The organism is Microbacterium sp. 22303 (assembly GCF_052045265.1).
Classification (GTDB): domain Bacteria; phylum Actinomycetota; class Actinomycetes; order Actinomycetales; family Microbacteriaceae; genus Microbacterium.
In genome coordinates, this window is record NZ_JBQEOQ010000001.1 from 1,137,128 (window position 1) to 1,193,844 (window position 56,717).

Below are 56,717 nucleotides of genomic sequence, written 5' to 3' on the forward strand. Positions count from 1 at the left end.
AGGGGGCCTACATCGCCGCCGACGTCGCGCTCATGACCGAGTGCCTGCCTTCGACCGAGGACGCCGGCAAGGACCTCGGCATCGTGGCGCTCGCCTACCTGCTCCCGGGCATCCTGGTGCCGGTGTTCGCCTTCTTCGTGACGCGCATCGGCTCGCCCACGGGCGAGAACTTCGTGGCGCTCTACGCGGGTGCGGTCGTGATGGCGCTGTTCGCGGCCTTCGCCGTCACCCGGGTCAGGGCCGTGCGATGACGAGGGACGACCGGCTCCCCTGGACGGCGCGCGCCGAATACCGCCGGCTGCGCTCGGCTCCCGGCATGCCGCCGCGGACCCACGCGGGCGTGCGCCGGACCTCCGGCATCGCGGTGCCCGCGGACGACGGCGTCCCGTTGCTCACCGACCACTGGGCGGCCGAGGACGCCGGCCCGCACACGGTGCTCATCCGCACGCCCTACGACCGGAACGGTGTCGCCGCCGTGGCGCGCTTCCTCGCCGAACGCGGGCATCATGTGGTGGTGCAGAGCTGCCGGGGCGCCTTCGGCTCCGGCGGCGACTTCCGGCCTCTGCACGACGAGGCCGCCGACGGGCAGGCGACGCTGCGGTGGCTGCGCGCACAGCCGTGGGCGACGGGTCTCGTTCACTCCTGGGGCGGCAGCTACTTCGGGGTGACGCAGTGGGCGTACTGCGACGGCGCGCTCCGACCCGACGCGATGGGCATCGCGGTGTCGGCCCGGCGCTTCGACGAGGCGATCCTCTACCTCGGTCGCGGCTTCTCGATCGACACGCCGCTCGCGTGGGCGTACGCGCTCGGCCTGCAGGAGCGCCGGCTGCCGGCGCGTCTGTGGAGGCTGCTGCGAGCGCGCAGCGCCCTCGCACGGGGAGCGCGCACGGTGCCGCCGTCCCAGGCCGTGCCCGCGGCGCTGGGCGACAACCCGCAGTTCTTCCGCGACTGGGTCGAGCACAGCGATCCCGGGGATCCCTGGTGGGATCCGCTGCACTTCGCCTCCGATCCCGCGGCGGTGCCTCCCGTCACGCTCATGGCGGGGTGGCAGGACCTCTTCCTCGTCGGCCAGCTGCAGGACCACGCCGCGCTGCAGGGGGCCGGCGTACAGACGCGCCTGATCGTGGGCGACTGGATCCACGGCGCTCCCGAGATCACGGTGATCGGGGTGCGCGAGGCGCTGCGGGCGCTCGAGGGCGAGCCCGCAGCCGCCCCGGTGCGCGTCGAGATCAGCGGGGGCGGCGGCTGGCGGGATCTGGCCGCCTGGCCGCCGCCGAGCGCCCCGCATCCGCGGGAGCTGACCGCGGACGGCCGTCTCGTCGCGCCGGGGGCCGCCCCCGAGGACGGTGTGCTGACCTCTCGCTACGACCCTGCCGATCCCACGCCCGATGCCGGCGGCCGCACGCTCAACCCGTTCAGCGCCGGGCGCCGCGATCAGCGACGTCGCGAGAGCCGCGAGGACGTGCTGCTGTTCACGGGCGAGCCGCTCCCGGATCCGCTGCTGGTCATGGGCTCGGCGGAGATCGCGCTCACGCTCGCCTCCACGAATCCCCGGGTCGACGTCTTCGTGCGCCTGTGCGAAGTGGACGCGCGGGGGACCTCGCGCACCGTCACCGACGGCTACCTGCGGCTCTCCCCGGAGGCCGCGCCCGGCGAGCCGCGCCGGGTCCGGGTCGCGCTCGCACCGATCGCGCATCGCTTCGTCGCGGGCAGCCGCCTCCGCGTGCAGGTGTCCTGGGGCGCGCACCCCCTGCATCTGCGCAATCCGGGCACAGCGGATCCGGTGCGCGACCACTCGCGCCTGGTGGCCAGCACGCAGACGCTCTTCCTCTGCGCTGCGACGCCCGCGGTGCTCTCGCTGCCGCTTCCGGAGGGCACGGCACCCGCCGTTCACCGCGGCGTGCCACGATGACGGGATGCCCCTCGCGCGCCGCCTGACCCTCGCCGATGCTGTCGCGATCGGCCTCGGATCCATGATCGGTGCCGGAGTCTTCACAGTCTGGGGCCCGGCGATCGGCGCGGCCGGATCGAGCCTGCTGATCGCGCTGCTCCTCGCGGGGATCGTGGCCTTCTGCAACGCCACCTCGTCCGCGCAGCTCGCGGCCGTGCACCCGGTCTCGGGCGGCACCTACGCGTACGGACGGGCGGAGCTCGGACCGTGGTGGGGCTTCGTCGCCGGCTGGTGCTTCGTGATCGGCAAGCTCGCGAGCTGCGCCGCCATGGCGATGACTGTCGCCGCGTACGTGGCTCCGGCAGGGTGGCAGAAGCCGGTCGCGGTCGCGGCGGTCACGGCCCTGACCGCTGTCACCTGCGTCGGGGTGACCCGCACCGCTCGCGTCACCCAGGTGCTCGTGGCTGTGACCCTGCTCGGGTTGATCGTGGTGCTGGCCGCCGCGGGGACCGCACTGCCGCACGCCGCGCCCGCGCCCCTCCCGCCTGGCTCCCCCTACGGCGTGCTCCAGGCCGCGGGGCTGCTGTTCTTCGCCTTCGCCGGGTACGCGCGCATCGCGACCATGGGCGAGGAGGTGCGGGACCCGTCGCGCGCCATCCCGCGGGCGATCGGCATCGCACTCGCGTCCGCACTCGTCATCTACGTGCTCATCGGCGGTGCGGTCGTGCTGACGCTCGGCGGCGCAGCCGAGAGCTCATCCGCGCCCCTCGCCGACGTCGTCACCGCTGCCGGCTGGCCCCGCGCGGCGCCCGCCGTGCGGATCGCCGCAGCTACGGCCGCCACCGGCGCGCTGCTCGCTCTTCTCTCCGGGATCGGTCGCACCTCGCTCGCCATGGCTCGGGAACGCGACCTCCCCCGCTCCCTCACCGCCGTGGATCCGCGGCATCACGTCCCGCGGCGTGCGCAGCTGGCCGCCGGTGCGGTCGTGGTGGCGGTCGTGCTCGTCGCGGACCTGCGCGGAGCGATCGGGTTCTCGTCGTTCGGCGTGCTGCTGTACTACTTCGTCGCGAACGCCGCCGCGCTCCAGCAGGGTGGGGCCGCGCGCCGGTATCCGAAACCGCTGCAGGTGCTCGGCGCGATCGGCTGCGTGGCTCTGGCTGCGTCGCTGCCGGTGTCCTCGGTGATGATCGGAGCGGGCGTGGTCCTCGTGGGCGTCGGTGTGCGGGCGATCAGGCTCGGACGGGACCGGCGTCGGCGCGATACGCCGACGGGGTGAAGCCCAGCACCGCGCGGAAATCGTTGGCGAGATGCGACTGATCCGCGTAGCCGAGCTCGACAGCGACGGTCGCGAGATCCGTGCCGGGATCGGAGCGGATCCGCTCCGCCGCCTCCTGCAGGCGCCGGCGCCGGATCATGGCGGCCGGAGACAGACCCACGTGGCGGTGCGCCATGCGCTGCAGGGTGCGAACCGAGACGGCGAGACGGGCCGCCGCCTGCTCGGGGCTGCGCACGTCGGGATCGGACATGAGCACCTCCGCCATGGCGTTCGCGTGCCGGGCCGGCGCCGTGACCTCGCCCACGCGCTCACGCAGCCAGGCGCACAGCAGCGCGACGGCCCGCTCCCGATGCCCTTCCCCCGAAGTCATCGCGCCTGCGACCGCCTCCGCCAGCCCCGGTGCCGGGTACGCCTCCGCCCGGTCGAGCAGGGCGGAGGGCGTCTCGGTCAGCGCGGCCGCCGCGGCCGGCCGCAGCAGCGCGCCGACGGCCCACCCCTTGCCGGTCAGCTCCCGGGAGCTGGCTCGGGTCGTCGCGCCCGACAGCACCGTGCCCCCGCTCTCGACGACCAGGTTCAGAGCAGGGAACGACACGAGGTCCTGACGCGACGAACGGCCCGGCTCGATGTCCCACTCGGGGATCCAGCACCACTCCACGAGCTCGGCGGCCTCCGCCGGCGGCGGAAGGCGGTGGAACTGCGGCAGGCGCGCCGGATACAGCACGCCGCGCGTCGGATCGACCATTCCCCGAGCCTAGAAGGCGTCGCGGACATCCGGTGATGGGCCGCGCGGGGCCCCCGGCCGAACGTGGCGCGAATCTCCAAGAACCGTCTCCCGTCGCCCCCTAGCCTCGTGGTCATGAGCGAACACACCCCCACCACAGCGACCACCGGCGTCACCGGCGAATACACGACGAACGGCCGCCCGAACTCGGCGACGTCCCTGACCCCGTTCCTGGCCATCCCCGACTCCCGGTCCGCGATCGAGTTCTACCGCGACATCTTCGGCGCGCGCGTCGTCGACATCACCGAGTTCGGCGGCGTGGTCGCGCACGCCGACCTCGACTTCGGTCTCGGCGTGCTGCAGCTCGGCGATCCCAACCCCGAGTACGGGCTCGTCTCGGCCCCCGCCGGCGACGCCGACTGCTACTCGATAGGCCTCTACGTGCCCGACGTCGACACGGTCGTCGAACGCGCGGTGGCGGCCGGTGCGACGGTTCGCGAGGCGCCGTCCACGTTCGTCTCGGGCGACCGCTACGCGAGCATCCGGGATCCGTTCGGCGTGCGCTGGTCGATCATGACGCGCGTCGAGGACCTCTCCGAGTCCGAGAGCACGGCCCGCGTGGCCGAATGGGCCGCCTCGTTCACCGCACCGGAGAGCTGAGCGCTCCGCCGGCCGCGTTCACCGAGGCCTCCTCGGCCGCCGCCGTCACCGCGGGCAGCAGCGCTTCCGCAGTGCGGCGGTAGCCGAGGGCGCTCGGGTGGAACCGATCCAGGCTGAACATCTCCTCAGGCTCATCGAAGAACATCGGCCCGACCGCGCGCCGCAGATCGACCGCAGTGGCGCCGTGCTCGATGGCGGCCTGGGCCTGCGCCGCGGCCAGTCGCCGTGACATCCGCGAGGCGATCGACCGCAGCGGCTGCGGAACGGCCCGCAGCGCCCCGAGGTCGGGGCAGGTGCCGACCACGACGCTCGCTCCGAGCGCGTGCAACCAGCCGATCGCGTCCTCGAGATGCTGCACCGAGAGGGTGACCGGGATCCGGTGGGTCACGTCGTTGCCGCCGACGACGATCACCGCGACGTGCGGCAGATAGTCCGTCTCGAGCGACGCGAGCTGAGCGTCCAGATCCGGCGACTCGGATCCGACGATCGCGACCGTACGCAGCCGCACCGGCCGACGCGTCCGCCGGGCGACGCCCTTGGCGAGCCGTCCGCCCAGCGTGTCCTTGCGCCGCTCGGCGCCCAGACCGGCCGCAAGCGAGTCGCCGAGCACGAGCAGCTCGATCGGCTCCCCGGACAGGCCCCGCCGCCAGACGCGGTCGGCGTCGATCGCGTCTTCTCCCAGCGGCTTGCCGATGCGACGCCGAGCGATACGCGCCTGTCGCCGCAGCGCCAGCGGCACGGCGACGGCGGATCCGGCGATCGCGAGCCCGGCGGCTCCGAGAAGCCCCACCGGCACGCCTCGGGACCCGGCCCGACGGCGATCAGCAGCGTCCATACGCCGATCAGATCGCATCGACATGAACGGCGCGTGACCGGCCGTGGACGCAGAGGCGACGGGCGCCTCAGGACAGCGGCTTGACCTCGAGCGCGTCGGACGCGTCGCCCGCGCGCACGGCCGCGAAGGCCGTGTAACCGTCGGCCGCGGCGCGCTGCAGGAGGGCCTTGAGATTCTTCGTGCGCCGCTCCAGCCGTACTCTGGCGCCGCTCGCGATGAGCGCCGCCTTGTGCGCGACGAGCTCGGCGACGGGTACGTCGGCGTCGTGCACGAGCACCACGGCCTGCCCCGCCGCGTCGTCGGCGGACTCCAACAGATCCACGATCCGCTCGAAGCCGATCGAGAAGCCGACGGCCGGCACCTGCTGCCCGAGGAAGCGCCCGATCATGCCGTCGTAGCGGCCGCCACCGCCCAGCGAGTACGACACCGACGGGTGCGCGAGCTCCATGATCGTGCCCGTGTAGTAGCCCATGCCGCGTACCAGGAACGGGTCGAACTGCAGCGGGATCGGATCGATGCCCGAGGCTTCGGGGCGGGCGGCGGCAACGGCCTCGCCGAGGCCGACCAGGTGCGCGACGAGGTCGTCCGGAACGCCCTCGGGCAGCGCCTTGCGGATCTGCCGTTCGCCGTAGGGGTTGTACTCGAGGGTCTGCGGGCGATGCAGGAACGCCTCGAACGCGTCCACGGCGGCCACCGTCGCACCGCGCTCGCGCAGCTCCGCGACGATGCCGTCGGTGCCGATCTTGTCGAGCTTGTCGATCGTGATGAGCACTCCCGGACGCTCGTCCTCGGTGAATCCGAACGCATCGAGCATCCAGTCGAGGGCGCGGCGGTCGTTCACGCGCACCATGCCACCCGTGAGCCCGAGGGCGTCGATCGTGTCGAGCGAGGCCACGATGAGCTCGGCCTCGGCACGCGCCGAGTCGTCGCCGATGATGTCGATGTCGCACTGCACGAACTGGCGATAGCGACCCTTCTGCGGCCGCTCGGCACGCCAGACCGGCCCGATCTGGATCGAGCGGAACACTCCGGGCAGCTGACCGCGGTTGGTCGCGTAGAAGCGCGCGAGCGGAACCGTCAGGTCGTAGCGCAGGCCCAGGTCGCTGAGGGCGGCCGGATCCTCCGCCGCCGCGCTGACCGCGTCGGCGTCCAGGCCGCGGCGCAGGATGTTGAAGGACAGCTTCTCGTTGTCGCCGCCGATCCCGGCGTGCAGCCGGTCGTACTCCTCCACGACGGGCGTCTCGATCTCGTCGAACCCATGAGCGCGGTAGCGCTCCCGGATGACGGAGAGCACACGCTCACGACGCGCCTTGTCGGCGGGGAGGAAGTCGCGCATCCCGCGCGGAGGATTGACCGTTGCCACGGATCCATTCTTCCAGGTCCGTCAGGCCGGCTCTGATCCCTCCGCGGCGCGCACCTCGTCCTCGAGGATCCTGATGCGCTCGCGCAGGGCGCGCTCGGCATCCCAGCCGTGGGCGCGAGCCGCCACGACGAGAGTCAGCAGCTGCTCGCCGAGTTCGGCCTCGGTGAGCGGAGCGGGCTCCGTGGGGGGCGCGGGGGTCGGGCCGACGATCGCCGGCGGGGCCTCCTCGTGCCCGGACGCGGACGGATCCTCGGAGACCTCGACGTGCGCCTTCGCGGCGCGGCCCAGGATCTTCTGCGCCCGGGCGAGCGCGGGCATTCCGGGTGGGATGCCGTCCAGCACGCTGCGGCGGTCGTGCTTCTCCGCGGCCTTGGCGGCGTTCCAGTGCACCAGCACCTCCTCCGGCGTGCGGGCGATCGCGTCGCCGAACACGTGCGGGTGGCGCCGGGTCATCTTCTCGGTCAGGGTGCGCGCGACGTCGTCGATGTCGAACGGATCCACCGGATCCTGCGCCGCGATCGCCGCGTGGAACAGCACCTGCCAGAGCAGGTCGCCGAGCTCTTCGCGGAGTTCCGCGCGGTCCTCGCGTTCGACGGCGTCGATGAGTTCGGCCGATTCCTCCACGAGGTACGGCACGAGTTCGCGATGGGTCATGGCCTGCGACCAGACGCACTTCTCCCGCACCTGCCGCATGACCCCCGCGGCGGCGCGCAGCGGATCCGTCTCGGCAGGGGACTCCCGATCAGCGCTCATCCCCGTACGCCTCCTCGTCCTCGTCCTCGTCCGGCTCGTCGTCCTCCGCATCGCCGATCGCACGGTGCACCTTCGCCCGCCAGGAGACCAGCACGGCGGCGACCACCAGCGCGATCACCGACCCCAGCAGCACTGCGAGGATCGCCTGGTCCTTCACCGCGGCATCCCCCGCGAAGGCGAGATTCGCCAGCAGCAGCGAGACCGTGAATCCGATGCCGCCCAGCGCTCCGGCCGCGAGCACGTCGGGGAAGCGGATCGCCGGAGGCGCGCCCCGCGGGCGGATCAGCTGCGCGAGGGCGCCGAACGCGCCGATGCCGATCAGCTTGCCGACCGGCAGCGCCACGAGGATCGCGAAGAACGCCGGGGAGAGTTCCTCCAGCGGCACCTGCGGGATGACCACGAACGCCGCCACGAAGGCGAACAGCGGCAGCACCAGCCCGTTGACCCAGGGTTCCAGCGCATGACGGGTCGGATCCGCGGCCCGGGGCGCCATCACCAGGCCCACCATGACGCCCGCGATCGTGGCGTGCACGCCGGAGGCGGCGAACAGCCCCCAGGCGACCACGCCGACGATCGCCATCAGCACGGCCACGACCGGGGTGGCGGACCCGCGCAGGCGACGGCTCAGCACGGCGAACACAATGACCGCGAGCACGCCGAGACCGAGCAGCAGCAGGTTCAGCCCGTGCGCGAACAGCACGGCGATGAACACGATCCCGACGATGTCGTCGAGGATCGCGAGCGCGAGCAGGAAGGCGCGCACCGCCGAGGGCAGACCGCGTCCGAACACGGCGAGCACGCCGAGCGCGAAGGCGATGTCGGTCGCGGTCGGGATCGGCCAGCCGGCCGCGCTCGGATCCGAGCCGGCGATCCACAGGTACAGGGCGATCGGCACCAGGATGCCGCCCGCGGCGGCGATCGCAGGCTGGATCGCCACGCGCACGCTGTTCAGCTCGCCGCGGGTGAGCTCGTACTGGAGCTCGAGCGCGACGACGAAGAAGAAGATCGCGAGCACGCCGTCCGACACCCAGTGCGACACCGAGAGGTCCAGAGCCGTGCCGGGGATCCCGAAGTGCGCGCCGAGCATTCTGGCGATCGCGTCGTGCGTGGGAAGGTTCGCGAGGAGCAGCCCGAGCCCCGCGGTCGCCAGCAGCAGGATCGCGGGGAACTGCGGGGACCTCAGAAGGCGACTGGTGCGGCTCATCCCCTCCACCGTATCGCGCCCCTCCTCAGCGATCCCCCCTTCCCACTTCAAGAGGTCGCCGCGGGACGTCACGCGGTCGTCGCCTGCGCAGCATCGGTTTACGCTCGAATCGTGACCCCCGACACAACCCATACCGAAGCCATCCGCATCGTCGGCCGGTTCGAAGCAGGGCGCGAGCTGCCCGAGGCGATGCGCGCCGATGTGCGCATGCTCGGCGCGCTGCTCGGCCAGGTCCTGCGCGAATCCGGCGGCGACGACCTGTTCGACGACGTCGAGCGCCTGCGTCAGGCCACGATCGAGGCGTACACCGACGAGTCCGCCGAGGCCTTCGACCGCGCGACCCGCATCGCCGAGGAGTTCTCGGTGCAGCGCGCCGACGAGGTCGCCAGGGCCTTCACCGCCTACTTCCACCTCGTGAACCTCGCCGAGGAGCACCAGCGCGTGCGCGTGCTCCGCGATCGCGGCGAGGACCCCACCTCCACCGACACGGTCGCCGGAGCCTTCGCGCAGCTGAGCGGCGAGGTCGGCGAGGACGAGGCCCGCCGCCGGCTGGGTGCGCTGCGATTCCACCCCGTGTTCACGGCGCACCCCACCGAGGCCCGCCGTCGCGCGGTGTCCTCCAGCATCCGGCGCCTCGCCGAGCTGCTGAGCGCGCATGACGCCGCAGCCGAGGGCACCCCCGAGGCGCACCGCGCACACCGGCGCATGCTCGAGGAGGTCGACACCCTCTGGCGCACCGCACCGCTGCGGGCGCAGAAGCCGGCGCCGACCGACGAGGTGCGCACGGTCATGAGCGTCTTCGACGAGACGCTGTTCACCACCGTCCCGCACGTGTACCGCCGCATCGACGACGTGCTGCGCGGCGAGCAGTCCGGATCCTCCGCCCCCATCGTCCCGGCCTTCGTGCGCATCGGCACCTGGGTCGGCGGCGACCGCGACGGCAATCCGTTCGTCACGGCCGCCGTGACCCGCGAGGCCGCCGCGATCGCGGCCGACCACGTGCTGCGTGGACTCGAGCGGGCGATCGAGCGGATCGGCCGCACGCTGACGCTCGATGCCGAGGGCACGCCGCCCTCCGCGGCGGCGACGGCGCTGTGGGATGCGCTGCAGGCCACGCACCCCGATGTCGCGGGCGAGGTCGCCACTCGCTCCCCCTCCGAGCCGCATCGCCGGATCCTGCTGCTGCTCGCGCATCGCGTCGCGGTCACCCGCCGCGGGGACGAGGGCGGCTACACGGATCCGGAGCAGCTGCTCGCGGATCTGCGCACCGTGCAGTCGTCGCTCGACGCGGCCGGCGCACGCCGGCACGCGTTCGGCGGGATGCAGCACCTCATCTGGCAGGTGGAGACGTACGGCTTCCACCTCGCCGAACTCGAGGTGCGGCAGCACTCCCAGGTGCACGCGCGTGCGCTCGCGGAGCTCGACGCTGCCGCGGTCGGATCCGGCTCCCTCAGCGCCGAGACCGAGGAGGTGCTGGCGGTCTTCCGCGCCGTCCGCGAGATCCAGCGCACCTACGGGCCGCGCGCGGCGGGGCGCTATGTCGTCTCGTTCACGCAGTCGGCTCAGGACCTCGCGAACGTGCACCGCCTCGCGCAGTACGCGAGCGCCGGCGACGGGCCCGTGCTCGACGTCGTGCCGTTGTTCGAGACCTTCGCCGACCTGCAGGCGGCGCCGGGGATCCTCGCCGAGATCGTCGACCACCCGGCCTTCGCGGCACGGCTGGCGGCGACCGGCCGGCGCCTGGAGGTCATGCTCGGGTACTCCGACTCCTCCAAGGACGTCGGCCCGGTGGCCGCGAATCTCGCCCTGTACGAGGCGCAGGCAGAGATCGCCGCCTGGGCGCAGCGCGAGAACATCGAGCTCACCCTGTTCCACGGTCGCGGCGGCGCCCTCGGCCGTGGAGGCGGCCCCGCGAACTCCGCGATCCTGGCTCAGCCGCCGCACTCCGTGGACGGCCGATTCAAGCTCACCGAGCAGGGCGAGGTCATCTTCGCGCGGTACGGCGAGCCCGCGATCGCGATGCGCCACATCGACCAGGTGACGGCGGCGACCCTGCTCGCGTCCTCCCCCGGCGTCGAGCAGCTGGGCAGCGCCGCCGCCGAACGGTTCGCCGACGTCGCGGCCACCATGGACCGCGCCTCGCGCGATCGGTTCTTCTCGCTCGTGAAGGCGGAGGGCTTCGCCCCGTGGTTCGCCACGGTGACGCCGATGGAGGAGATCGGACTTCTCGCGCTCGGCTCCCGCCCGGCCCGCCGCGGCCTGTCCGTCGAGTCCCTCGAGGACCTCAGGGCGATCCCGTGGGTGTTCGCCTGGACGCAGGCCCGGATCAACCTCGCCGGCTGGTTCGGCCTGGGCACGGCTCTCGAGGCCGTCGGCGACGAGGAACTGCTGCGCACCGCGTACCAGGAGTGGCCGCTGCTGCGCACGATGGTCGACAACGTCGCGATGAGCCTCGCCAAGACGGATCCGCGCATCGCCCGCCGCTACCTCGGTCTCGGCGATCGCGACGACCTGGCCGCGCTCGTGCTGGAGGAGATGGAGCTCACCCGCTCCTGGGTCATCCGCCTCACCGGCGGCGAGCGCCTGCTGGAGAACAAGCCGATCCTGCAGCGAGCGGTCGCGATGCGCAGCCCCTATGTGGACGCGCTCTCGCTCCTTCAGCTGCGGGCGCTGCGTGGCCTCCGCGACGCCGACGAGCAGGCCCCCGCACCGGATCCGGACCTGCAGCGCCTGCTGCTGCTGTCGGTCAGCGGAGTCGCCGCGGGTCTGCAGAACACCGGCTGATCCGGGCTTCTCACGCGGGGTTCACGCCGCCCAGGCTGGGTTGCGGAGCGGGTTAGAGTGAGGAATCTGCCGCATCCGGCTGTCTGCGCACGACACGATCACCCGCGCTCCTCTCCGCATCCCCGTCTGAAAGCATCCCGAGTGACCGACACCATCAGCGACCCCGCACGCACCGACTTCCATCCCCTCTCCCCGCTCGCCCAGCCCGTGTTCGAGGACGTCCTCGCCCTGAACCCGAACGAACCCGAATTCCACCAGGCCGTGCACGAGGTGCTGCACTCCATCGGACCTGTGCTCGAGCGTCACCCCGAGTACGTCGACGCCGGGGTGCTCGAGCGTCTCGTCGAGCCGGAGCGCCAGGTGATCTTCCGGGTGCCGTGGGTCGACGACCACGGCACGGTGCAGGTGAACCGCGGATACCGCGTGCAGTACTCCTCCGTGCTGGGTCCGTACAAGGGCGGCCTGCGCTTCCACCCGTCGGTGAACCTCTCGATCATCAAATTCCTCGGCTTCGAGCAGATCTTCAAGAACGCGCTCACCGGTCAGGGCATCGGCGGCGGCAAGGGCGGCTCGAACTTCGACCCGCACGGTCGCAGCGATGCCGAGATCATGCGGTTCTGCCAGTCCTTCATGAACGAGCTGTACCGTCACCTCGGCGAGCACACCGACGTCCCCGCCGGAGACATCGGCGTGGGCGGCCGCGAGATCGGCTACCTGTTCGGCCAGTACCGCAAGATCACCAACCGGCACGAGTCCGGCATGTTCACCGGCAAGGGCATCGGCTGGGGCGGAGCGCAGGTGCGCACCGAGGCGACCGGCTACGGCGCGGTCTTCTTCGCGCAGGAGATGCTGGCCGTGCACGGCGAGTCGCTCGAGGGCAGGCGCGTCGGCATCTCCGGATCCGGCAATGTCGCGATCTACGCGATCCGGAAGGCCGCGCAGCTGGGGGCCGTCGCCGTGACCGCGTCCGATTCCTCCGGGTACGTCGTCGACGATACCGGCATCGACGTGGACCTTCTCCGCCAGATCAAGGAAATCGAGCGCGGACGCATCGTCGAGTACGCCAGGCGCCGCCCCGGGGCCCGCTTCATCGAGGGCGGTTCCGTGTGGGAGGTGCCGGTGGACATCGCCGTGCCCTCCGCCACGCAGAACGAGCTGGACGGCACAGGCGCAGCGGCCCTGATCGCGAACGGCGTGCGCGCCGTCTCCGAGGGTGCCAACATGCCGTCGACGCCCGAGGCCGTCGCGGCCTTCCAGGACGCGGGCGTGCTGTTCGCCCCCGGCAAGGCCGCGAATGCCGGCGGCGTCGCGACGTCCGCTCTGGAGATGAGCCAGAACGCGGCCCGTCAGCGCTGGGGCTTCGACGACAGCGAGCAGAAGCTGCGCGACATCATGGCCGACATCCACCGCGCCGCGTTCGACGCCGCCGAGCGCTACGGCGTGCCGGGTGACTACGTCGCCGGTGCCAACATCGTCGGCTTCGAGCGGGTCGCGAACGCGATGCTCGCGCAGGGCGTCATCTGAACCTCGCTCCGGAAGTCGAAGCGCCGACCCGCTTTCGAGCGGGTCGGCGCTCCGCGTCTCGGCGCGGTCAGCGCTCTGCGGACTCCGCGCGGCCGAGTTCATCGGCGAACTGCGGGCGCTGGGCGCTGCCGCCGGCTGCGGAACGGCTCGCCGCCCAGGATCCCAGCGTCCGCAGCGCGTCGGAGGTCCTCTCGTCGGCGGCCATGTAGGTCACGAGCATGAGCGCAGGTTCGTCGGGAAGGGTGAGCGTCTCGTAGTCGAGTGAGAGGCGCCCGATCTCCGGGTGGTCGACGAGCTTGTGGCCGTGGGTCTTCACGACCACCTCCTGCCGCGCCCAGGCACGCACGAAGTCGTCGCTGCCGATGGTGAGTTCGCCGATCAGGGCGGCGATCTCCGGGGCGTCCGGGAGCAGCCCCGCCATGCGGCGCAGATGAGCCGCCGTCTCGCGGGCGACCTTCTCCCACTCCGGGTAGTACGCCGGTGCGGTCGGATCCAGGAACACGTGACGGGCCATGTTCCGCGGACCGTCGGGGAGCGCGATGAGGGCGTCGCCGAGCAGGTTCGTGGCCAGCACGTCCATGGCCGGCCCCAGCACGAACGCCGGGACCTGAGGCATCGCATCGAGCAGTGCGCGCACCCCGGGACGCGCACCGGGAGCGGCCAGGGGCCGGGGCGCCTGAGCCTGCGTGCCCGGTCGCGCAAGCACTCGGAGATGATCGCGCTCGACATCGTCCAGACTCAGCACGCGCGCGATCGCGTCGAGCACCTGGTCCGACGCCGCCCGCGCCCTGCCCTGCTCCAGACGCACGTAGTAGTCGGGACTGATCCCCGACAGCAGCGCGACCTCCTCGCGGCGCAGACCCGGCACCCGCCGCTGACCGCCGGCGGGCAGGCCGCGCTCCTCAGGGGCGATGCGCTCCCGCTTCGCACGGAGGAACTCCCCGATCTCGGATGTCATGGTCCCAGTATCGCCGCCGCGCACCGCGCGAGGGTGGCCCTGTCAGACCCAGGTTCATCGGGACGTTCCCGCCCTGGTGCAGCCCGCGCAGGCTGGTTCCCATGAACACCGAATCCTCTCTCCCCCTTTCCGGACGCACCGCCCTCGTCACCGGTGCCGGCAGCGGCATGGGTGCGGCGGTCGCCGCGCACCTCGCCGCCCTCGGCGCCTCCGTCGCCGCCCTCGGTCGCCGGGAGGATCGCCTCGCGGCCGTCGCCGCAGCCTCCGCCGACTCCGACGCGGCAGGGCGGATCCTCGTGGTTCCCGCCGACATCATCTCCGAGTCCGAGGTCGCCGCCGCCATCGCGCAGATCCACCGCGAACTCGGCTCCGTCGACCTCCTCGTCAATGCCGCCGGCGTGATGCTGCCGAACCCCCTCGCGGACGGTCGTGCCGACGAATGGGACCGCATGATCGACACGAACCTCACCGGCCTGCTCCGCGTCACCCGCGCCGTGCTGCCCGACCTTCTGGACGGAACCGGGCCGCGCGACATCGTCAACATCTCCTCGATCGCCGCGCACGTGGTGTTCCCGGACTACGCCGTCTACGCCGCGACGAAGGCCGCCGTCACCGCTCTGTCCGCCATGCAGCGCACCGAAGTGGCCCGGCACGGCGTGCGGGTCACCAACGTCGAACCGGGCCTCACCTCCACGGAACTGGGCACGCACATCGAGAACGAGCGCCTGGGCGCCGAGCTCGCCGCCATGTTCGACGCGATCGAGGCGATCTCGGCCGACGACGTCGCCGACCTGGTCGACTTCGTCGTGACTCGCCCCGCGCACGTGAACCTGCGCCAGGTCGTCGTCCTGCCGACCCAGCAGGCCTGATCCGGTCCGTCCGAGCCCCACGTCGCGCGGGCTCGGACGGGCTCACCAGCCTTCGGCGAGCACCCGGTCCAGCGCCGCCACGACCAGGTCGGCGCTCTGCGCCGTGAGGCACAGCGGAGGCTTGATCTTCAGCACGTTCGACCGCTCGGAGGTCGTCAGCACGATGACGCCCAGCTCCCGGAGCCGCTCGCAGATCGCGGCCGCCTCGGCCGCCGCGGGTTCCATGCTCTCGCGGTCGCGGACGAGCTCGACCCCGAGATAGAGGCCTTCGCCGTGCACCGGTCCGATGAGCGGATGGCGCTCGGCGAGCGCGCGGAGCCCCTCCGCCAGGCGCCGGCCCACGACGCGCGCGTTCTCCTGCAGCCCCTCGACCGCCATCGCGTCGAGCACCGCGATGCCGACGCGGCAGCTGAGCGGGTTCCCGCCCGCGGATGAGAAGAACTGCCCCTGGGCGGACAGCGCGTCAGCCACTCGCTTCGACGTGATCACCCCGCCGATCGGGAAGCCGTTGCCCATCGGCTTCGCGATCGTGATGATGTCGGGGACGACGCCGGACTGCTCGAAGCCCCAGAACGAGGATCCCATCCGGCCGAATCCGACCTGGACCTCATCGGCGATGCACAGCCCGCCTGCGGCGCGCACCCGGGCATAGGCCTCCGCGAGGTAGCCGTCCGGCAGCAGAACCCCGCCGGCGTTGCCGAGCACCGATTCGCAGATGAAGCCGGCCGGGGGACGCCCGTCGGCCGTGAGACGGTCGAGGTCGGCCCCCAGATCGGCGACGTACCGCGATCCCGTCTCCTCGCCGCGGTAGGTGCCGCGGAACCGGTTGGGCACATCGGCCACGTGCACCCAGTCCGGGCGCGTGGCCAGGGCGTCGGGGTTGTCATAGGCGCTCGTGGTCACCGCATCGCTGGCCATGGTCCAGCCGTGATAGGCCTCCCGCAGCGACACCACGGTCTTGCGCCCGGTGGCCGCCTGGGCGAGTCGCAGCGCGAGATCGACCGCCTCGGAACCGCTGTTCACGAGCAGCACCGTGTCCAGGGCGTCCCGGTCGGTGCCGCCGCGGCGCGCCTGAACCGGCAGCAGCGCGAGGAGGCGCTCGCTGTACTCCGCGAGTTCGCGATACAGGAACCGGGAGTTGGTGTTCAGGATCCGGATCTGCCGGTTCACAGCGTCGGCGACGCCGGGGTGGCCGTGTCCGAGCCCCGTGACGTTGTTGACCATGTCGATGTAGGCGCGCCCGGTGGTGTCGACGAGGTGGTGCCGCCAGCCGCGCTCGATCTGCGGCGGGCGCTCGTAGTACCGTTCCTGGGCACTCGCGAACGTGCGCTCCCGGCGCGCGAGTTCCGCCGGCGCCTCGTCCCACTGCGCGAGCGCGGGCAGGCCGAGCCAGGGTGCCGGATCGGTGCTGAACCGGCGCCAGGCAGGCACCGACTCCGGGCTGACGAGCGCGGCGTCACCGAGCTCCGGCGCCGTCCCCGGGGCGTCGCGGCGCAGGATCGAGACCACCACGGTCCGAGCCGTCGTGCTGTCCGCGACCCAGCTGATCCCCTGCCCGGCCTCGACCTCGGCGCCGTGCTCGGGGGCGAATCCCGTGCCGCGGATCTCGCAGACCCAGTTCTCGGCGAAGACGATCCGCACCGTGCCGTACGCGGATCCCTCGATCCGCCCGGAGACCGGGGCGGCGAGCAGCATCTGCCCGCCCGCGGGCAGATGGATCGTTGTCCCGATCGGCCAGGTCGGCGCCGCCTCCGCGCTGTCCACGCGCGTGCGGGTGAGCCGGTAGACGCCGTAGGGCATCACCGCCGCCGCCGCCCCGCCGTCGAATGCGGCGCGGACGAGCACCTGCTCGATATCAGGCGAGAGCCACGCCCCGCCGGACAGATCCTCGGACTCGACGCCGGGATCGAGGACCGCGACGTCACCGTCGAGCCCGGGCAGGAGAGACGCGAGCGCTACGGCCGAGCTCTCTCGCATCGGGGTCTCGGGCAGCATCGCCGCCGCGGGGAACCCGAGCCTATCGACAACGAGCTCGACCGCCTCGACGAGCGGCACCGCTGTCGCCGCGTCGAAGATCGCCTGCTCCCCCGCGATCCGCTCGCGGGCATACTCGTTGCCGCCGTCGATCTCGAGCTGACGCCAGCCGCTCGCCACGAGAAGGGCCGCGCGCAGCACGATCAGCGGCCAGACCGCGCGCGCCTCGGACTCGCTGAGGGGCGCCTCGGCGTGGAAGGCCGCGATGGTCTCGAGCACGCGCAGCGGCCGCTCGGGCTCGTGATGCAGCATCGACGATGCGCAGACCGCGAGCTCCGCGACCCGCCATCCGAGCGCCAGGTCGCCCAGGTCCAGCACCGTGCGCGGGTGCAACCGGGAATCCGCTCCCCGCTGGCCCATCACGTTGTCATCGGTGAGATCGCCGTGGATCGGCTGCACCGGCAGATCCACGGCGACGGTTCCGAGAAGGCGTTCGGCCCGCGCGATCGCTTCGTCGACGCGAACTCGCAGGTCCGGCTCCTCGATCGACGGCAGCAGACGGCGCGCCTCCTCGGCCGCGACCCGCATGTCCCACATCTGCGGACGATCGAGGCCCGGATGCACCAGCTCGGCGAGTGCGTTCACGGACGCGGCGGCGAGGGATCCGAACTCGCGCAGCACCTCTGGCGCGAAGTAGCCGGCGTCGACCATCGCCTCCCCCTCGGCGAAGGCGCTCCGCCGCACCGAGAACCCGCGCCAGCGCTGGGTGAGGGCGCCGTCGAGGCCCGGCAACGCGGCGGGCACCGCGACGCCTGCCGCACGGTAGGCGTCGAGTGCGGCATGCTGCGCATCACGCGCCCTGTCGGGGAAGACCGGGTTGTCGACGCGCAGCACGCTGCGGGTGCCGTCCGCCTCGGTGAGCAGGAAGTTGCGGTCCTGGTTGCTGCCGAGTTCGGACGCGGTGGCGGTGATGCCCCAGAGCTCGCTCGCGATCGCGACGGCGTCAGAGGTGGTGACATCGGGGCGCACGAGACCCCCGGTCGGCTGTTCGGGCACAGCGGTCCCTTCGTTTGGAAGCGCGGGAAGCGTGGAGTGGTATCTCAGAGCGCGTGGTCGTCGGCGTGCCGCGCGAGTGAGCGGGCGTAGCGCTCGGTCAACTGGACCATGAGGTCGGGCGTCGAGCGGTCCACGCCGAACACGTAGCCGGGGAAGTCGAGCTCGTGCTGGGCCTCCCAGATCTGCTCATGCTGCTCGGGCGAGAGGATGCGCACCGGATCCCCGACCGCCACCCAGCCGATCGGCACCACGGTCTCCGGCGGCAGGGTCGTGCGCAGGTGCACCACCGCGTTGATGCGCACCTCGCTGCGCTCGCCGATCACCGCGCCGTTGAAGATCCGGGTCCCGGTGGCGAGGAACACCTCTTCGGCGATGGTCGCCCCCGAGATGCTCGCCATCGGCCCCACCAGCACGTGATCGCCGATGTGCACCGGGTTGGCGGCCGTGGCGCGGATGAGCGCGTTCTCCATCACGATGACGTGCTCGCCGAGCGTGATCGGACCGCCCTCCGCGGTGATGACGGCGCCGTGCAGCACCTGGCAGTTCTCCCCGATCGTGACGTCGCCGGAGATCACGGCGGACGGAGCGACGACGGCCGTGTCGTGGATGCGGGGCCGAGCCCCGAGGTGCTCGTAGATCATGTGACGAGCGTAGTGCTGAGCAGGCGGATCGTCAGGATCCGACGGGCGGGAGCAGCCCCTTGGCGGCCGCCATCGTGCGGGCGATCAGCAGCGCCGGATCCCTGATCTCCCCCTCGATCAGGAGCTGATCCAGGTCGACGCGCGCCATCCGCGCCAGCTGCACCTTCTCGCTGGGATCGTCCGCCGATGCCCGGCCTTCCCGCACGCCAGGTGCGAAGAAAAGGTGCGTCTTCCAGACGCTCCGCCCGGGGTTGGCGAAGAAGGTGTGCAGCGGGATCAGCTCGGTCGCCACGACGCCGAGCTCCTCTTCGAGCTCGCGTCGTGCCGCCTGCTCCGGCATCTCGCCGAACGCGCCCGCGCCGCCCGGAAGATCCACGATCCAGCGATCGACCGGGTAGCGGTACTGCCGGGCCAGCAGCAGGTCGGCTCCGTCCTGCACGAGCACCGCAACCGTGAACGGCACGCTGCGGTCGACCTCGAACGTGGCGCGCTCGCCTGTGGGCAGCTGCACCTCGTCGACATCGATGCGCACCTTGCCGCGATGCGTCTCACGGGTCGAGATCCATTGCCAGCGGGGATCCGCGGCAGGCTCGGGACGCACCCGAGAGCGCCGCGAGGGCTCCGGCGCCGAGGCGGAGCCCACGACCAGGACCGGATCCGTCTTCCGGGCCTTGGAGCGCGGTCCGGCGAGGTCCGCGGACCTCCCGGACGCCGCCGGAGGCTCATCCGCGCGCAGCGCATCCTGCCGGTCCTGCATCAGCTGCTCCCGCACGAAGGCCCGCCCCTCCGCCGCCGACAGCGCACGGTCGCGCCGCCGCGGCGCGGTGAGCCCGGCGCTCACGATGCCGCTCCTGCGGCGACGGTCTCCTCGGCCGGTGCGGACGCGGGAAATAGCGCAGTCAGCAGCTGACTCGTCCACTCGACCGGATCCGCCCTGTCCGCACCCGGCATGGGCACGACCAGCGCCTCTCCCCCGCCGACCAGCTTGGCCTGCGGGTAGAGCCGCTGCAGGCGCACCTTCATCGAGTCCTCGAAACGCGCCGGCGCGACCCGGAGGTTCGATCCCATCGCGACCACGTCGGTGAGCCCGGCGCGCGCGGCGCGACGCCGCAGCCGGGCGATCGCCACGAGGCCGGCGACCTCTGCCGGCGGAGCGCCGTACCGATCGGTGAGCTCCTCGACCACGTGGTCGATGGCGTCGTCCGCCGCCGTCGCCGTGGCCGCGCTGGACAGCTTCTGATACGCCTCCAGCCGCAGCCGCTCGCTGTCGATGTAGGAGTCGGGGATCCGCGCATCCACCGGCAGCTCCAGGCGCAGCTCGGCGCCCGTCTCGGTCTCCTCGCCGCGGAAGGTCGCGACAGCCTCGCCGATCATGCGCAGGTACAGGTCGAAGCCGACGCCCGCGATGTGACCCGCCTGCTCCGCACCCAGAAGGTTGCCCGCGCCGCGCAGCTCGAGGTCCTTGAGCGCGACCTGCATGCCGGACCCGAGGTCGTTGTTCACCGCGATCGTCTGCAACCTGTCGGCGGCCGTCTCCGACAGCGGCTTCATCTCGTCGTACAGGAAGTAGGCATAGGCCCGCTCCCGCCCGCGCCCCACGCGCCCGCGGAGCTGGTGGAGCTGGCTGAGGCCGTAACGGTCGGCCCGGTCGATGATGATCGTGTTCGCGTTGGAGATGTCCAGGCCGGTCTCGATGATGGTCGTCGAGACGAGCACGTCGAACTTGCGCTCCCAGAAGTCGTCGACGACCTGCTCCAGCTGGTGCTCGCCCATCTGCCCGTGCGCGACGGCGATCCGCGCCTCGGGGACGAGCTCGGCGAGCTCACTCGCGACGCGCTGGATCGACTGCACCCGGTTGTGCACGTAGAAGATCTGGCCCTCGCGGAGGATCTCGCGCCGGATCGCGGCGGCGACCTGCTTGTCGCTCTTGGGGCCCACGAACGAGAGGATCGGATGGCGGTCCTCGGGCGGGGTCTGCAGGGTCGACATCTCGCGGATGCCGGTGACCGCCATCTCGAGCGTGCGCGGGATCGGAGTGGCGCTCATCGCGAGGATGTCGACGTTGGTCTTCATCTTCTTGAGCGCGTCCTTGTGCTCGACGCCGAAGCGCTGCTCCTCGTCGATGATCATGAGGCCCAGATCCTTGAACATCACCTGGTCGGTGAGGATCCGGTGCGTGCCGATCACCATGTCGACGGATCCCTCCAGCAGGCCGTCGAGCGTGAGCCGCGCCTCCTTGTCGGTCTGGAACCGCGACAGCGGACGCACCTTGACCGGGAAGCCCGCGAAGCGCTCCGTGAAGGTCTCGAGGTGCTGCTTGACGAGCAGCGTGGTCGGCACGAGCATCGCGACCTGCTTGCCGTCCTGGATCGCCTTGAACGCAGCGCGCACCGCGACCTCGGTCTTGCCGAAGCCGACGTCGCCCGAGAGCAGCCGATCCATCGGGATGGGCCGCTCCATGTCGGCCTTGATCTCGTCTATGGTCTGCAGCTGGTCGGGGGTCTCCGCGAACGGGAAGGCCTCCTCCAGCTCGCGCTGCCACGGGGTGTCCTTGGCGAAGGCGTACCCCTTGGCCGCCATCCGCGCCGAGTACAGCTTCACCAGCTCGACGGCGATGTCGCGCACTGCCTTGCGCGCCTTGCCCTTGGCGGCGGCCCAGTCGCTGCCACCCATCTTCGACAGCTGGGGCGCCTCCCCGCCGACGTACTTGGAGAGCAGGTCCAGCTGATCGGTGGGCACGTACAGCTTGTCGCCCGGGTAACCGCGCTTGGACGGCGCGTACTCGAGCACCAGGTAGTCCCGCGTGGTCTTCACGGCGTTGCGCCCGCCCGACGAGACCTCGCGCTGGGTCATCTCGACGAAGCGCGCGATGCCGTGCGTCTGGTGCACGACGAAGTCGCCCGCCTTGAGCTGCATCGGATCCACGACGTTCTTGCGTCGGGAGGCGAGCTTCTTGACGATGCGGGTGTCACCGCCGATCGTGCGTCCGTAGAACTCGCTCTCGGTCAGGACCGCGATCTTCGCGGAGGCTACCTGGAAACCCGACTCGATGGCTCCCGTCACGAGCGTGGCGACGCCCGCGTCTGGAGCGCCCGGGAGAGAGTCGACCACACGGGCCGCGACCCCGCGGTCAGCGAGAACGTCCCGGGCGCGATCGACGAGGCCGGGGCCCGAGGCCACCAGGATGACCCGCCATCCGTCCGAGACACGGCCGGCCGTGAACTCGATCGCGCCGTCGACGTTGCCGTGGAACGACGGGATCGGCGCCGCGCTCACACCGTCGGTACCCTGATCGAACACCGCATCCTCGGCGCCGGCGTCGAACGCGCTCAGCCGCCACCACACGCCGTCGCGGTCATGCACGGCGGTGCGCAGTTCGGCAATGGAGAGGAAGTCGCCGGTCTGCAGGTCGATCGGTGCCGAGGCGCCCGCGGTCGCGGCGCTCCAGGCGGCATCGAGGAACTCGCGGTTGGTCTCGCCGAGGCTCGCCGCGCGGGCGCCGGACCGCTCCGGATCCACGAGCGCGACCGCCGCGTGCTCGGGCAGGTAGTCCGTGAGCGGCACCACAGGACCGGCGACGACGGGCAGGAGCGACTCCATGCCCTCGACCGGGATCCCTTCCGCCATCTTCTGCAGCATCCCGGCGATGCCGGGGAAGGCGTCGACGAGAGCGCCCGCCCGCTCGCGCACCTCCGCCGTCAGCAGCAGCTCGCGACTGGCGGGCAGGGAGACGCTCGACGGCGCTGCGGGGAGGGAGCGCTGATCCGCGACAGAGAAGAGCCGGATCTGGTCCACCTCGTCGCCGAAGAACTCCACTCGCGAGGGATGTTCTGCCGTCGGCGGGAAGACGTCGAGGATGCCGCCGCGCACCGCGAACTCTCCGCGGCGGGAGACCATGTCGACACGCGAATAGGCGCGTTCCACGAGGGAAGCGGCGACGCCGTCGAGATCGTAGCCTCGTCCGCCGACCGTGAGCTCGAGGGGTTCGACGTCGCCGAGCCCCGCGGCGACGGGCTGCAGGGCCGCGCGCACCGACGCGACGACGACGAGCGGGCGCTCCCCCGACCAGACCCGCATCCGGCGCAGCACTTCGAGGCGCCGCCCGACGGTGTCGGGGCTGGGGCTGAGTCGCTCGTGGGGCAGCGTCTCCCACGCGGGGAAGGACAGGATCTCGGCGTCGGGAAGGTAGGAGCCGAGGGCGGCAGCGAGGGATTCGGCACGGCGCCCGGTCGGCGCGACCACGAGCAGCGCCCCCGGCTTGCCCGCGGCGGCGCGGCGCTCGAGAAGCCCCGCGAGCATGGGCGCGTCCATGCCTGCGCTCGCGAGCAGGTCGGCGTCGGTCTGCGCCCAAGTCAGGGCGTCGCGGAATCCGGACGCCTCCTCTTCCAGAGCGCGGATGATCCCCTGCACAGTCACCGGAAGAGTCTACGTGCCGTCGCCGACACGGGAGCCGTCCATCGCCTCTCGTCGTAGGTCCGATGCCGACCCTAGGATGAACGCGTGACCGATCCGCAGCAGCCCGCTCCCGTTCCGCCGCCCGCCGCGACGGGATATCCGGCACCGCCGATCGCGCCTCCCGCCTACGGCGCACCGCAGCAGTTCGCGCAGCCCACCGCCCCGGTCTACCAGGCCCCTCCCGGAGCGTTCTCCGGACCTGCCGGGGGCTTCACGACCCCCTACGCGCCGACGCCGCAGACGGCCCGCGGTTCGGGGCTCGGCCGCACGGCTCTGCTGCTCTCGCTCGTCGCCACCGTCGTGCTGACCGTCGTCGGGGCCGTGCTCGCGTGGCAGGTCGGACACGGCATCGGATCCTCGGCCGACCTGACGACCCTCGAGAATCAGGTCGGCGCCGGCGACCTGTCGATCCTGACACCCGTGCGGGACCTCGTGCTGTGGGTCGAGATCACGTCGTGGGCCGCGACCGCGCTGGGGATCTGGGCGCTGGTGCAGGGCATCGTCGCGATCGCCAAGCGGCGCGGACGCGGATCCGGCGTCGCGGCCGTCATCATCGCCGTGCTGGGGCCGTTCGTCTACTTCGTGGTCGGCTACCTGGCCTTCGCAATCGCACTGGGCGTGGCGGCCTCGCAGAGCTGACGCGACGCGATCTGCCCGGCACGCGGTGCGGCCGCGGTCAGCGCGGCGCGTGGTGCTTCTGCTGCGCGGCGAGCAGGCCCTCCTCGACCAGCTGCTCCACGGCGTCCGCCGCGTCGGAGATCAGGATCGGGAGATTCGAGCGCTCCGCGGCGCCGAACGGTGCGAGCACCCAGTCCGCGGGATCCTGCCGACCGGGCGGACGCCCGATCCCGACCCGCACCCGCGGGAAGTCCGGGGTCGTGAGCACCCGGGCGACGTCACGGATGCCGTTGTGTCCCCCGTGCCCGCCGCCGACCTTGAGCTTGATGGTGTCGAACGGGATGTCCAGCTCGTCGTGCACGAGCACGACCCGCTCGGGGTCGACCGAGTAGAACCGCGCGAGGGCGCCGACCGGGGCGCCGGACACGTTCATGAAGCTGTTGGGCTTGGCGAGCACGAGCTTGTCGCCGCCCGGCCGCACCCAGGTCTCCACGACCCGGGCGCCGGCCTTGTGCTCACGGAACGCCTCGCCACGCCGCGCCGCGAGCTCGTCCAAGACCATCTGACCCACGTTGTGCCGGGTCGCGGCGTACTTCGGGCCCGGGTTGCCGAGCCCTACCACCAGCCACGTCTGCGCCATGGATCCATCCTCCCGGAGAGAAGAAGAAGGGAGCGCGAAAGAATCGCGCTCCCTTCTCAGAGTTCTGAGAACCGAAAGGTCACTCCGCCTTGGAGGCGATCGCGTCCGCCTCGAGGGCGTCGCCCTCGGCCTCGGCGAGCGAGTCGGCGACGTTCTGCGCGGAGACGGCCACGATGAGCAGCTCCGGGTCGGCGACCAGCGTGACACCCTTGGGCAGCTTCACGTCAGCGGCGGTGATGTGCGAGCCCTCCTCGAGGCCCTCGACGGAGACCTCGACGTGCTCGGGGATGTGGGTGGCCTCGGCCTCGACGGCGACGTGCGTGTTCTCCAGCTGCACGATCGTGCCTGCGAACGCCTCGCCCACGACGACGACGGGGAGCTCGATCGAGACCTTCTCGCCCTTCTTCACCACGAGCAGGTCGATGTGCTCGATGATCTGGTGCACCGGGTCCTTCTGCACGTCCTTGACCAGGGCGAGCTCGGCGCGACCCTCGATGTCCAGCTCGAGCAGCGCGTTGGCGCGACGGATGAGCAGGGCGACCTGGTGTCCCGGCAGCGCGACGTGCACCGGCTCGGTGCCGTGGCCGTAGATGACGGCCGGGATCTGGCCCGCGGCGCGCAGGCGGCGGGCGAAGCCCTTGCCGAAGCTGGTGCGGAGCTCGGCGACAACCTTGTTGTCTTCGGTCATGGTGTTCTCCTTGTTCACACGCGGCTCGGGGCCGCGCGGTGGTCTGGGTGCGTCGTCTCGACACGACGGAAGGAGAGCCAGAGCTCGCCGCGTCGATCACGGATGCGCGCACACGTGCGTCATCCCTCGCCGAGGACCACACCATGCTACCCGAGTTCGGCGCGTTGTTCTGACGGTAGGCTGTACGGCATGACCGATGGTGCATTCCTCTCCGAAGCGCTGGCCTGGCTGATCGGCCTGATGGCCGTCGGCGCGACCGTACTCTGCTTCGGCGCGTTGTTCTCGCTCGGCCGCTCCGGCTACCGCAAGGACTGACGAACCACACACGAAGAACCGCGCCGCCCCTTCGGACGACGCGGTTCTTCTCGTGTGTGCCTTCGACAGGCTCAGGGACCGGTCATCCGACGCCGAGATAGGCCTCCTTGACGGCCGGATCGGCGAGCAGCTCCTTGCCGGTTCCGGTGCGGGTGATCGCCCCGGTCTCCAGCACGAAGGCGCGGTGCGCGCGTGCGAGCGCCTGGTTCGCGTTCTGCTCCACCAGCAACACCGTCGTGCCCTGCGCGTTGATCTCCGTGATGATCTTGAAGATCTGCCGGATGAACTGCGGGGCGAGACCCATCGAGGGCTCGTCCAGCAGCAGCACGCGCGGCTGGGACATCAGCGCCCGCCCGATGGCGAGCATCTGCTGCTCGCCTCCGGACATCGTGCCTCCCAGCTGCTTCTTGCGCTCGTCCAGCCGCGGGAAGAGCGAGAACACGCGCTCGTACGACTCGGCGACGCCCGACTTGCTCTTCAGACCGAACGTGCCCATGTCGAGGTTCTCCAGCACCGTCATGCCGGGGAAGATCCCCCGACCCTCGGGCGACTGCGAGATCCCCTTGACGACGCGCAGGTGCGCCTTCATCTTGGTGATGTCCTCGCCATCGAACGTGATGGATCCGGTGGACGGCTGCAGCAGTCCCGAGATCGTGCGCATGGTCGTGGTCTTGCCCGCGCCGTTCGCGCCGATCAGCGAGACGATCTCACCCTCGTCCACCGAGAAGGAGATGTCGTGGATCGCCTTGATCCGTCCGTAGTGGACCGAGACGTCCTTCAGTTCAAGCAACGTCATCTTCGGGCACTCCCAGGTAGGCGGCGATCACGCGCGGATCGTTGCGGATGGCGGCGGGCAGGTCATCGGCGATCTTCTTGCCGAACTCCAGCACCACGATGCGGTCGGTGACACCCATCACGAGCTTCATATCGTGCTCGATGAGCAGCACCGTGTAGCCCTCGTCGCGGATGGAGCGGATGAGGGCCATCAGATCCTCCTTCTCAGCCGGATTGAAGCCGGCGGCCGGCTCGTCCAGGCAGAGGAGCTTCGGATCCGTTCCGAGGGCGCGGGCGATCTCGAGGCGTCGCTGGGATCCATAGGACAGATCCCGTGAGCGCTTCTGCGCGTGCTGCGCGATCCCGACGAAGTCGAGCAGGGCCATCGCACGATCGACCGAGCTCTTCTCCTCCCGCACGTGCCTGGGCAGCCGCAGCAGAGCTCCCGGCACCGAGGTGCGGTGCCGCGCGTCCAACCCGACGACGACGTTCTCCAGAGCGGTCATCTCGCCGAAGAGGCGGATGTTCTGGAACGTGCGGGCGAAGCCCAGACGCGTGATCTGGTGCTGCTTGCGTCCCTTGACCGACTGCCCTTCGAGCAGCACGTCGCCGCTGGTGGGCTTGTAGACGCCGGTCATGGCGTTGAAGCACGTCGTCTTGCCGGCGCCGTTCGGTCCGATCAGACCGAGGATCTCACCGCGCTTGATGTCGAACGACACGTCGTCCAGAGCGGTGAGACCGCCGAAGCGGATGGTGAGGTTCTTCACCTCGACCAGTTTCTCGCCGACCTCGACCTCGATCTCGCGCTCGGACTCGGCGCCCTCGACGAGCGGCGGGTCCTCACCCGGCACGATGTCGGGCTGCGCGCCCTCGGGCATCTCGGCAGCCACCGCGTCCGTCACGGACTCCTCCGGAGCCGCGTCGGCGGGAACCTGGTTCTCGTTCGGATCGGTCATGACGCACCTCCCTCAGTGCTCGGCTTGGGCGTTCGCGTCGGTTCCGCCCTGGGGGGTTTCGGCGGCGCGATCCACTCGATCGCCTTGCGCGAGTAGGCCATCAGACGCATCTTGGCCGGGATCAGACCCTGCGAGCGGTAGATCATCAGGATCACCAGAGCGACACCGAAGATGAGGTACTTGTACTCGGCGATCGCCGTGAAGCGCAGCGGGATGTACGCCACGATCGCGCCGCCCAGGATCGCACCGACCTTGTTGCCCGTGCCGCCGAGGACGACGGCGGCGAGGAACAGGATCGAGGTCTGCACGTCGAACTTCTGGTTGTTCACGAAGCCGATCTGCCCTGCCATCAGCGCGCCGGAGAGGCCGCCGACGCTCGCGCCGATCGCGAACGCCCACACCTTGTACTTGAAGGTGGGCACGCCCATCGTCTCGGCGGCGTCCTCGTCCTCGCGGATCGCGATGAATGCGCGGCCGACGCGCGAGCGCTCGAGGTTGCCCACCAGCAGCAGCACGATGATGAGGATCGTGATGGTCAGCCAGTACCACGGTACGCCGTTCGAGTTGGAGAAGATCGGCACTCCGGAGGCGGTCTCCCCCGGCGGGCGACCGATGTTCTGGAAGCCGACCTGACCCTTCATGGCCGGGATGATCGTCGCGAGGATCCGCACGATCTCTCCGAAGCCGAGCGTCACGATCGCGAGGTAGTCTCCGCGCAGTCGAAGCGTGGGCACGCCCAGGACGACGCCGAAGATCATCGCGACGACCATGGCCGCCGGCAGCGTCCACAGGTACGGGATCTTCAGGTAGGGCGAGTCGGGGCTGGTGAACATCGCCGCGGTGTACTGGCCGACGGCGAAGAACGCGACGTAGCCGAGGTCGAGCAGACCCGCGTAGCCGACGACGACGTTCAGCCCGACCGCGACGAGCGCGTAGACCGCCATCGAGAACAGTGCGATCGACCAGTTGTTGCCCGGCGACGTGCTGAGCGGGAAGAAGTCCAGGAACGGCAACGCGTAGGCGATCGCGACAACGGGCAGCATCCATGCCCACTGCATGGGACGCGACATCTCGTTCCAGCGTTCGCGGAGCCCGCGGAACGGACCGCGACGTGCGGTGGCGATCGATTCTGTCTCGATCGTCTCTCGGGCCGACTCGGCCGTGGGCAGCGGGCGGGGCCCGTCGGATGAGGTGCTCATGCCTTGCTCCTTCCGAGCGTGGTGCCCAGGATGCCGGTCGGGCGGACCAGCAGCACGAGGACGAGGATGACGAAGGCCACGACGTCGGCCCACTGCGCATCCCCGAGGAGGATCTGCCCGTAGTTGCCGACGACGCCCAGCAGGATGCCGCCGAGCAGCGCACCCCGGACGTTGCCGATGCCGCCGAGGACAGCGGCGGCGAACGCCTTGACGCCGAGGATGAACCCGCCGTTGTAGATGACACCGGAGGGCACCAGCATCACGTAGAACAGGGCCGCGGCTCCGGCGAGCAGGCCGCCGATGACGAACGTGATCACGATGGTGCGCTCCTTGGAGACGCCCATCAGGGTCGCGGTGTCCGGATCCTGCGCGACGGCGCGGATCCCGCGTCCGGTGCGACTGCGGCGGATGAACATGTCGGTGCCGACCATGAGCAGGATCGCGGCGACCACGATGATGATCTGCTGGTTGGTGATGATCGTGCCGAAGACATCGAAGACCGGCTCCGGGATGAACATCGTCACGGCGGGCTGCGCGTTCGCCCCGCCGACGAACGGCAGGAAGATGAGGTACTGGATCGCGAAGGAGACGCCGATCGCGGTGATCAGGAACGCGAGCCTCGGCGCGTTGCGTTTGCGCAGCGGTCTATAGGCCACGCGTTCCACGAGGAAGGCTGTGACCGCCGAGGCGAGCATGCCGACCACGAGCGCCAGCAGCAGATCCATGATGATCTCAGCCGGGCCGATGGTCGGGGCGCTCGGGCCGAAGCCGAGCGTGGTCAGTGTGACGACCACCCCGTATGCGCCCACGATGAAGACCTCGGAGTGGGCGAAGTTGATCAGGCTGAGCACGCCGTAGACGAGCGTGTAGCCGACCGCGATGAGGCCGTAGACGGCCCCGAAGGTGAGACCGTCGAAGGTCGCGCTCCAGAAGTTCTGGAACAGCGCATTGACGTCGAAATTGATCCATGAGTTGTCCGCGTGCACGACGGACTGGGCGAGAAGATCCAGCATTCAGGTTCGCTTCCACAGGGGGCGCTCGTGGCGCCGGGAAAGAGCAGGAGAAGAAGGGCCCCGCGACGCAGCTCGTGCGTCGCGGGGCCGGTGGATCACTTGCCGATCTGTCCGACGTAGACGATCTTGCCGCCGTCGACCTTGTAGCCGTAGACCGCGGGAGCCTGCAGCTCACCCGTGGCGTCCCACTTGTAGTGCTTGCTCAGCCCGTCCTTGTCGTAGTTCTTGACCCAGTCCTTGAGGTCTGCGCGGGTCTGCTTGCCCGCGTCGATGCCGGCCAGCAGCACGGTGGTGGCGTCGTAGCCCTCGATGGAGTAGGTGCCGGGAGCCGCGTTGGACGCGTCCTGGTACTGCTTGGCGAAGTCGGTCAGCAGTTCGCCCGGGATGCAGGGGCAGGTGAAGTACGCGTTCTTGGACGCGTCACCGGCGAGCTTGATGAACTGGTCGTCCTTCACGCCGTCGGGGCCGACGAAGGCGCCCTTGTAGCCCTTGGAGACGAGCTGCTGGTCGAACGGCGCACCCTCGGCGTAGTAGCCGGCGTAGTAGACCGCGTCGGGCTTCGCGTTCATGATCTTCGAGATCGTGGCCGAGAAGTCCTTCTGACCGGTGGTGACCTTGTCCGTGCCCACCAGTGCGGAGCCGAGCGCGTCGCTGGTCGCGGTGCCGAGGCCGATGCCGTAGTCCGAGTCGTCCTGCACCAGGTAGACCTTCTTGGCCTTCAGCGTGTCGGTGACGAACTTCGCCGCGGCGGGACCCTGCTGCGAGTCGTTGCCGAGGGCGCGGAAGAAGGTGGTCCAGCCGTTCTTGGTCAGGCCGGGGTTGGTCGCCGACGGCGTCAGGTGCACGAGGCCCTGCTGCTCGAAGATGTTGCCGGTCGCCTTGGACTCTCCGGAGAACGGCAGGCCGATGACGCCGACGATGTCGGCCTCGCCCACGGCCTGGGTCACGGGACCGGTCGCCTTGTCGGGCGTTCCCTCGGTATCGAACTTCTTGAACTGCACCTGGCAGTCGGGGTTGGCCTTGTTGTGCTGGTCGATCGCGAGCTGCACGCCGTTGAAGATGTTGATGCCGAGCTGGGCGTTCGCGCCCGTCTCCGCGCCGATGTAGGCGATCGTGGTCGTCGCCGCGCACTTGCCCTTGCCGTCACCCGCGGGCAGGACGGCGTCCTTCGGGGTGTCGACCGAGGTGACGGCGGGGACGTCGATCCCGCCTCCGCTGCTCGACGTCGGGGTTCCTCCGGCCTTGTTCGCACAACCTGCGAGCAAGAGCAGGGCCGCTGCTGCTGCGACGCCCGCGGTGAGGGCCTTCTTTCGCATCATTTTGTGATTGCCTTCCGATTCGGGTCATCGACCGCTCCTTGCGAACGTCGATGTCATCAAGGGTGTGGTGAGCGTACCTCTTTGCACGCGCTCCGCGAACGACATTAGTCCGACGGCGTCCGGAATTTCGCTCCCCCGCGACGAACGGGTATTCGGATCGTTACATGCTGTTCTCGCGACCGACACATCGACGCACGCGACGCACGCTCCGGGCGCACCTCCCCCGCGGATCCCCCGACGGCGAACGTCATCGACATCGTCGGCGAGGACCCACCGGGTAGCCTGGGAAGCCCACCCACGCTGTCGTCTGGAGTCCCGCGTGTCAGAACACACCGCCCACGCCAACATCGGAGTCGTCGGACTCGCCGTCATGGGCTCGAACCTCGCCCGCAACCTCGCGAGCCGCGAGGGCAACACCGTGGCGATCTTCAACCGCAGCTACGAGAAGACCCAGGGCGTGCTGGACGCGCACCCGGAGGCCGGCTTCATCCCCGCCTCCACCTACCAGGAGTTCGCCGACGCGCTGCAGAAGCCGCGCACCGCGATCATCATGGTCAAGGCCGGCGCCGGTACCGACGCCGTGATCGATGAGCTCGTGAAGGTGTTCGAGCCGGGCGACATCATCGTCGACGGCGGCAACGCGTACTTCCCCGACACGATCCGCCGGGAGAAGGCGGTGCGCGCCACGGGCATCAACTTCGTCGGCGCAGGCATCTCCGGCGGCGAGGAGGGTGCGCTCACCGGCCCGTCGATCATGCCGGGCGGATCCGACGAGTCCTGGGTGACGCTCGGACCGATCCTGCGCTCCATCGCGGCGATCGCCGAGGGCGAGCCCTGCGTGACCCACGTCGGCCACGACGGCGCAGGCCACTTCGTGAAGATGGTGCACAACGGCATCGAGTACGCCGACATGCAGCTCATCGCCGAGGCCTACGACCTGATCCGCCGCGGCACGGGCAAGACCCCCGCCGAGATCGCGGAGATCTTCGCCGAGTGGAACAAGGGCGAGCTCGAGAGCTACCTGATCGAGATCACCGCCGAGGTGCTCCGCCAGGTCGACGCGTCCACCGGCAAGCCGCTCGTCGACGTCATCCTCGACCAGGCCGGCGCCAAGGGCACCGGGGCCTGGACCGTGCAGACCGCACTGGCGCTGGGGGTGCCGGTCTCCGGCATCGCCGAGGCCACATTCGCCCGGTCCCTTTCCTCGCACCCCGAGCAGCGCGCCGTCGCCACCGCCCTTCCCGGTCCGGCGGAGGCCCTCACGGTGTCCGCCGACCAGGTCGACGCGTTCATCGAGGACGTGCGCCTGGCGCTGTACGCGTCGAAGATCGTCGCGTACTCGCAGGGCTTCGACGAGATCCGCGCGGGTGCCGCCGAGTACGGCTGGAACATCGACCTCGGCGCGATCTCGAAGATCTGGCGCGGCGGCTGCATCATCCGCGCGCAGTTCCTGAACCGGATCGCCGACGCCTACGCGGAGACGCCGGAGCTGCCCGTCCTGATGACCGCGCCGTACTTCGCCGAGGCGCTCACCCGCGCCCAGGCCGCGTGGCGCCGCGTGGTCGTGACCGCCGCGCAGGCCGGGATCCCCGCGCCCGCATTCTCCTCGTCGCTGTCGTACTACGACGGGATCCGCGCCGACCGCCTTCCCGCCGCGCTCGTGCAGGGCCAGCGCGACTTCTTCGGCGCGCACACCTACAAGCGCGTCGACAAGGAAGGCACCTTCCACACCCAGTGGTCCGGCGACCGCACCGAGATCGAAGCCGTCGACACGCACTGACGCGGCCCCACCGACGAGTCGTCCCCGTCAGCACACGCCAGAGTGTGCGCTGACGGGGACGACTCGCAAGTGGAGGGGCTTGCCTCGGAGCTCGGGTTCCCTCAGACGTCGCTTCCGCGGAGGGTCGCGATGAGCCGGCTCGCGCCGAGCCGCTCCTGCAGGCGCGCGTTGTCCACGATCACGAGCCGTTCCTCCCGGCCGTCGCGTCTGAGCGACCTCCGAGGGGGATCGCTCCGCCCCACGGCCGCGCAGGCGCACCGCCGACCTCGACCTGCACGCCCAGGATCGCGCCGTCCGCCGGGGAGGGGCTCTGCAGTCCGATGCTCGCCGTCGTGATCACCAGCAGGTCGTCGACGAGGGCGACCGCGGTCGGCCTCGTCGCGGGGAGCGCGATGGCCTCGTCGAGCGTCCCGTCGGGCGAGTAGCGGCGCACCTCTCCCGCATCCCACACCGCGACCCAGAGCATCCCCTCCCTGTCGATCGCCATGCCGTCGGGGTTCCCTCCTTCGACGGCGCACACCGTGCGGCGGTGCGACAACCGGCCGTCGGGGGCCACGTCGAAGGCCTCGATGCTGCGGTGCGGAAGCGTGTCGATGTAGTACATCGTGGATCCGGTGTCGTCGAAGACGAGGCCGTTGGACACCGTGACTCCGCCGAGGCGTTCGACCGCGATCCCGCGCCCGTCGATGCACCACAGCGCGCTGTGCGGATCCCGCGGCATCGACTGGCTCCCCACCCAGAAACGCCCGGACGGATCGCAGGCGCCATCGTTCATGTAGTCGCCCGGCACGGCGAGGTCCGAGACGACGGGAACGATGCCGCCCTCATCCCCCACGTGCACCACGCCACGCTCGGCGGCGACGATCCACCCCGCGCCCGCCTCGACGAGGGGCGCCGGCGCGCCGATCTTCGCCCCGACGGCGAGGGATTCCGCCGGCACCAGCCTCGAGCCGTCCCAGCGCCCCCGGTGGAAGCGTCCCGTCGCCATGTCGATCCAGGCCAGACCACCGTCCCGGCCGTCCCAGCGCGGTGACTCGGCCTGAACGTATCGTTCGTCGGAGATGATCTCGACGGCTCGCGAGCGGGGTGAACGCGACATCTTTGCTCTTCTTCCCTGGTAGGCGACAACCGTTATGTGGCAGACTATCTCACAATATGCATAGCTCTTGCGCGAAATGCGAACCGATGATGAAGCGGGGAACCGGCCGATGACTCCTACCCTCCATGGCTTGATGCCGATCCTGGCGACGCCATTCGACGAGACGGGCGCGCTCGACCGCGCCGGCCTTCGGCGTCTGGTCGAATTCGAACTCGCCTCCGGCGTCGACGGCGTGGCCGTGTTCGGGATGGCGAGCGAGGGCTTCGCGCTGACGGCGGACGAACGGCGCGCGATCCTCGACGACGTCGTCTCGGTCGTCTCCGGACGCGTTCCCGTCATCGCCGGAGTCAACGGCACCTCGACGGCGACCTCGATCGAGCAGGCCCTCCTCGCCGAGGAGGGCGGCGCCGACGCGCTCATGGTGCTTCCGCCGTTCATGGTGAAGCCGGCGGCGGGCACGCTCGTCGACTTCTACGGCGATGTCGCGGGATCCACCTCCCTCTCCATCATGGTGCAGGACGCCCCCGGCGTCACCGGCGTGACGATGACGCCGGGGCTCATCGCCGAGCTCGCCCGTCTCGATCGCGTCGACTCCGTCAAGGTCGAGGCGCCGCCGACCGCGCCCAAGGTCGGAGCCGTCATCGACGCGCTCGGCGGGGCGGACTTCGCCGTGCTCGGCGGCCAGAACGCCCAGTTCTGCCTGGAGGAGTACGCGCGCGGCGCCGTCGGCACGATGCCGGCCTGCGAGTTCCCCGACCTGCTCGGACCGGTGCTGGCCGACTTCGTCGCGGGGCGCGTCGAAGAGGCGCGCGCGGGCTTCCGTCGTATGCTCCCTCTCGTGCTGATCGGACTGCAGGGCGGCATCGCATGGGCGGTGCACAAGGAGGTCCTCGTCGCGCGCGGCATCATCGAGCACGCCACCGTGCGCTACCCGGCGGCCCGCCTCGACGCCGGCAGCCGCGCCGCGGTGCACCTCGTCCTCGCGGAGCTCGCCCTTCCTCCCCTGCCGACCGCGGTGCGCGTGTGAGCAGTCGTGTGCTGCTGATCGGCGGCGGATCCGACATCGGCATCGCCATCGCGCGCGCGTTCGCGGAGCGCGGCGACGCTGTCGTCGGCGTGGGGCTGGAGCCGACCGTCGATCCGGCCTTCGCGAGTTTCCTCGTCGCCGACTGCAGCCGCCCGGAAGGCGCGGAAAGGGCTGTCTCCGACGCGGCGGCCGCTCTCGGCGGCATCGACGTCGTCGTTCTCGCGGCGGCGCGGATGCCGATCGGCCGCGCCGACGCGACGAGCGACGAGGACTGGCGCGGGGCGCTCGGGGCGACCCTCGACTCGGCGTTCTTCGTCGCCCGCGCGGCGCTGCCGCTGCTCGCGCCCGGCTCATCGATCGTGGCGGTCACCTCGGTCAACGCCACGCTCGCAGCGCCCTCCCTGCCCGCGTACGCCGCGGCCAAGTCCGGTGTCGAGGCGCTCATGCGTCAGCTCGCACTGGACTACGGCCCGCGCGGGATCCGCGTCAACTCGGTGCAGCCCGGGAGCATCTCCGCCGCCGACACCGGCGAGACCGAAGGCTATCCGCTGGGCAGGATCGGACGCCCGGAGGAGGTCGCGTCCGTCGTCACCTTCCTCGCATCGGAGGGGGCGTCCTTCATCACCGGCGCCACCATCCCGGTCGACGGGGGGCTCTCGATGTCCTCCCCGGCCTCGTGGCTGAAGCCGGCGCTGCGCGACCGCTGGCTCTGACAACCGTTCCATTCGCATACGAATGCCGCGCCGGAGGATCTCCGGCGCGGCATTCGTATGCGTGACTCAGGAGTTGGAGTCGAGCAGCCCCTGCACTTCCTTCTTCAGGGCGTTGAGACCGGCCTGGACGTCCACCTGGCCGGCGAGGATGGTCGCGACACCGCCGCCGATCGCGGCGTCGATCTGCGCGGTCACGGCGACCCGGTCCCAGGCAGCAGCCCGGGCGTGCTCCGACACCTGGGTGCGGAAGGTCCCCTGGAACTTGTCGGCGGCGAGGGCGGGGATCTTGTCGGCGACGCTCTTGGCAGCCGGCGCCACGGCGGAGCGCTCGTACAGCGCCGTCGCCGCCGCGACATCGGTCGCCGCATATTTGATGAACTCTCGGCTGGTGACCTCTCCCTCGCCGGCCGTCGCGAACAGGCCGCTGCCCCAGGCGCGGTTGTAGGACTTCTTGCCGTCGACGGTAGGGCGGGAGATCGCGCTGACGTTGTCGAGGATGTTCTGCGCCGCGCCGTTCTTCTTCAGGAAGGTCGGTACGAGCGGCGCATCGTCGTAGAGCGCCGCCCGCCCGCTCGCGAACAGGATCCGGGCGTCGCTGCGGGCGACGTTGGTCTGCGTGAGCCCCGCATCCATGAGGGACTTGTACCAGGTGATGGCCTTGACGCTCGCCGCATCGCCGATCGTGCACTTCAGATCATCCGTGACGACCTCGCTCCCGAAGCCCCACATCCAGTGCACGGCGTCCTTCAGGTCGGGGTTCTTCGTCACGGCCGCGTACGGGATCAGCGAGGAGTCCTGGGCCTTGATCTTCTCGAGCGCCGTCGCGAACTGCTCGACGGTCATGCCGGACTTGATGCCGACGCTCTTGGCGATCTCGCCGTTCGTGGCGATGCCGATGCCCGAAGCAGTCAGCGGCAGCACGAGCAGCTTGCCGTCCTTGGTGTAGGAGTCGAGGACGCCCTGGGGGATCCCGAGGCCCTTGGCCAGCTCCGTCAGATCGGCGAGCAGGTCCATCGGCGTGAGCACCTGCCATCCGCCCGACTGGCCGACGCCGAGCAGCTTGCCGGAGCGGCCGGTGAGCGCGAGCTGGGTGGCGGCCTGGTCGTACGGGTAGATCACCGGCGCGACGGTCACTCCTGCGTCCTTGGAGAACCCGTCGATGATCCCCTGCCAGGCCGGCTTGAGCGCTTCCTCGCCGAGCGAGTTGCCGTAGAAGTTGATGGTCTTGGCCTTGGTCGCGGCATTCGCCGTGGCGCCGGGCGGCGTCGCGGCCGGAGTCGCGCAGCCGGCGAGCGCGAGGACGCCGAAAGCGGCCAGGGCGGTGCCGCCGCCGAGGAAGGCGCGACGACTCAACTGCGAGTTCGGGATGTTCATGGGCACAGCTCCTTCAGAGACAGATCGGGAATCAGGGTGTTTCGGGGGACAAGCGGCTAGCCCTTCACCGCTCCGGCGGCCAGGCCGGAGACGAAGTAGCGCTGGAGGACGACGAAGATGATGACGAGCGGAAGCGAGGTGATCAGGGAGGCCGCCATGAGCGCCGGCCAATCCGCTGTGCCCTCGTGGATGAACGCCTGCGTGAGGCCGGCCGGGAGCGTCTGCTTGTCGGGACCTGCGAGCGTGAGCGCGAAGAGGAGGTCGCTCCACCCGCGCATGAAGGCGAACATCGCGGCGGTGATGAGCCCCGGCACGACGAGCGGGAAGACGATCCGGAACACGGTGGCGGTTCGGGAGAGCCCATCGACCTTCGCGGCCTCGAGGATGTCGTCCGGAAGGCCGTCCATGATCCCCTTGAGCAGGAAGACCGTGAGCGGCAGCGTGAAGGTCGTGAACGAGAGGATCAGGGCCGCATACGTGTACAGCAGGCCCGCGGAGCTCAGCATCAGATACAGCGAGATGAGCAGCAGCGCACCGGGGATCAACTGACCGATGAGGAACATGAACATGATCGCGTTGCGTCCGCGATAGCGGAACTTCGAGAGCGAGTAGGCCATCAGCCCGCCGACGAGCACGGCCAGCAGCGCGGTGCCGCTGGACACGATGACGCTGTTGCCGAGGTTCTTCAGGAGCGCGTCGTTCTGGAAGAAGCCGATGAAGTTCTCGATCGTCGGATCCACCGGGAAGAACGGACGGTTCTGGGCGAACACATCCTCCTTCTTCGTGAACGCCGTCGCCGTGAGCCAGTACACCGGCAGCAGGCCGAACAGGGCGAGCACGATGAGGCCCAGACGCCCGGGGACGGACAGACGGGGGCGGATGATCCCCTCGCCGACGTCGCGGTTGCGGCGCATCATTTCTCCAGTCGTCGGTTGAGGAGCAGATATCCGCTCGAGATGATCGCGAGCAGGACGAGCCAGAGCGCACCCATCGCGGAGGCCTTGCCGAGCTCGTAGCTGCCGAAGGCGAGGTGGTAGAGGCTCACGGCCAGAGTCGTCGTCGAGTTGCCCGGCCCTCCGCCGGTCATGACGAAGATCGTGTCGAAGTTGCCGAAGTTGTAGATGAACTCGAGCACCGCGACGAGCGTGACAGGGCCGGCGATGTGCGGCAGCGAGATGTACCGGAAGCGCTGCGCCCGGGTCGCGCCGTCGATCGTCGCGGCCTCGATCTGCTCGCTGGGCAGGGTCTGCAGCACAGCGAGCGCGACCACCATGATCCAGGGGAAGGAGTGCCAGGTCTTCGCGATGATCACGGCGGTCATCGCTCCGACGGGATTCCCGAGCATGCTGATCTCGGGCAGACCGAGGAGCGTCAGGACGTGATTCACGACGCCGTAGCTGTCATTGAAGATCCATGCCCAGAGGAACGACACGACCACGCCGGGCAGCAGCCACGGCAGCATCAGCGCGCCGCGCAGGACGGTGCGGCCGCGCATCCGGGAGTTCAGCAGCATCGCCAACGCGACGCCGAGGAACAGGGGGAAGACCGTGGACAACGAGGCGAACACGAGCGTCGTACCGAGTCTCGCCACGAACTCGTCCCAGATCAGCGCATAGTTGTCGAAGCCGACGAACGTGCGCTCCGGACGCAGCAGGGACTGGTCGTAGAGGCTGGTGCCGATGCTCGAGACGAGCGGGAAGATCGCGATCACGAGGAACAGCAGGACCGCAGGAAGTGCGATCATGAAACCGAAGGTGCGGTCCTTCGCGCCCAGCGTGGAGCGGCGTCCCGAGCGCGGCGGTGGGACCTGCTCGCGGATCTCTGGCCGCTCGAGGGTGGCTTGTGGCATGGCATTCACTTTCCGGGTGGGGTGGACCCTGCGGTCCCCTGCACGTCGTCGTCGCAGTCGTCGACGATGACGTGCAGTCAGTCAACCACAATGCGGATGTGAAATCCATAAAATGCATAAGACACCCACATTTGCCTTGCCTGGGGTCAACAGTCTCATTAGGATGACTGGCAACGGCTCCGCAGATGCGGTGGCCGCTGGGAGGAGAAGTCGCAATGGCATCGGAATCGGTGGGGGGCACCCAGACCGTGGAACGGGCGATGTCCTTGCTCGCCTGCTTCACGGAGGAGTCGGGTGAGCTGCGGGTCTCCGAGCTCTGCACGCTGACCGGGCTCGGGCAGTCCACCGTCTCCCGCATGATGTCTGCGCTCGACCGGATGAAGTTCGTCGTCCAGGACGGCCGGACCGGCCTGTACCGACTCGGGCCGGCGGCGGTCGCCCTCGGCACGATCGCGCTCAACGGCTCGCCGATCTTCCGCGCGTCGCGGCAGATCGCGCAGAACCTGGCCCGCCGGATCGAGATCGGCGTGAACGTCGCCGAGCTCAGCGGCTTCACCTTCACCTACCTCTGCAACTTCGAGGGCGCGCTCGCCCCGAAGTCGTTCGCGATGGCAGGACGCACGGGGCCCCTGCACGCCACCGGCCTCGGCAAGGCCCTGCTCTCGGGCATGACGTCCGAGAAGGTCGACGAGTACTTCGAGCACTCCCCTCAGCGCTTCACCCCGCACACGATCGTCGACCGCGACGCCATGCAGGTCGCGCTCGAGGAGAGCCGCAGCCGTGGATACGCGACCGAGATCGAGGAGCTCGCCTTCGGACGCGCCTGCATCGCCGCGCCGATCCACAACAGGGCGGGCGAGATCGTCGCCGCGCTGTCGGCGAGCGGCCCCCTCTCCGTGCTCGACCTGCACGCCCCGCACCAGGAACTCGCGCTGCAGCTCATCGAGGCGGCGGACGAGATCTCGGTCGCGCTCGGATACAGCCCTTCCCGCTCCGCGAGCGCCTTCGCGGCACTCTGACCCGCCGCCGCGATCCGATCGCGGCGCCCTGAAGCTCATCGCCGCGGCAGACGCCGTCGGCCTCTTCCCCCACGACTGTCTTCGGAGACCCTTGTGAAGATCACGCGCGTCCAGACGTTCCCCCTCTTCCTGTCGAGGGAGGATGCAGACGACTCCTATGCAGGCGACACGGGCGTCGCCCATCGCGGCTACGTCATCCGGCCGCCGTGGCGGAGCCTGTACTCCCCCGGCTACGAGACGCTCCTCGTCAAGATCGAGACCGACGAGGGGCTCGTCGGATGGGGCGAAGCCCTCGCCCCCGTCGCCCCCGAGGTGGTCGCCGCCGTGGTCGATCACCTTCTCGCCCCGCTCATCCTCGGCGAGGATCCGCGATCCGTGCGGACTCTCTGGCACAGGATGACCGAGTCCATGCGCGAGCGGGGGCATCTCACCGGACACCAGGCGGACGCCATGGCCGCCGTCGACATCGCGCTCTGGGATCTCTGGGGACACGCGACGGGCCTCTCCGTCTCCGAACTCGCGGGCGGCCGCTTCGCCGAGATCCTGCCGACCTACGTCTCCGGGATCCGCGGAAACGACGACGCCGAGCGCGTCGACAAGGCGACGGCCTTCGTCGAGGCCGGCGTGCGGCGGATCAAGCTGCATCTCGGCACCGACATCCGCACCGACCTCGCCACCTATGACGCCATCCGCGCGGTGCACCCGGATCTCGATCTCGCGCTCGACGCGCACTGGACCTACCGTCTCGGCGAGGCGAAGGCCCTGGGACGCGAACTCGACGACCGCAGGGCCTGGTTCTTCGAGGCGCCCCTGGCGCCGGAGGACGTCGAAGGCCACCGCGATCTCGCGGCGTCACTCGCCACACCGATCGCCATCGGCGAGGCGATGCGCAGCCGTTTCGAGTTCACCGACTGGCTCGCCCGCAGGGCTGTCGGGCTGACGCAGCCCGACATCGGCCGCACGGGGATCACCGAGGGGCTCGCGATCGCCGCGGTCGCCGACGCCTTCCACGCACAGGTCGCACCTCACCATTCCGCCGCCTTCGGCCTCGCCATGGCCGCGGGGGTGCACGTCGCGGCGAGCGCGACCTCGCTGCTCGCCTTCGAGTACCAGCCGTTCACGCTCCCGGTCGCCAACCTCATCCTGACCACTCCGCTCGAGGTGCGAACGGATGGAGGCTTCATCGTCCCCACCGGCCCCGGACTCGGCGTCACGGTGGACGAGGCGGTCGTCGCGCAGTTCGTCCGGCGCTGACCGCACAGCACCCGGAACAGGGGTGGACCGGAGCCGCGCTCCGGTCCACCCCTTTCCGTCAATCCCCGACCCGCACGAACTGCGCGGCGCTGACCCGGTGGATGCTCGTGTTGCGGACCTCCAGCCGCACGACGCCGGGAGCGCCGGCGTCGTAGCGGAAGGTGCCCAGCGCGCGCCACGCGGCCGCGCCCTGGGTCTGGTCCACGATCACCTCGCTGCTGCCGCCCTGGTGCTCGACGACGTAGGCCGCTGACGTGGTGGTGGTCGGATTCGTCGGGTACCAGACCGAGACGCGGTAGAGACCCGGCTGAGGAAGCTCCGCCTTCCAGGTCACCGTGCTGCCGACGGAGCCGGAGTCGCTGTACCGCGTGCGCGTCCCGTTCCAGCCGGAGAGACCGCTCGGATACCACTGCCCGGTCTCGAGGTATCCGGGCCAGGGAGACTGCGTGTGCACGATCACGCCTTCGTCGGCCATTCGCACCAGGACGCCGCGGCGCAGGCTCTGATCCAGCCTCGCCTCGAACCGGGTGCTCGATCCCGGAGCGATGCCCGCCCCTGCCGTCACAGTCCAGGTGTGCGTCAGGTCCGAGCGCGGCGGCACGACGACGGCCGCATCCCGCTGATCGATGGTCCAGCCGGTCGCACCGTAGAGGGCGAGCGTGCCCTGGAGCGGCGTCACGCCGGTGTTGATCACCAGGGCGGTCAGCTTCACTGTCGCACCGGGACCGCTGGCGACCTCGGTGTCCGATGCGAGGGAGACCAGGCGACGTCGATCGATCACCTCGATCGACGCGGGCCTCAGCGTGACAGGCGTCGCCCCCGGCACCGACAGGGATCCGGCCACCTGGACCTCCCCGAGCGCGGCGGACGCCGCGATCACGACCGCGGACTCCACCCGGACCGTCGTGTGCGCGGGAGCCGCGATGGCGGGCACCGTGCCGTCGAGCTGCCACCCGCTCGGCAGGGTCAGCCCGACGCTGCCGGCGATCGGCTGCGCCGTCCCGTTGCGCACCTCGACGGTCAGCGGGACCCTGTCCCCTGCCGTGCCCGTGGCCTGGGCGACCACGTCTCCCGACACCTCCGTGCCGGCGCCGGCGAGTCGGGCGGGCAGGCGCAGCGTGACCTCGGCCGTGGTCGCGCCGCCGGCCGAGACCGTATAGGCGAACGTCTTCGTCGGGTCGTCCACCGGGATCGTCCATTCGTAGGGATACCCCTTGGCGGGCGCCTGCTGCGCGGCCTGTCCGCCGATCCGATAGGAGAGCGTCGCCTGCTGCTCCGTGTCGATCTGCACATACGCGTCGTACCCCTGCCCGCCCGGCCGCACCAGCAGCATCCCGCGGACGAGTCCGTAGTCGGTCGCCGGATCGGAGTCGACCTCGCGGAAGCTGTCCGGGCCGTGGTCGACGATGTCGTCGAACGGCAGCTCCGGCCGCTGAACCACGACGTTGCGGACGACCAGGGCGAGCAGCCCGTGCCCGGGGACGGTGACCGTGACGCGCGCGTCGACCGCCGCCTGGGAGGAGCGGCTGCCGTCCGCGGCGACCACCTCGACCGCGGGCGCGGCGGTGCGGGGCAGTCCGGTCAGATCTCCGGCGAGGTCGACGACGACCTGCTGGGCGTCGGACGCCGAGTTCGTGAGGCTGATGTAGAGCGCGCCGTTGCCCACCCCGGCGATCCAGTTGACCAGCGGGTTGTCCAGCACGATCAGGCCCGCCGGGAAGTAGGGCCAGACCCCACCCTCGCCGAAGAACGAGCCGGGCGCGTGACCGTATGCGAAGAACTTGAAGTAGGCGAAGTCCGCCTCGAAGACGTGCGGGAACTCGATGCTGCCGGAGCTCCGGTAGAAACTCTCGCTGATCAGGTAGTCCATGGCGAGACCCAGCTGCGCGGGCGCGTGATGGAAGTAGTACCCGGTGATCCCGACGGGACCGCTCGTGGCGAAGTCCGGCTTCATCTGCGCGACCTGGAACTGCCGGCCATAGTAGCCGGGATAGGTCGTGAATCTGCCGATCACCATGTTGTGCGCGACGTCGGCCAGCAGCGCGTCGCCGGTGTGATGGGCGAGGCGCAGCAGCGCTCCTGCCCAGCAGGGGTTGAAGACGTATCCGCCGCCGGGATCGGTCACGGCGCTCACCCCGAGCTTGAACGACGAGAGCGCCTCGAAGGTGAGGCCGGACGGCGAGACGTACCAGGCCGGAACCGTCTCTGTCGCCACGCCCGTGACCGGGTACGGCGGCAACGATGAGCGGGTCTCCCAGTCGTACTGCTGCGTGATCACGTGACCCTCGGGAACCGTGACGGTCTGGTCCGGCACGGGCCGCACGGCGGTCTGCGTGATGAACCGCTGCACCTCCCGGTGCGCTCCCTCCAGGAAGACCGCCTCCCCTGTGACCTCGAACAGCTCGAGCAGGTCGACCCAGTACTTGGAGAAGCTGTAGGCGAAGCCGCCGGGCGGCTGGCCGTTGCCACGGTAGGGCGTGAGGATCTGCTCCTGCACGTAGCGGCGACCGATCAGGGTCGCCTCCGCCAGATACGCGGGATCCCCTGTGGCCCGGTAGGTGGCCAGCGGCACGGAGAAGGGCGCACGGCTCTGCCCGACGACGCCCGACTTCGTGGCCTGCACGGCGAGCCGCTGGATCCCCGCGTTGCGGCCGTGGGTGAGCTGGTACAGGGCTGTCAGATTCACCGCGTCCGTGGGAACGCGGCCGAGACGGTACTGCGTGGTGTCGTTGTAGACGGGACTGCCGATCACCGGCGAGTGCCCGATCCCCTTGCGCGACACCTGATACTCGATCAGCGGCCGGGCGCGGCGATCGTACAGCGTGCCGCCTGTCGTGCCGGTGAGGTAGTGCGCCGAGAGGACCACGCCGCTCGCCGCCGTCCGGACCGCATCCTCGTTCTCGACGTCGACGAACCCCTTGGCTCGGTTCCACCACCCCGAGAACGAGGGGATGTAGTCCACGGCGTCGTCGCCCGCCGGCTCGACCGCGATCAGATCGGCCATGGCGTGCACGGCATCGGTCAGGGAGCGATCGTAGACGTTGCTCCGATACGCCGTCAGCCCGTATTCGCCGCGGCACAGCGCGGTGTATGCGTCGTACAAAGCGCCCGCCTGGGCAGCCAGGCCGAATGCGAAGCCGCGCTCCTCCCCTGCCGCCATCGCCGTGCGGAGGCCGGGTTGTGGCGAGTACATGCAGGGAACGAGGTCGAGACTGTCGTTGCGCAGGCTCATGCCGTACGGCTGGCGGTCCGACATGAGCTGCCGCTCGTGCACGAACTCCGCGACCTCGGCCGGCAGGTAGACGCCGGATGTGACGGGCGTGCCACCCACGGCGTACTGCGTGAGCGCCATCGGGGCGAACAGCTCCCACGCCCCGAGCGGGGCCGAGCCGTCGAGGACGGACAGCGCGTGCTGGTACGACCCGCACAGCACCTCGTCGATATCGTCGAGCGACCGGGCATCCTGGCTCTGGTAGCCGACGAGGTAGTCCCCGGCGTTCTTCGCCGTCAGCACGTGGTGGGCTTCCGGATTGTCGCCCTCCAGGCGCCAGCGCACCACGAGCTCGATGTCGTCGGTGCCGGTGCGCAGCTCGATCGCCTGCGGGCCGAGGATCTGGAAGGAGGTGAATCCCAGCCAGCTCGGCGCCAGCGGGCCGTAGAGCTCCGGCGCGCTGCCGGACGGCGGCGCGCCCTTCAGCACCACCCACTGCTCGTCGAACCGGTGGGCGGGATCCGTCACGGCGAGCCATCCGCCCTCGTGCACGATCTCGAGATCGCGGACGATCGTCGCCCCTCCGTCCCACGTCGCCTGGAAGAAGGTCATCCGGTGGTTCGTCCCGACCAGCTGCGCGACCTGGGTCACCGCCAGGTTCGGCTTGTCGAGCCGCCGCAGGGCGTCGGCGTAGGCGCCGATCGCCGTGGGGAGCTCGGTGGCCGCGGCCGATCCTCCGGCGGTCTGTGCGCCGAGGACCGGCGGGAGGACGCCCGCGATCACCAGCATGCGCAGCACGGATCGACGGCTCCACTGCAGGGAGCCATCATCGTCTCTCGCGTTCTTCCTTGCAATCATGATGCATATATTGCAATTCGTATGCGAAGATGTCAATGGATCGTCCTGTATGCGCCTGAACGCTGTCTGCGCGGCAGGATCGAGGAGGAGTGGAACCGGTGAGGAGTCAGTCGTTGCCCGACGCAATACCCGAGGAACTGACCGAGTACTCACTCGGAGCGCTGCTCGTACCTCCGCCGGATCTACCGGAGCCGGACGACTTCGACCGCTTCTGGCAGTCGACCTTCGAGGAGTTCGGCACCGGCACGGTCGGATGGCGGACCACTCGTGTGCGGGAGGCCACGCCGACCCATCGCGTGACACAGATCCGCTTCCAATCCTCGGCCGGCGAGCCGGCCACCGCGTTCGTCATGGTCCCGCACGCGACGACCGGCATCCGGCGCGGGCTCGTGGTCGGACACGGCTACGGCGGACGCTCGGCACCCGATATCGAGCGCGTGCCCGCGGACACGGCCGCGATCTTCCCCTGCGCGCCGGGGACCAACGCGGATGCACCCAGCCGCTTCCCGGCGCTCCCCGCGGAGCACGTGCTCGCGGGCATCGCCGATCGAGACACCTACTCACTCCGCTTCGCCGCCGCGGATATCTGGCGTGCGGCGAGCGTGCTGCTGGACATCGCCGCCCCGGCTGCGGACGCTCTCGACTTCAGTGGCAGCAGCTTCGGCGGCGGGATCGGCGCGATGGCGCTTCCTTGGGACGCGCGCTTCCGCCGTGCAGCACTGGACGTCCCCAGCTTCGGCGCGCACGCGATCCGACTCACCCGGCGCTGCACCGGGAGCGGTGAGGCCGTCCGGACGCATCTCCGCACGCACCCCGATGTACGTTCCACGCTCGATTATCACGACGCGGCGACCGCGGCCCGCCGCATTCGCATTCCCGTGCACGTCGGCGCCGCCCTGCTCGACCCGGCCGTCGATCCACGGGGACAGTTCGCGGTCTACCATGCACTCGCCGGGCCGCGGCGGCTGACGGTGCGGGCCAACGGCCACATCGACGGCCCGGAAGGCCGGCTCGCCGATGCCCTGGCGCTGCAGGCGGCGATCGACTTCCTGGCGCTGCCCGCCGACCAGCTGCAGGCTCCGGTGGGTGTCACACCTCGGTGAGGCGGCCGTTCTTGAGTCGCAGGCGGCGGTGCGCGCGCTTCGCCACCGCCGAGTCGTGCGTGACCACGATGAGAGTGAGCCCCTCGGCGCAGAGCGCCTCGAGGAGCACGAGGATCTCGTCCCGCATCTCCTCGTCGAGGTTGCCGGTGGGCTCGTCGGCGAGCAGCACACGCGGCTTCTTCACGATCGCTCTGGCGATCGCCACGCGCTGCTGCTGACCACCGCTCAGCTCGCCGGGCAGATGATCGCCGCGGTCAGCCAGGCCCACGTGCGCGAGCGCCTCATCCACGCGAGCACGACGTTCCTCAGCCGGGATCTTGAGCGGCACGAGCGCCATCGCGACGTTCTCCCGCGCCGTGAGCGTGGGGATCAGGTTGAACCCTTGGAACACGAACCCGATCTCCTCGGCGCGCAGCCTGCCGAGCTCGCGATTCGACGCGGTGGACAGTTCTGTGCCGCCCAGCACCAGCGACCCGCCGGAGGGGCGGTCCAGTGCGCCGAGCAGCTGCAGCAGCGTGGACTTCCCTCCGCCGGTCGGGCCCTGGATGGTCACGAATTCGCCCGCCCTGATCTCGGCGGTCGCGCCGGTCAGCGCCGCGACCGTGCGTCCCTTCGTCCGGTAGGTGCGGGTGACGTCGATCAGGCGGTACAGCGCCTGCGGCTCGATCTCGATCTCAGTGATGCTCATGATGTCGTCTCTCCTGTTCGGGTTGCTGATGTCACGCGGCGGATCGGAGCGCTTCGGCCGGGCTCAGCCTCGCGGCCCGCCATCCGCCGATCGCACCGGCGACGAGGCCGCCGAGGATCGCCAGGCCGACAGCCGCGACGAGGATCCCCACGCTGAGGGGCGCATGCAGCACGACCGCCTGCGCGGCCTGGCCGAGCCCGCGGAAACCCTCGCCTCCTCCCGCACCGGGGAAACCTCCGCTCCCCGCGCCGGCTGCGGCCTGCCCGCCCCTGGCTGCCCCATCGCCACGCGCGAACCCGGCGGCCGACGCACCGGAGATCGTGGGCTGTACGAGGTTCACGACGAGGATCCCGACCAGACCGAGCACGAGTCCGGCTGCCCCTCCGATGAGGCCCTGGACCAGCGACTCCCCGGCGACCTGGCGCACGATCCGTCCGTTCGACCACCCGATCGCCTTGAGCGTGCCGAACTCCCGCGTGCGGCGCGTGACGCCGGAGAGCGTGAACAGCACCGCGAGCAGCACGGCGACTGCGAGCACGATGAGGGACAGCCAGGTGCCGAGGCCCTCGATCATGCCGGCGGCGCTGGCGAGGGAACCGGAGACGGTGGAGGCGAGATCCGCCTGCGAGCTCACTGTCGCGGTCGGGAGGGCCTTGGCGAGTGCAGTCTGCACGGCGGCGATGTCGGACGCGGAGGCCGCCTTGACGTAGACCGTGGACACCACGTCGCCGGTGCCGGCGATCTTCTGGGCGGTGTCCAGCGGCAGGTAGACGTTCGCCGCGGTATCGGCGGAATCGGACGACGAGGCCACGATCCCGACGATCTTCACCGTGGATCCGCCGACGTCGATCGTGCCGCCGACACTCAGGCTCTTCGAGGTGGCGTAGGTGCTGTCCACCACGGCGACCAGCTGCCCCGCGTCGGCGCCATCGAGCGCGCGCCCCGACGAGACCTTCACCGATGAGAGCGGCCCCACCGACGTGCCCGCGGCCGGGTCGACGCCCAGGACCGTGAAGGAGTTGAGGCCGAAGTTGCCGCCGCCGAATCGCGGCCGCTCGCCGGTGCCCCCCTCGCCCGTCTGACCGGTGCCGTTCTGCCCGGTGTCGGTCTGACCGGTGCCGGTTCCGTCCTGAGCCCTCTGCTGGGCGATCTGCCCGTCGAACGTGAGGTTGGTCAGGCTGAGCGCTCCCGTAGCCGCCGCGACACCGGCTGTGCCCGAGATCGTCTTCACTCCGGCCGCGTCGATCGTGCCGCGCGCCGGAGAAGCGCGCAGCACCGAGGTCTTCAGCGTGGTGCTGCCATCGCTCGCCGCGGCTCCGCCACCCGCCCCGAAGTCGAAGCGCTGCCCGGTGTCGCTGCCGCGCTCAGCAGGCGCGCCGGTGACCGTGAGATCGGTGCCCACCCCGTAGACCCGCGCAAGCGCCTGCGTCTGCGCGTCGCGCACGCCGGCCGCCAGCGCGTTGACGACGATGACCAGGGCGATCGCGATCGCGAGCCCCGCCGCGACGATCATCGTCTGCTTCTTCCGCCCGGCCAGTTCCCGGCGCAGATACGTCCCGTACATGCTTCTCCTTCGGTCACGCTCGTGCTGGTGACGCTAGGAGCCGGGTCTGGGGCGGATTGATGGCGCGGCTATGCGCGCGCTAAGCACGCCGCGGGCGCCGAGGCCGACGGCGGGACCGTCAGTCCGCCGGCGGGATGTTGTGATTGCCTGCGAACACGTTCTGCGGATCCCACTGCGCCTTCAGCACGCGCAGACGCGTCCATGCCTCCGGGGTGTAGAACACGCGGGGATCGGGGTTGGACGCCGGGTCCGCGAAGTTCGTGTACGCGGAGAGCCGGCCCTGCGCGATGGCGGCCAGCTCGGACCGCACCGCCTCGCGCTCCGCGTCGTCGAGCATGCCGGGGATGTCGAAGGCGACCGCCATCACGAACCAGGTGGCGGAGCGGGCAGGGAACGCCGTCGTCTCCTCTGCGACATCTCCGAACGCCCCGCCCAGCGAGCGCAGGAACACGACCGACACCGCGTGACCGCGCCGGAAGGCCACCAGTCGCTCGATGAGGGCGTCGTCGAGCACGGTGAACAGCCCGTTCATCGACAGCATCGGCGGTGTGGGCTCATCGACGTCGTGCGGCATAGTGTTCAGCGCATCGCCGTAAGCCGTGCGGACGACCTCTCCGCGGACGCCGTCGACGGCGACGATCGGCCGTAGGGCTTCGTCGAGCGCCTCCTGATCGGTGCCGGCCCAGGTCACGGCCAGCCGTGCGCCCGCGGGGGCGCTCGGATCCATCGCCGGGACGTCCATATACGTCACTGTGAGCGCCCGCGGAGCGGACTCGAGGGCATCGCGCACCGTCCGCAGCAGCGCGGTCTGGTCCCCATCGACGGCCAGTTCGCCCGCCAGGACGCCGTCGAGCGGCGCCGCGGCGAAGTCGAGCCGCGTCACCACACCGAAGTTCCCGCCCCCGCCGCGGATGGCCCAGAACAGATCGGCGTTCTCGGAGGCCGAGACCTCGCGCACCACTCCATCCGCCGTCACGAGCTGCGCCCCGCGGAGCTGGTCGATCGCGAGCCCTCGGTCGCGCACCAGCAGGCCGATGCCGCCGCCGACGATCAGCCCGCCCACCCCGACGCTGGCAGTGTCGCCCGAGCTGATGGCGACTCCGTGCGGCGCGAGCGCCGCTGCGACCTCGCCCCACAACGCGCCGGCGCCGACCCGGACCATCCTGCCCTCGCCGGAATCCTCCCCGACCTCGATCGACGACAACCTCCGCAGATCGATGGTGAGGTCCGCGGGCCGGGGCTTCCAGAACCCATGGCCCCCGGTGCGCACGGTCAGTCCCCTGCCCTCGTCGACCGCACGGCGCACCGCGGCGGCGACTTCTTCGGCATCGACAGGGTGCAGGATCTCGGGCTGGTTCGCGGCGGAGGAGGACGATGCGCTGAGTGAGCTCATGCCTGCGACGCTACGCGGCGGATCCGACATTCCAAAGCTCATAGGCGGCCCATAGGAAATTGAGGAGAATGGATCCCATGAACGATCACGCCACTGAGCTGCGCCGCCCCGATGGCTCTCCCCTGCGGATCCTCGCGGTCGACGACGAGCCGATGCTCACCGACCTCCTCGCCATGGCCCTGCGGATGGAGGGCTGGGAGGTGCGCACCGCCGGATCAGGACTCGAAGCGCTCCAGGTCGCCCGCGACTTCGGCCCCGACGCGCTGGTCCTCGACGTCATGATGCCCGACCTGGACGGGCTCGGCGTCCTCAAGCGCCTGCGCGAGCAGGGCAACATGGTGCCCGTCGTGTTCCTCACCGCCAAGGATGCGGTGAGCGACCGGATCGCGGGGCTCACCGCCGGCGGCGACGACTACGTCACCAAGCCGTTCAGTCTGGAGGAGGTCGTCGCGCGGCTGCGCGCGGTGATCCGCCGCTCGGGCGGCGCGACCACCGATGCCAGCGACTCGATCCTGCAGGTCGGCGATCTCACGCTCAACGAGGACAGCCACGAGGTCGTCCGCGGCGGCGACGAGATCGAGCTCACGGCCACCGAGTTCGAGCTGCTGCGCTTCCTGATGCGCAACGAGCGCCGCGTGCTCTCCAAGGCGCAGATCCTGGATCGGGTGTGGAGCTACGACTTCGGCGGGCGCTCCAGCGTCGTCGAGCTGTACATCTCGTACTTGCGCAAGAAGCTGGACGCAGGACGCGAGGTGGCGCTGATCCACACCGTGCGCGGCGTCGGCTACATGATCAAGGCGCCGCAGCAGTAAGAGCCGCAGCAGTAGGCAAGGCACCGCAGCGGCAGGACCGACTGCCCCGCGCACGAAGAAGGCACATCCTCGATGAATCCGTTCCGCACCCGACCCCGTGGTCCGCTGTCCCTGCAGACACGGCTGATGGCGGCGGTGACCGGTTTCGTCTCGCTCATCCTCGTGGTGATCGCGATCACGACGAGCGTGGTGCTCGGGAACGTGCTCAACGGCCGGCTGCAGGATGAACTGGCGACGACCGCGAAGAGCATCGGCGGCATCGCCCGGCAGCCGGCCGTGATCGGCCATTTCGTCCCCGACGCCGCAGACCTCGTGGTCGGGCCGACGGGCGTCCCCAACGGCACGCTCGTCATCGTGGTCTCGCAGAGCGGGTCAGCGACAGGCACAGTGGTCACGTCCGATCGGGTCGCACAAGACCTCACCGCCCTGCAGATCCATCAGGTCGTCACCGCGCTCTCGGAGGGACGCTACGCGGAGGATCTCTCCCAGCTCGGCGACTATCAGTTCGTGCATCAGCCCGTGCCGGCTACGGGCCCCACGCAGTTCGAGGTGATCACGGGCCTGCCCCGCGCGTCCACGGAAGCGCAGATCACGACGCTGTTCTCCATGATCGCGCTCACCACGATCGGCGGACTGATCCTGCTCGCGCTGTCCACCGCGATCACGATCCGGGTCGCGCTGCGGCCTCTGCGCGAGGTCGCCGCGACCGCGAACAGGGTCGCCAATCTGCCACTGGACCGCGGTGACGTGTCGATCACGGAGCGCGTGCCCGCCGCGGAAGCCGATCCGCGCACCGAGACCGGACTCGTCGGATCCGCGCTGAACACCCTCCTCGACCACGTCGACGCCTCGCTCGCGGTGCGTCAGCGCAACGAGGAGCGGATGCGGCAGTTCGTCGCGGACGCGAGCCACGAGCTGCGCACGCCGTTGTCCTCGATCCGCGGGTACTCGGAGCTGTCGCTGCGCGCGTTGTCGAAATCGGACGCGCCTGAGGATCCCGCCACCGCCTCCGCACACACCGCCCTGGAGCGCATCCAGGCGCAGTCGCTGCGGATGACGAGCCTGGTCGAGGACCTGCTGCTGCTCGCCCGCCTCGAAGAAGGCAGGGAGCTCTCCCTCTCCACCGTCGACCTCTCCCGGCTCGCGATCGAGGGCGTCGAGGATGCGCGCCCCACCGCACCGGACCACGAGTGGGCGATCGACGTGCCGGAGGAACCCGTCGAGCTCATCGGCGACACCGGCCGGCTGCAGCAGGTCGTCACGAACCTGCTCGCGAACGCGCGCACGCACACCCCGGCCGGCACGCACATCACGATCGAGGTGGCGGAGGAGACGTCCGAGGTCGTGCTCCGAGTCCGCGACGACGGACCCGGCATCGACCCCGCGGTGCGCGATGAACTGTTCAGCCGCTTCGCGCGCGGTGATCGCTCCCGCAACCGGGCCACCGGCGGATCCGGCCTCGGACTGTCGATCACGAAGGCGATCGTCGACGGCCACGGCGGCACGATCTCGGTCCAGAGCGAACCGGGCGCGACGGTGTTCACGGTGCACCTGCCGAAGGTCCCGCAGCCGGCATCGACGGCCGCAGCGGGCAGCCACCAGATCGGGCGCACTCTCGGCGGACGCTGAGCCGAGCCGATTCCTCGGCTCGTCGGACGCTACGAGCCGGACGGGTCCGGCCCGGCCCCTCCGAGCTCAGTATCCCGCGAAGGCGTCGGTCGTCACCCGGCGAGCGCCGCGCAGCGCGGGGGCGAGCTGCGCGATGAGCCGTGGCGGACCGGACACATAGGCATGCCGGTGCGCCAGATCCGGCACCAGGGTCCGCAGCAGCGCCGCATCCAGCCGCGCCCCGCCGGCCCATTCCGCACCCGACGGCAAGGCGCCGGGGTCGTCGGGCGTGACCACCACGATCCGCGCACCGAACCCGCCGAGCTCCTGCAGGTACGCGCACTCCGCGGCCGAGGAGGCGACGAGCACGAGCACGGCGTCCGCCCTCTGCTGCGCGCCGAGCTGCGCCACGAACGGCGTCACGCCGATGCCGGCAGCGATGAGGAGCACCGGGGCGTCACCGGCGGGCAGCACGAAATCGCCCCACACGCCGGTCGCGGTGAGCACGTCGTCCGGCTGCACGGCGGCGAGAGCGCGCTTGTAACTCGAGCCCGGCTCCGCCTCGCGATATGCGATGCGGACGTACGGCAGCTCGGCCGGCGTGGAGACGATGCTGAACTCACGGCGCGTGCCCCGGCTGTCCGGACGGCGATGCGGCACCTGCAGCTCCAGGTACTGCCCCGGTGCGAACCGGAACGGGCGCCGCGCCCGGAAGGTCAGCTCGTGCACGGTGGGCGTGACCGCGCGCCGGCGCACGAGCGAGAGCCGGATCCCGGCACGGGCGACGAGCACCGCCGCGAGGAGGTTGCCGACCAGCAACGCGCGCTCCTGACCGAGCGTGATGATCCCGAGGCTGATCGGCCAGCCGGCGAGCGCTCCCACGACCGTCGCGACCGACAGCTGCTGCCACCGACGAGACGGCAGGGTCAGCGGCTCGGAGAGCATGAAGGCGCCCAGGAACAGCACCGGCGACTGCAGCAGCACCGACGTCGCCAGCGCTCCGGGCTCGACCGCGAGCCCGGCTGCCGCGGACTGCACGGAGAACCGCACGATCGACACGACCGCGTACACGACGACGAAGAGCAGCACGACCCGGATCCGCTCGGTGCGCCACAGCACGAGCAGTCCGAGCACGATCACGGGGATCGCCATCGCCGGAGTTCCGACCCACCAGGCCGAGAATCCGAGGCCGGTGACCGTGAGCACCGTCGCGCCGACGGCCGCCGGATTGAACAGGTGCCTCCCCCGCCACACCAGCAGGTACTTGGAGGCTGCCGCGATCACGCCCGCGAGCGCGATACCGCCGACCTGGTCGGGGTTCGCGCCCGGCTGCACGACGAACAGCAGGATGAGCGCGGTGATCAACGACGACTCGACACGACGCGGGGCCCGCACCAGCGCCTGGCCGACCGCGTCCGCGCAGAGGGTCGCCAGCATCAGCAGCGCCAGCGTGGCGAGGATGTCGAGCGGCGTGGAGGAGATCGCGCCGACCGTCGACAGGATCACGGCGATCGCGGCGAGCACCAGCAGCGCGTACAGCGTGAGCCGGTACATCGACAGCCGCCCGAGCCGCGCGACCACGCGCTGCCGCCCGCCGATCAGCATCGCCTTCACACGAACACCTCCATCCGGTTCCCCGCCGACCATTCGACCGCTCCATCCGTGGTCATCCGCACCCATTCCACACCGCACCGCGCGGCGAACTCGGCACCGCCGTCGAAGAACAGCGCCGTGGCGACCGCATCCGCGACCATCGCGTGGGCGGCGATGACCCAGGTCGCAGCGTAAGTGCGCACCGGTTCCCCGGTTCGCGCATCCAGCACGTGGTGCAGCCCACTGCGCTCCCCCGGCCACGCCCGTCTGTTCACGGCGGACCCGCACAGGGCCGCGTCCGAGATCGTGGCGACGCCGATCGCGCTCGTGGCGTCGAACGGATGCTCCAGCCCCACGCGGATCGACGCGCCGCTCACCCGCAGGTCACCCCCGGCGTCAGTCAGGCGTTCGACATGCCCGAGGGTTCCGAGCAGGTCGTGCACGACGTCGACGATCCGGCCCTTGCCGATCGCACCGACATCGATGAGGTCGGGTTCGCGAAGCTCGAGGGCGCCATCATCCCACGCGAGCCGGTCCATCCAGTCCACGGGGGCCGGCCGCGCGCCCCGGTCACGGAACGAGTACGTGGCGTCGTAGCCGCGCGACGCGAGGCTGTCTCCGATGAGGGGCTGGACGGCGCCGTCCGTCGCCAGCGACAGCTCCCGGTACAGATCGAGCATCGCCGCCGCATCCGGTGGCGCCGGCACCTCCTGAGGTTCGCCGGCGAGGGCCGTGACGAGCGAGTCGGCGCGAAAGCGCGACCAGGTGTGGTCGAAGTCGTCGATCGTCTCGCGCACGGCGTCGCGCTCGCCTTCGGGAAGAGGATTCGCCGTGCCGATCTCCCAGATCGTCCCGATCGCGTCGAAACGCCAGATGTCCATCAGCGTGCGTCCCCCGCGCGCAGTGGTCGACGGCCCGAGGGCGGGAAGGTGCACACCGCCGGCACGGGCCGGGTTCCCACCCCTAGCCCTTGGCTTCGGTGCGGATGGTGGCCAGCGCCTGATTGAAACCCTTGCTGGTCAGTGAGGACCCGGAGACCCGGCTGACGGAGATGTCGTCGAGCTTCTTGCCGACGACCTGTGCGGCTATCCCGCCGATGAACTGCGACTGGTAGTGCTTCGTCTCCGACGCCTGGGGATCGCCGGTGACCTCGACCTTCGTGACCGTGTCCTGGGAGACCGTGAGGTCGACCGTGATCTTCTCCACCGTCTCCGGGGTCTGATAGGAGCCGTCGGCCGTGTAGGTGCCGTCCTTGTACGTCGAGCCGGAATCGGCCGCGGACGCGGTGCTCGTCGCGGACGGTGCAGCATCCGCGCTCGTCTGCGGCGCGGGCGTCTCCGTCGTGGTCTCCGCGGAGGACGACTCGGCCGCGCATCCCGCCAGCAGGAGCGTTCCGGCGATGCCGACGAGAGCGGATCCGTGACGTACTGAAGGAGAGAGCTTCATGGGATCCAGCTTCCGCAACCCTCCTATGCGCCGCCTTTGAGATGACGCTGTGCCTCGTGAAGCCGGTGTCAGGCGGCGCCGTCGAACATGCTCGTGACGGATCCGTCCTCGAAGACCTGACGGATCGCGGTCGCCAGCAGCGGCGCGATCGGCAGGATGCGCAGGCCCGGGAACCGTCGCGATGCGGACAGCGGGATCGTGTCGGTGACGACGACCTCGTCGATCGCGGAGTCCTGCAGGCGCTCGCTGGCCGGATCCGAGAAGATCGCGTGGGTCGCGGCGACGATCACCTTGCGGGCGCCGTTGGCCTTGAGCGCCTGTGCCGCCTTCACGATCGTGCCGCCGGTGTCGATCATGTCGTCGACGAGGAGGCAGGTGCGTCCGTCCACGGTGCCGACGATCTCGTGGACCGAGACCTGGTTGGCGACCTTGGGGTCACGGCGCTTGTGGATGATCGCGAGCGGGGCGTCGAGGCTGTCCGACCAGGTGTCGGCGACGCGCACACGGCCCATATCCGGCGAGACGATGGTGAGCGTGGCGCGGTCCTCGGCCGTGAGCGTCTCCTCGAAGTGCTGGAGGAGGACGGGCTTGGCGAAGAGGTGGTCGACAGGGCCGTCGAAGAAGCCCTGGATCTGCGCGGCGTGCAGGTCGACGCTCATGACCCGGTCGGCACCGGCGACCTTGAGCATGTCGGCGACGAGGCGGGCCGAGATCGGCTCACGGCCGCGACCCTTCTTGTCCTGACGTGCGTACGGGTAGTACGGCGCGACGACGGTGATGCGCTTGGCCGACGCGCGCTTGGCGGCGTCGAGCATGATGAGCGTCTCCATGAGCCACTCGTTGATCGGCTCGCCGAAGGACTGGATGATGAACAGGTCGCAGCCGCGGATCGACACCTCGAAGCGGGCGTAGAGCTCACCGGAGGCGAAGGTGCGGTGCTCGACCGGTGCGATCTCGGTGCCGAGCGCGGCGGCGACCGCCGAGACCAGCTCGGGATGCGAGCGACCTCCGGCGACGACGAGTCGCTTCTTGGTCTTGGCGACCAGTCCTGGCGCGATGTCGTTCTCGCGATCCAGCTCGACCGTCGTGTTCTTCTTGCGCCCCATCGGACCCGCCTATTCCGCCGAATCGGCACGCGCCGCGTCTGCGGCGGCCGTGCCTGCCCTGTTCTTCTCGACCCACCCCTCGATATTGCGCTGGGGTGCGACACTCATGGCGAGTGCACCGGCGGGGACGTCCTTGCGGACGACGGCGCCGGCGCCGGTCTTCGCGCCGGCACCCAGCCTAACGGGCGCGACGAGCACCGTGTGCGAGCCGGTGTGCACCTCGTCCCCGATCTCGGTGCGGTGCTTGTTCACATCGTCGTAGTTCGCCGTGATCGTCGACGCCCCGAGGTTCACGCCGCGGCCGACCGTGGCATCGCCGACGTAGGAGAGATGCGGCACCTTCGAACCGTCGCCGATCTGCGCGTTCTTGGTCTCGACATAGGCGCCGATCTTGCCCTCCGCACCGAGCGTGGTGCCCGCGCGCAGGAACGAGAACGGGCCGACGGTCGCGCCGGCGCCGATCACGGCGAGCGTCGCCTCGGAGCGTCGCACGGTCGCGTCCTCCCCGACCTCGGTGCTGACGAGCGTGGTGTCGGGGCCGATGATCGCGCCGCTCGCCACCGTGCTGGCGCGCAGGATGTGCGTGTTGGGCAGGATCGTGACATCGGGAGCCAGGGTGACGTCGTCGTCGATCCAGGTCGTCGCCGGATCCTGGATCGTGACGCCCTCGCGCTGCCAGCGGCGCACGATGCGGTCGTTCAACGTGCGCGCGGCTTCGGCGAGCTGAATCCGGT

Annotated in this window: 47 protein-coding genes (2 of these 47 running past the window's edge); 17 read left to right on the forward strand and 30 right to left on the reverse strand. The window is 70.4% G+C overall.

From position 1 onward, the window contains the following. The 3 genes in view from ACTJI8_RS05390 to ACTJI8_RS05400 are tightly spaced (at most 4 nt apart) and all read left to right on the forward strand, a layout consistent with a single transcriptional unit that may run on beyond the window. On the forward strand, window positions 1-251 hold the 3' portion of the coding sequence (locus tag ACTJI8_RS05390; RefSeq protein ID WP_440732355.1) for an MFS transporter. The gene continues 1,051 nt to the left of window position 1, outside the view; 251 of the gene's 1,302 nt are visible here — the last part of the coding sequence; its start codon lies off the left edge, out of view; its stop codon occupies window positions 249-251. Then, window positions 248-1,912 carry a CocE/NonD family hydrolase gene (locus ACTJI8_RS05395; RefSeq protein ID WP_440732356.1) on the forward strand — a complete coding sequence of 555 codons (1,665 nt, stop codon included), beginning with the start codon at window positions 248-250 and terminating at the stop codon, window positions 1,910-1,912. Before ACTJI8_RS05390 ends, ACTJI8_RS05395 begins: the two co-directional genes overlap by 4 nt. A 4-nt stretch (window positions 1,913-1,916) precedes the next feature. Further along, window positions 1,917-3,167, forward strand: a complete 1,251-nt coding sequence (locus tag ACTJI8_RS05400; protein WP_440732357.1) for an APC family permease — start codon at window positions 1,917-1,919, stop codon at window positions 3,165-3,167. Here the strand turns inward: ACTJI8_RS05400 and ACTJI8_RS05405 are convergent. Next, window positions 3,121-3,909: a helix-turn-helix domain-containing protein gene (locus ACTJI8_RS05405; protein ID WP_440732358.1), complete on the reverse strand. Its 789-nt coding sequence runs from the start codon at window positions 3,907-3,909 to the stop codon at window positions 3,121-3,123. The two genes, ACTJI8_RS05400 and ACTJI8_RS05405, sit on opposite strands and share 47 nt — an antisense overlap. A gap of 114 nt (window positions 3,910-4,023) precedes the next feature. Here ACTJI8_RS05405 and ACTJI8_RS05410 point away from each other — a divergent pair, with 114 nt between their 5' ends. After that, window positions 4,024-4,548 (forward strand): VOC family protein, encoded by a 525-nt coding sequence (locus ACTJI8_RS05410; protein ID WP_440732359.1) that lies wholly within the window; start codon window positions 4,024-4,026, stop codon window positions 4,546-4,548. On the opposite strand, the gene ACTJI8_RS05415 is transcribed toward ACTJI8_RS05410, so the two are convergent. The 4 genes from ACTJI8_RS05415 to ACTJI8_RS05430 all read right to left on the reverse strand — a co-directional run bounded on the left by ACTJI8_RS05415 (window position 4,529) and on the right by ACTJI8_RS05430 (window position 8,703). Continuing rightward, window positions 4,529-5,383: an SGNH/GDSL hydrolase family protein gene (locus ACTJI8_RS05415; protein ID WP_440732360.1), complete on the reverse strand. Its 855-nt coding sequence runs from the start codon at window positions 5,381-5,383 to the stop codon at window positions 4,529-4,531. The genes ACTJI8_RS05410 and ACTJI8_RS05415 overlap by 20 nt on opposite strands. Window positions 5,384-5,450: 67 nt before the next feature. Further along, on the reverse strand, window positions 5,451-6,719 hold the full coding sequence (locus ACTJI8_RS05420; RefSeq protein ID WP_440732454.1) for a histidine--tRNA ligase: 1,269 nt from the start codon (window positions 6,717-6,719) through the stop codon (window positions 5,451-5,453). A gap of 48 nt (window positions 6,720-6,767) precedes the next feature. Continuing rightward, complete coding sequence (locus ACTJI8_RS05425; protein ID WP_440732361.1) at window positions 6,768-7,499, reverse strand: MazG family protein; 732 nt, start codon at window positions 7,497-7,499, stop codon at window positions 6,768-6,770. Continuing rightward, window positions 7,489-8,703, reverse strand: a complete 1,215-nt coding sequence (locus ACTJI8_RS05430; protein ID WP_440732362.1) for a Na+/H+ antiporter NhaA — start codon at window positions 8,701-8,703, stop codon at window positions 7,489-7,491. Before ACTJI8_RS05430 ends, ACTJI8_RS05425 begins: the two co-directional genes overlap by 11 nt. 189 nt (window positions 8,704-8,892) lie before the next feature. Between ACTJI8_RS05430 and ACTJI8_RS05435 the strand changes: the two genes are divergently transcribed. After that, window positions 8,893-11,487: a phosphoenolpyruvate carboxylase gene (locus tag ACTJI8_RS05435; RefSeq protein ID WP_440732455.1), complete on the forward strand. Its 2,595-nt coding sequence runs from the start codon at window positions 8,893-8,895 to the stop codon at window positions 11,485-11,487. 207 nt (window positions 11,488-11,694) lie between these two features. Beyond that, window positions 11,695-13,011: an NADP-specific glutamate dehydrogenase gene (gdhA, locus tag ACTJI8_RS05440; RefSeq protein ID WP_440732456.1), complete on the forward strand. Its 1,317-nt coding sequence runs from the start codon at window positions 11,695-11,697 to the stop codon at window positions 13,009-13,011. 67 nt (window positions 13,012-13,078) lie between these two features. Here gdhA and ACTJI8_RS05445 read toward each other — a convergent pair whose 3' ends face one another. Then, window positions 13,079-13,969: a helix-turn-helix transcriptional regulator gene (locus tag ACTJI8_RS05445; protein ID WP_440732363.1), complete on the reverse strand. Its 891-nt coding sequence runs from the start codon at window positions 13,967-13,969 to the stop codon at window positions 13,079-13,081. Window positions 13,970-14,070: 101 nt separating this feature from the next. On the opposite strand from ACTJI8_RS05445, the gene ACTJI8_RS05450 reads away from it, so the two are divergent. After that, entirely contained in the window at window positions 14,071-14,838 is a 768-nt protein-coding gene (locus tag ACTJI8_RS05450) for an SDR family oxidoreductase (RefSeq protein ID WP_440732364.1), read from the forward strand. Between the two features lie 42 nt (window positions 14,839-14,880). Here the strand turns inward: ACTJI8_RS05450 and ACTJI8_RS05455 are convergent, their stop codons facing one another. The 4 genes from ACTJI8_RS05455 to mfd are packed head-to-tail and all read right to left on the reverse strand — an operon-like array spanning window position 14,881 to window position 22,925. Further along, entirely contained in the window at window positions 14,881-17,868 is a 2,988-nt protein-coding gene (locus tag ACTJI8_RS05455; protein WP_440732365.1) for an aminotransferase, read from the reverse strand. A 44-nt stretch (window positions 17,869-17,912) separates the two neighbouring features. Further along, a complete protein-coding gene (locus ACTJI8_RS05460) occupies window positions 17,913-18,509 on the reverse strand; it encodes a gamma carbonic anhydrase family protein (protein WP_440732366.1) in 597 nt (198 codons plus the stop codon). A gap of 31 nt (window positions 18,510-18,540) precedes the next feature. Continuing rightward, complete coding sequence (locus ACTJI8_RS05465) at window positions 18,541-19,350, reverse strand: NUDIX hydrolase (RefSeq protein ID WP_440732367.1); 810 nt, start codon at window positions 19,348-19,350, stop codon at window positions 18,541-18,543. After that, a complete protein-coding gene (gene mfd / locus ACTJI8_RS05470; RefSeq protein WP_440732368.1) occupies window positions 19,347-22,925 on the reverse strand; it encodes a transcription-repair coupling factor in 3,579 nt (1,192 codons plus the stop codon). The genes ACTJI8_RS05465 and mfd overlap by 4 nt, the downstream gene beginning before the upstream one ends. An 84-nt stretch (window positions 22,926-23,009) precedes the next feature. On the opposite strand from mfd, the gene ACTJI8_RS05475 reads away from it, so the two are divergent. After that, the gene (locus ACTJI8_RS05475; protein ID WP_440732369.1) at window positions 23,010-23,603 is read left to right on the forward strand and encodes a hypothetical protein; all 594 of its coding nucleotides are present in this window, start codon (window positions 23,010-23,012) and stop codon (window positions 23,601-23,603) included. A 37-nt stretch (window positions 23,604-23,640) separates the two neighbouring features. Here ACTJI8_RS05475 and pth read toward each other — a convergent pair whose 3' ends face one another. Continuing rightward, window positions 23,641-24,222, reverse strand: a complete 582-nt coding sequence (gene pth / locus ACTJI8_RS05480) for an aminoacyl-tRNA hydrolase (RefSeq protein ID WP_440732370.1) — start codon at window positions 24,220-24,222, stop codon at window positions 23,641-23,643. A 79-nt stretch (window positions 24,223-24,301) separates the two neighbouring features. Then, a complete protein-coding gene (locus ACTJI8_RS05485) occupies window positions 24,302-24,910 on the reverse strand; it encodes a 50S ribosomal protein L25/general stress protein Ctc (RefSeq protein WP_440732371.1) in 609 nt (202 codons plus the stop codon). Between the two features lie 189 nt (window positions 24,911-25,099). On the opposite strand from ACTJI8_RS05485, the gene ACTJI8_RS05490 reads away from it, so the two are divergent. Beyond that, complete coding sequence (locus ACTJI8_RS05490; protein WP_258955456.1) at window positions 25,100-25,225, forward strand: hypothetical protein; 126 nt, start codon at window positions 25,100-25,102, stop codon at window positions 25,223-25,225. An 82-nt stretch (window positions 25,226-25,307) separates the two neighbouring features. On the opposite strand, the gene ACTJI8_RS05495 is transcribed toward ACTJI8_RS05490, so the two are convergent. The 5 genes from ACTJI8_RS05495 to ACTJI8_RS05515 all read right to left on the reverse strand — a co-directional run bounded on the left by ACTJI8_RS05495 (window position 25,308) and on the right by ACTJI8_RS05515 (window position 30,486). Beyond that, window positions 25,308-26,021: an ABC transporter ATP-binding protein gene (locus tag ACTJI8_RS05495; RefSeq protein WP_440732372.1), complete on the reverse strand. Its 714-nt coding sequence runs from the start codon at window positions 26,019-26,021 to the stop codon at window positions 25,308-25,310. Beyond that, entirely contained in the window at window positions 26,008-26,955 is a 948-nt protein-coding gene (locus ACTJI8_RS05500) for an ABC transporter ATP-binding protein (protein WP_440732373.1), read from the reverse strand. The genes ACTJI8_RS05495 and ACTJI8_RS05500 overlap by 14 nt, the downstream gene beginning before the upstream one ends. Next, the gene (locus tag ACTJI8_RS05505; RefSeq protein WP_440732374.1) at window positions 26,952-28,154 is read right to left on the reverse strand and encodes a branched-chain amino acid ABC transporter permease; all 1,203 of its coding nucleotides are present in this window, start codon (window positions 28,152-28,154) and stop codon (window positions 26,952-26,954) included. The genes ACTJI8_RS05500 and ACTJI8_RS05505 overlap by 4 nt, the downstream gene beginning before the upstream one ends. Next, on the reverse strand, window positions 28,151-29,167 hold the full coding sequence (locus ACTJI8_RS05510) for a branched-chain amino acid ABC transporter permease (RefSeq protein ID WP_440732375.1): 1,017 nt from the start codon (window positions 29,165-29,167) through the stop codon (window positions 28,151-28,153). The genes ACTJI8_RS05505 and ACTJI8_RS05510 overlap by 4 nt, the downstream gene beginning before the upstream one ends. Window positions 29,168-29,262: 95 nt before the next feature. After that, on the reverse strand, window positions 29,263-30,486 hold the full coding sequence (locus ACTJI8_RS05515; RefSeq protein ID WP_440732376.1) for a branched-chain amino acid ABC transporter substrate-binding protein: 1,224 nt from the start codon (window positions 30,484-30,486) through the stop codon (window positions 29,263-29,265). Between the two features lie 319 nt (window positions 30,487-30,805). Here ACTJI8_RS05515 and gndA point away from each other — a divergent pair, with 319 nt between their 5' ends. Then, window positions 30,806-32,266, forward strand: coding sequence for an NADP-dependent phosphogluconate dehydrogenase (gndA, locus tag ACTJI8_RS05520; protein WP_440732377.1), 1,461 nt, complete (start codon window positions 30,806-30,808; stop codon window positions 32,264-32,266). A gap of 178 nt (window positions 32,267-32,444) precedes the next feature. Here gndA and ACTJI8_RS05525 read toward each other — a convergent pair whose 3' ends face one another. Next, the gene (locus ACTJI8_RS05525; RefSeq protein ID WP_440732378.1) at window positions 32,445-33,365 is read right to left on the reverse strand and encodes an SMP-30/gluconolactonase/LRE family protein; all 921 of its coding nucleotides are present in this window, start codon (window positions 33,363-33,365) and stop codon (window positions 32,445-32,447) included. Window positions 33,366-33,498: 133 nt separating this feature from the next. Between ACTJI8_RS05525 and ACTJI8_RS05530 the strand changes: the two genes are divergently transcribed. Both ACTJI8_RS05530 and ACTJI8_RS05535 read left to right on the forward strand, forming a co-directional pair. Next, window positions 33,499-34,392: a dihydrodipicolinate synthase family protein gene (locus ACTJI8_RS05530; protein ID WP_440732457.1), complete on the forward strand. Its 894-nt coding sequence runs from the start codon at window positions 33,499-33,501 to the stop codon at window positions 34,390-34,392. Beyond that, window positions 34,389-35,105, forward strand: coding sequence for an SDR family NAD(P)-dependent oxidoreductase (locus ACTJI8_RS05535; protein ID WP_440732379.1), 717 nt, complete (start codon window positions 34,389-34,391; stop codon window positions 35,103-35,105). The genes ACTJI8_RS05530 and ACTJI8_RS05535 overlap by 4 nt, the downstream gene beginning before the upstream one ends. A gap of 66 nt (window positions 35,106-35,171) precedes the next feature. Here ACTJI8_RS05535 and ACTJI8_RS05540 read toward each other — a convergent pair whose 3' ends face one another. Genes ACTJI8_RS05540 through ACTJI8_RS05550 form a run of 3 tightly spaced genes read right to left on the reverse strand, consistent with a single transcriptional unit; the run spans window position 35,172 to window position 38,328 of the window. Continuing rightward, window positions 35,172-36,479: an ABC transporter substrate-binding protein gene (locus tag ACTJI8_RS05540; protein ID WP_440732380.1), complete on the reverse strand. Its 1,308-nt coding sequence runs from the start codon at window positions 36,477-36,479 to the stop codon at window positions 35,172-35,174. 56 nt (window positions 36,480-36,535) lie between these two features. Then, window positions 36,536-37,396 (reverse strand): carbohydrate ABC transporter permease, encoded by an 861-nt coding sequence (locus tag ACTJI8_RS05545; RefSeq protein ID WP_440732381.1) that lies wholly within the window; start codon window positions 37,394-37,396, stop codon window positions 36,536-36,538. After that, on the reverse strand, window positions 37,393-38,328 hold the full coding sequence (locus ACTJI8_RS05550) for a carbohydrate ABC transporter permease (RefSeq protein ID WP_440732382.1): 936 nt from the start codon (window positions 38,326-38,328) through the stop codon (window positions 37,393-37,395). Before ACTJI8_RS05550 ends, ACTJI8_RS05545 begins: the two co-directional genes overlap by 4 nt. A 215-nt stretch (window positions 38,329-38,543) precedes the next feature. On the opposite strand from ACTJI8_RS05550, the gene ACTJI8_RS05555 reads away from it, so the two are divergent. Continuing rightward, window positions 38,544-39,347: an IclR family transcriptional regulator gene (locus ACTJI8_RS05555; RefSeq protein ID WP_375903730.1), complete on the forward strand. Its 804-nt coding sequence runs from the start codon at window positions 38,544-38,546 to the stop codon at window positions 39,345-39,347. Between the two features lie 93 nt (window positions 39,348-39,440). Continuing rightward, complete coding sequence (locus ACTJI8_RS05560) at window positions 39,441-40,601, forward strand: mandelate racemase/muconate lactonizing enzyme family protein (protein WP_440732383.1); 1,161 nt, start codon at window positions 39,441-39,443, stop codon at window positions 40,599-40,601. A gap of 58 nt (window positions 40,602-40,659) precedes the next feature. On the opposite strand, the gene ACTJI8_RS05565 is transcribed toward ACTJI8_RS05560, so the two are convergent. After that, a complete protein-coding gene (locus tag ACTJI8_RS05565) occupies window positions 40,660-44,670 on the reverse strand; it encodes a golvesin C-terminal-like domain-containing protein (protein ID WP_440732384.1) in 4,011 nt (1,336 codons plus the stop codon). Between the two features lie 113 nt (window positions 44,671-44,783). Between ACTJI8_RS05565 and ACTJI8_RS05570 the strand changes: the two genes are divergently transcribed. Continuing rightward, complete coding sequence (locus tag ACTJI8_RS05570) at window positions 44,784-45,773, forward strand: acetylxylan esterase (RefSeq protein WP_440732385.1); 990 nt, start codon at window positions 44,784-44,786, stop codon at window positions 45,771-45,773. Here ACTJI8_RS05570 and ACTJI8_RS05575 read toward each other — a convergent pair. The 3 genes from ACTJI8_RS05575 to ACTJI8_RS05585 all read right to left on the reverse strand — a co-directional run bounded on the left by ACTJI8_RS05575 (window position 45,760) and on the right by ACTJI8_RS05585 (window position 49,418). Beyond that, window positions 45,760-46,461: an ABC transporter ATP-binding protein gene (locus ACTJI8_RS05575; RefSeq protein ID WP_440732386.1), complete on the reverse strand. Its 702-nt coding sequence runs from the start codon at window positions 46,459-46,461 to the stop codon at window positions 45,760-45,762. The two genes, ACTJI8_RS05570 and ACTJI8_RS05575, sit on opposite strands and share 14 nt — an antisense overlap. Before the next feature lie 31 nt (window positions 46,462-46,492). Next, window positions 46,493-48,025 carry an ABC transporter permease gene (locus ACTJI8_RS05580; protein ID WP_440732387.1) on the reverse strand — a complete coding sequence of 511 codons (1,533 nt, stop codon included), beginning with the start codon at window positions 48,023-48,025 and terminating at the stop codon, window positions 46,493-46,495. Window positions 48,026-48,143: 118 nt separating this feature from the next. Next, entirely contained in the window at window positions 48,144-49,418 is a 1,275-nt protein-coding gene (locus ACTJI8_RS05585) for an FAD-binding oxidoreductase (RefSeq protein WP_440732388.1), read from the reverse strand. 77 nt (window positions 49,419-49,495) lie between these two features. On the opposite strand from ACTJI8_RS05585, the gene ACTJI8_RS05590 reads away from it, so the two are divergent. Together ACTJI8_RS05590 and ACTJI8_RS05595 are read left to right on the forward strand one after the other, a co-directional pair. Beyond that, window positions 49,496-50,230 carry a response regulator transcription factor gene (locus ACTJI8_RS05590; RefSeq protein WP_440732389.1) on the forward strand — a complete coding sequence of 245 codons (735 nt, stop codon included), beginning with the start codon at window positions 49,496-49,498 and terminating at the stop codon, window positions 50,228-50,230. 72 nt (window positions 50,231-50,302) lie between these two features. After that, entirely contained in the window at window positions 50,303-51,859 is a 1,557-nt protein-coding gene (locus ACTJI8_RS05595) for a sensor histidine kinase (protein ID WP_440732390.1), read from the forward strand. Between the two features lie 66 nt (window positions 51,860-51,925). Here the strand turns inward: ACTJI8_RS05595 and ACTJI8_RS05600 are convergent, their stop codons facing one another. The 5 genes from ACTJI8_RS05600 to glmU all read right to left on the reverse strand — a co-directional run. Then, on the reverse strand, window positions 51,926-53,443 hold the full coding sequence (locus ACTJI8_RS05600) for an FAD-dependent oxidoreductase (RefSeq protein WP_440732458.1): 1,518 nt from the start codon (window positions 53,441-53,443) through the stop codon (window positions 51,926-51,928). A 5-nt stretch (window positions 53,444-53,448) separates the two neighbouring features. Further along, the gene (locus tag ACTJI8_RS05605; RefSeq protein WP_440732391.1) at window positions 53,449-54,312 is read right to left on the reverse strand and encodes an FAD:protein FMN transferase; all 864 of its coding nucleotides are present in this window, start codon (window positions 54,310-54,312) and stop codon (window positions 53,449-53,451) included. Window positions 54,313-54,394: 82 nt separating this feature from the next. Next, window positions 54,395-54,877, reverse strand: a complete 483-nt coding sequence (locus ACTJI8_RS05610; RefSeq protein WP_440732392.1) for an FMN-binding protein — start codon at window positions 54,875-54,877, stop codon at window positions 54,395-54,397. Between the two features lie 68 nt (window positions 54,878-54,945). Beyond that, window positions 54,946-55,983, reverse strand: coding sequence for a ribose-phosphate diphosphokinase (locus tag ACTJI8_RS05615; protein WP_440732393.1), 1,038 nt, complete (start codon window positions 55,981-55,983; stop codon window positions 54,946-54,948). 9 nt (window positions 55,984-55,992) lie between these two features. Then, window positions 55,993-56,717, reverse strand: the 3' portion of a protein-coding gene (glmU, locus tag ACTJI8_RS05620) for a bifunctional UDP-N-acetylglucosamine diphosphorylase/glucosamine-1-phosphate N-acetyltransferase GlmU (RefSeq protein WP_440732394.1). Its footprint extends 703 nt past the window's final position; the window shows 725 of its 1,428 coding nt (coding positions 704-1,428); the start codon falls outside the window, past its right edge; its stop codon occupies window positions 55,993-55,995.

Excerpts from the sequence above, each read along its gene's own strand:
- ACTJI8_RS05395 (WP_440732356.1), top strand. The coding sequence starts at position 248 with ATGACGAGGGACGACCGGCTCCCCTGGACGGCGCGCGCCGAATACCGC.
- ACTJI8_RS05400 (WP_440732357.1), top strand. The coding sequence starts at position 1,917 with ATGCCCCTCGCGCGCCGCCTGACCCTCGCCGATGCTGTCGCGATCGGC.
- ACTJI8_RS05405 (WP_440732358.1), bottom strand. The coding sequence starts at position 3,909 with ATGGTCGATCCGACGCGCGGCGTGCTGTATCCGGCGCGCCTGCCGCAG.
- ACTJI8_RS05410 (WP_440732359.1), top strand. The coding sequence starts at position 4,024 with ATGAGCGAACACACCCCCACCACAGCGACCACCGGCGTCACCGGCGAA.
- ACTJI8_RS05415 (WP_440732360.1), bottom strand. The coding sequence starts at position 5,383 with ATGGACGCTGCTGATCGCCGTCGGGCCGGGTCCCGAGGCGTGCCGGTG.
- ACTJI8_RS05420 (WP_440732454.1), bottom strand. The coding sequence starts at position 6,719 with ATGCGCGACTTCCTCCCCGCCGACAAGGCGCGTCGTGAGCGTGTGCTC.
- ACTJI8_RS05425 (WP_440732361.1), bottom strand. The coding sequence starts at position 7,499 with ATGAGCGCTGATCGGGAGTCCCCTGCCGAGACGGATCCGCTGCGCGCC.
- ACTJI8_RS05430 (WP_440732362.1), bottom strand. The coding sequence starts at position 8,703 with ATGAGCCGCACCAGTCGCCTTCTGAGGTCCCCGCAGTTCCCCGCGATC.
- ACTJI8_RS05435 (WP_440732455.1), top strand. The coding sequence starts at position 8,893 with ATGCGCGCCGATGTGCGCATGCTCGGCGCGCTGCTCGGCCAGGTCCTG.
- ACTJI8_RS05445 (WP_440732363.1), bottom strand. The coding sequence starts at position 13,969 with ATGACATCCGAGATCGGGGAGTTCCTCCGTGCGAAGCGGGAGCGCATC.
- ACTJI8_RS05450 (WP_440732364.1), top strand. The coding sequence starts at position 14,071 with ATGAACACCGAATCCTCTCTCCCCCTTTCCGGACGCACCGCCCTCGTC.
- ACTJI8_RS05460 (WP_440732366.1), bottom strand. The coding sequence starts at position 18,509 with ATGATCTACGAGCACCTCGGGGCTCGGCCCCGCATCCACGACACGGCC.
- pth (WP_440732370.1), bottom strand. The coding sequence starts at position 24,222 with ATGGCGCAGACGTGGCTGGTGGTAGGGCTCGGCAACCCGGGCCCGAAG.
- ACTJI8_RS05485 (WP_440732371.1), bottom strand. The coding sequence starts at position 24,910 with ATGACCGAAGACAACAAGGTTGTCGCCGAGCTCCGCACCAGCTTCGGC.
- ACTJI8_RS05490 (WP_258955456.1), top strand. The coding sequence starts at position 25,100 with ATGACCGATGGTGCATTCCTCTCCGAAGCGCTGGCCTGGCTGATCGGC.
- ACTJI8_RS05495 (WP_440732372.1), bottom strand. The coding sequence starts at position 26,021 with ATGACGTTGCTTGAACTGAAGGACGTCTCGGTCCACTACGGACGGATC.
- ACTJI8_RS05500 (WP_440732373.1), bottom strand. The coding sequence starts at position 26,955 with ATGACCGATCCGAACGAGAACCAGGTTCCCGCCGACGCGGCTCCGGAG.
- ACTJI8_RS05505 (WP_440732374.1), bottom strand. The coding sequence starts at position 28,154 with ATGAGCACCTCATCCGACGGGCCCCGCCCGCTGCCCACGGCCGAGTCG.
- ACTJI8_RS05510 (WP_440732375.1), bottom strand. The coding sequence starts at position 29,167 with ATGCTGGATCTTCTCGCCCAGTCCGTCGTGCACGCGGACAACTCATGG.
- ACTJI8_RS05515 (WP_440732376.1), bottom strand. The coding sequence starts at position 30,486 with ATGATGCGAAAGAAGGCCCTCACCGCGGGCGTCGCAGCAGCAGCGGCC.
- ACTJI8_RS05525 (WP_440732378.1), bottom strand. The coding sequence starts at position 33,365 with ATGTCGCGTTCACCCCGCTCGCGAGCCGTCGAGATCATCTCCGACGAA.
- ACTJI8_RS05530 (WP_440732457.1), top strand. The coding sequence starts at position 33,499 with ATGCCGATCCTGGCGACGCCATTCGACGAGACGGGCGCGCTCGACCGC.
- ACTJI8_RS05540 (WP_440732380.1), bottom strand. The coding sequence starts at position 36,479 with ATGAACATCCCGAACTCGCAGTTGAGTCGTCGCGCCTTCCTCGGCGGC.
- ACTJI8_RS05545 (WP_440732381.1), bottom strand. The coding sequence starts at position 37,396 with ATGATGCGCCGCAACCGCGACGTCGGCGAGGGGATCATCCGCCCCCGT.
- ACTJI8_RS05550 (WP_440732382.1), bottom strand. The coding sequence starts at position 38,328 with ATGCCACAAGCCACCCTCGAGCGGCCAGAGATCCGCGAGCAGGTCCCA.
- ACTJI8_RS05555 (WP_375903730.1), top strand. The coding sequence starts at position 38,544 with ATGGCATCGGAATCGGTGGGGGGCACCCAGACCGTGGAACGGGCGATG.
- ACTJI8_RS05565 (WP_440732384.1), bottom strand. The coding sequence starts at position 44,670 with ATGATTGCAAGGAAGAACGCGAGAGACGATGATGGCTCCCTGCAGTGG.
- ACTJI8_RS05575 (WP_440732386.1), bottom strand. The coding sequence starts at position 46,461 with ATGAGCATCACTGAGATCGAGATCGAGCCGCAGGCGCTGTACCGCCTG.
- ACTJI8_RS05580 (WP_440732387.1), bottom strand. The coding sequence starts at position 48,025 with ATGTACGGGACGTATCTGCGCCGGGAACTGGCCGGGCGGAAGAAGCAG.
- ACTJI8_RS05585 (WP_440732388.1), bottom strand. The coding sequence starts at position 49,418 with ATGAGCTCACTCAGCGCATCGTCCTCCTCCGCCGCGAACCAGCCCGAG.
- ACTJI8_RS05590 (WP_440732389.1), top strand. The coding sequence starts at position 49,496 with ATGAACGATCACGCCACTGAGCTGCGCCGCCCCGATGGCTCTCCCCTG.
- ACTJI8_RS05595 (WP_440732390.1), top strand. The coding sequence starts at position 50,303 with ATGAATCCGTTCCGCACCCGACCCCGTGGTCCGCTGTCCCTGCAGACA.
- ACTJI8_RS05600 (WP_440732458.1), bottom strand. The coding sequence starts at position 53,443 with ATGCTGATCGGCGGGCGGCAGCGCGTGGTCGCGCGGCTCGGGCGGCTG.
- ACTJI8_RS05605 (WP_440732391.1), bottom strand. The coding sequence starts at position 54,312 with ATGGACATCTGGCGTTTCGACGCGATCGGGACGATCTGGGAGATCGGC.
- ACTJI8_RS05610 (WP_440732392.1), bottom strand. The coding sequence starts at position 54,877 with ATGAAGCTCTCTCCTTCAGTACGTCACGGATCCGCTCTCGTCGGCATC.
- ACTJI8_RS05615 (WP_440732393.1), bottom strand. The coding sequence starts at position 55,983 with ATGGGGCGCAAGAAGAACACGACGGTCGAGCTGGATCGCGAGAACGAC.